The sequence below is a fragment of the Planctomycetota bacterium genome, assembly GCA_038746835.1.
In the GTDB taxonomy this organism is placed as follows: domain Bacteria; phylum Planctomycetota; class Phycisphaerae; order Tepidisphaerales; family Tepidisphaeraceae; genus JBCDKH01.
In genome coordinates this window covers 1-57671 of record JBCDKH010000004.1, presented here as the reverse complement: position 1 = coordinate 57671, position 57671 = coordinate 1, and the positions used below count along the sequence as shown (strand labels likewise).

Below are 57671 nucleotides of genomic sequence, written 5' to 3'. Positions count from 1 at the left end.
TGCCACCGTCGCCGTCTGGGGCCTGGCCTTCAAGGCCGACACCGACGACATCCGCGAGTCGACCGCGATCGACGTCATCAAGCACCTGGTGGACAATGGAGTCACGGTCAAGGCCTACGACCCCAAGGGCGTTGACAACATGAAGGAGATCTTCACCCAAGGCGTCGAGTGGTGTGTCGACCCGGTTCGCGCCGCTGAGGGTGCCGATGCGATCGCGATCTGCACGGACTGGCTGATCTTCGAGACGATGGACTTCAGCAAGGTCAAGGCGGTCATGAACAAGCCGCTGATCTTCGACGGCCGCAACTGCCTGCACCGGACAGACATGAAGCGTCACGGCATCGAGTACTACCCGATGGGCCGACCCGACGTGCAGCCCGGCGGCAAGCCCAGCAGCGTCAAGACCGCCACCGGCGCAGCCCCGAGCGAAGCCGAAGCGGCGTGAGCCCACTGGCAAAAGCCGACCGCAAATGACCCAGGAGCCCGTTCGTTTCGAGCGGGCTCCTTGTCTTTACGTCGAGCGATCATCACTTGGCGTAGTACGACTCGACCTGTTCGCCCGAGAGCACCTTGCCGAAGCGATCTTCGAACTCTTCCGCCAATTCGGGTGAGTCCAGCCGGACGTGAACCGACGTGAGCGCCATGATGACGGTCGAGTCGTTGGGCGTCCGCTTTTCGACCTCGATGAAATAGCTCAGTGCGGTCTTCAACTCGTCGCGTTCGATCGTCTCGTACCGCTTCAACTCGTCAGCTTTGGCTCGGAACTCCGATGGCGGAATGGCGTTGCGTTTCACCGCGGCTGCGTTGGCGCGGCTCATCGCCAGGACGCCGAGGTTGTAGCGGGCGATGGTTTCATCCGGGTCGAGATCGACCGCAGTCTCGTAGGCCTTGATCGCGTCGGCCATCTCCGCTTCGAAGGCTTGTCGGTTGCCGGACTCGAGCTGGAAGTTGGCGATGTCTTCGTGGTTGGTTGCGAGCATCACGTACAGCTTGCTCTCGCTCGGATCGAGCGCGATCGCCTCAAAAATGCGGGCTTCGGTGACGTCCCAGAGGTCGCGTTCCGCGTGGAACTGAATGTCGTCGAGCAGAAGGCTCATGTCTTTCGGCAAGACCTTTCGGCCCTTGGCGATGATCGACATGGTCGCATCCTCCGCCACCATTCGGGCGGACTCCGAGTCGTCTCGGCCTGCCAACAGCTGCTCGATCTTGGCGATCCGCAGTGCCCGGTAGGCGATGGCGACGTCCGTGCCCTCGTCGACCAGCGGCTCAAGCAGTTTGATCGCGGCGTTGTAGTTCTTCTGTTCGATCTCACGCAGCCCCGCGGCGATCTGCTGCGCTTCGGCGAGGCGATCGGAATCCGACGAAAGAGGCTTCGATGCCGTCGGCGAAGGACTGCCCGACGAGCAGCCAAGCTGGGTCGTGACCAACCAGACGACCAGAACTGCCAAGAGCGACCGAAACAGCGTCATGCGATGAGCGTAATCCGCTGGCGCCGCAGATGCCGAATCGATGCGGCTCTTGAAAACACGCGAACTACGCCGCGTCGAGCGCCTTCTTCCGCTTGTCCCGCTCTTTGAGCTTGGTCTTTCGCTGCTTGGCCTGACGCTTGGGCGTGACGTGGAACGTGATCTCCGCCCGGCCGACGCGCTTTTCGCGGTCGCCGGCTTTCATGGAGAGCTGACGGACGTCAACGTCGAGGCTCGTGTTGAACTCGTTGCCCGTCGCGATCTGGGCCTTGAGGTCGTCGCGCGGCGTCATGCGGTACACGGCCGGACCCAGGCACGGGCGCAGGAACGTGTAGTTGAGGTTCTTGCAGACGACCGTGTAGTCGCCGCCGGCTTCGCCAAAGACGTACATGCCGGCGGCGATCTCGGTGTTGGCGAGCAGGCTCGCTCCGGCCATGGCGTTGTACCAGTTCTTGTTGAATTTCTTGAACGGCAGCACGGCCGCGAAGCTGCTCGTCTCGTCCTCGCTGACGCTGCTGCCTTCGCGTCGCATGCGGATGCCACTCCAGAAGGCCAGCGGCAGAAAGAGCAGGCTGAAGATGCGGTGCCAGAAGTTGTCGCGCGTGCTGAGCCGGCTGAGGTACGCCTCGACGCGGTCCACCCACGTCGCCGGTGGTGGCGGCGCGATCGGATTGCCGGCCGGCTCCTCGCGCGGAGGGAGGACGATCTCGTTCGATGCGTGGGTCTCGGGCTCGGCGACCGCCGTCGGCATAGGCGGGATGGTACGCCGAAGCTGCTGCGTCGTTCGTTGAGGAAACAAGCCGATTATCCGTGCTACCGTCGGGAATGAGCCAGCCCACTCCACCCGATCCCAAGGCCGTGCCCTCTGCCGTCGCCAAGGCAGCCCAGTCACGCAAGTTCCTTCCGTCCGATTTCGTGCCGGACTCGTGGGACAAGATCGAGCCATTCGTCCAGAAGCTGATGGACCGCGATCCGGCGTCGAGCGACGACCTGGAGAACTGGCTGATCGATCTCTCCGAGTTCAGCAGCGTCATCGACGAGTACGGCAGCCGTCGCTACATCGATAAGAGCTGCTTTACCAACGACGACCCGATCAAGTCGGCTTACCTCGATTTCGTCGAGAACGTCGAGCCCAAGCTCAAGCCGGCGATGTTCGCGCTGCAGAAAAAGTTCCTCGACTCGCCCCACAAGGACGGGCTGACCGGGCCGAAGTACGACATCCTCAAACAGCACTGGGCGGCCGACGTCGAGCTGTTCCGTGAGGAGAACGTGCCGCTGGAGACCGAGGTCACCAAGGTCGTCACAAAGTACGACGAAGTCAGCGGCGAGATGACCGTCACCTTCGACGGCCGCGACTACACGATGCAGCAGATGGCTCGGTTCCAGGAGGAAACCGATCGCGACCTGCGTCACCGCGCATGGAAGGCGTCGACCGACAGGCGTCTCGCCGATCGCGAAGCGATCGACGACCTGTTCGACAAAGTGCTACCGCTGCGTCAGCAGATCGCCCAGAACGCCGGCTTCGACAACTACCGCGACTACCAGTTCAAGCGACTCAAGCGATTCGACTACACGCCGGCCGACTGCGACGCCTTTGCCGCCGCCGTCGAGAAGCACGTTGTGCCGTTGGTCCGCGAGTTGGATGACGAGCGCAAGCAGGCACTGGGCATCGACAACCTCCGCCCGTGGGATTTGGCAGTCGACCTCAAGGGTCGCGGGCCGCTCAAGCCGTTCGACGAGGAGAACATCGACGCGTTCGTGCAGACCACGTCCGACGTCTTCCGAAAGATGTCGCCCGACCTCGCAAGCGACTTCGACGAGCTCCGCACCGCCGGCAACCTCGACCTCGGCAGCCGGCCGGGCAAGCAGCCGGGCGGCTACCAGTGCAACCTCGAAGAGACCGGCATCCCGTTCATCTTCATGAACGCCGCCGGCCTGCAGCGCGACGTCGAGACGCTTCTCCACGAGGGCGGCCACGCGTTCCACACGCTGGCCGTTCGGGACGAGCCGCTGAGCTTCGTGAAGCACGCGCCGATGGAGTTCTGCGAAGTCGCCAGCATGAGCATGGAACTGCTCGCCCTGCCGCACATGGGCGACTACTTCGACAAGCCCAACGACGCCGACCGCGCAAGACGGCATCAGCTCGAAGGCGCAGCCATCCTCACATGGATCGCGATCATCGATCAGTTCCAGCACTGGCTCTACACCAACCCCGGCCACAGCCGCGACGAGCGAACGGCCCAGTGGAACGGCCTGCTTGCGCGCTTCCACCACGACCTCGACTGGACCGGCATCGAAGCCGCCCGCGACGCCATGTGGCAGCGGCAGCTCCACCTGTTCCACGTGCCGTTCTACTACATCGAATACGGCATCGCGCAGCTCGGAGCCCTGCAGATCTACAACAACTCGAAGCAGGACACCGAGAAAGCGATCGCTGCCTACCGACGTGCCCTCGGCTACGGCGGGACGCGATCGCTGCCCGACCTCTTTGAGGCGGCTGAAATCAAGTTCGACTTCGGCGACGCGACCATCGGCCCGCTGGTACAGACGATCCGCGACGACCTCTCCAAGCTGCCCGCGTGAGGCGGACCCGCGTCAAAATCTGCGGCGTCCGGCATCCCGAGGATGCAAGGCTCGCCGTCGATGCCGGCGCGGATTCCGTTGGAATCATCCTCTACGCACCCGGTGCCAAACGGCTCGTCGAAGCAGAGGCCGCCATCGAGATTGTGAAGGCCTTGCCCGCGTTCACGACGGCGGTCGGCGTGATGGTCGACCCGCCGCCATTCATTCTGCGGCAGTTGCTCGCAGCGGTGCCGGTGGACGTCGTGCAGTTCCATGGCAAGGAGACCGCCGACCTCGTCCGGCAGGCGACGACCAAGCGTGCTACGAAGGTCCTCCCTGCTGACGGAGCGCTCGTCGATGCGGTCGAGCGATGGACCAGCAAGCCGCCCCGGAATCTCGCTGGCCTGCACGTCGACGCCGCCGGCGGTGGTGGCCAAGGCGTCGAGGCCGAATGGGACGCCGTTGCGGGTCTCAGTGCCGATCAGATCGCCAGACTAACACTCGCCGGCGGTTTGATGCCAGACAACGTCGGCAAGATCGTCCGCCGCTTTCGCCCGTTCGCGGTCGACGTCAGCAGCGGCGTCGAGGATGACGATGGCCGCAAGTCGTTCGAGAAGATGTCCGCCTTCGTCGACGCGGTGCGTCAGGCAGATGCGGAAAATTCTTGACAAAACGCAAAGGGCGACGATCCTGAGGAGCTGGAGGTTCCGAAGATGCGTCAGAGAAGGTCCGCATTCACGCTCGTCGAGCTGCTCGTCGTCATCGGCATCATCGCCCTGCTCGTCGGCATTCTGCTGCCTGTCCTGAGCACCGCGCGGAGCAGTGGGATTGACGTCGTTTGCCGAAACAACCTCCGGCAGATCTACGCCGCGCAGTCGCTCTATGCCGAGGACTTCGGCACGTTCACCGACACCGATCGCACACTGCTCAAGCGGTACAAGTGGATCTGGCAGCTCACGCCCTACATCGACGAATCGACCGATCGTCAGACGGCGTACGAGAACCGCAACACGACTGGGCCGCACGACGTGCTCTGGTGTCCAGCCGAGCCACGTGGTGACGTGCCGAACGCCCACTTTTCCTACGGCATCAACAGCTTCATCGCGATGGAGCCGTGGGATCACAAGCCGACCGTCGCGAGCCCGGAGATCTCGCCGGCCGATCTGATCCTTCACGCTGACAAAGCCCCCGGCGGTCAGGAAGGCGAGCAGCCGTTCGTCCTGACCGAAGACGGCCGAACGCTCCGCATCTACACCGAAGGCGTCAACGACACCCGCGTGTACGGCGTCAACGTCTCGACTGGCCACAGCAGCTTCGGCGCGTTTCGCCACGCCCGGAATCGCCCGGACCGATCGCTCTGGGACGCCGACATCGCCGCAGGCAGTATCGGCGGCAGTCGCGATGTGAAAGGTGTTAATGCCGTCTTCCTCGACGGCCACGTGGAGTCGCTCTCACGGTCACGCATGTGGTCCAGCTCGCCTTCTTGGCACCCGCGGATCGCGGACCTGTCGACGCTGGACGTCTTCGAAATCCTCGACGGGCCGTGCTGCCAGTGAGCTGTTCTGCAGGCGTCAATCCTGCTCGAGAATGCGTTTGAAGTAGAGCCCGAAGGCAGGCCAGGAGAGCGTGTCGAGGTTCTTGTGCTCGACCGCGACGTCTGCGTTGACGAACTTGCGGACGGAACCGTCGGTCAAGGCGATGTTCCAGCTGGTGTCGTTGTCGTGCGCGACGGTCGGGTTCGCGCTGCCGATCAACAGGTCCATGAAGAGCGGCGGTGTGTCGAGGAAGGGCTCGAAGTTGTTCGTCGGAATCTCCTCAACCGGCCGCATCTGGACCATCTTCTCGAACCGTCGGAACGAGGCCGCAAAGCCGGGCGACGAGTAGCTGAGCGGGATGGGCTGGTACAGGTAGCTCGACCGCACGAGGAACACCGTGCCCGGTGCCTCGTCGTTGCCGTTGTCGCTGGCGATCACGCCCGACGTGCCTTCGGAGAACCACGGGCCTGGGTAGAACGACTCCTGCCACAGCTCCGCCCGTTGCTCGGGGCAGTAGAAGATGCCAGGGGCTTCGAGGTAGCCGTTGGCGAACAGGATGCCGTGATTCGCGGGCCGGACGTCGGTCGCGGTCTCCCCAGCGGTCGCGTCGGCGTAGGCGATGCGATACGTCTTGATCGGGCTGCTTATCAGGTTCGAAACCGAGTCCGGCAAATGCGGCAGGTAAACCGGCAAAAGGCCTGCGTTGTCGTCGACGTACATCTGTGTTCCCGTCGCGAGCTGTCGCAGGTTGCTCTGGCAGATGACGACCAGGCTCGACCGCCGTGCCGACGCGAGCGTCGGCAGCAGCACGCCGATGAGCAGCGCGATGATGCCGATGACGACCAGCAGCTCCACGAGGGTGAAGCCAGCCACACAACTCGCGTGAAACCCGCAGTTTCGGCGTTGTCGATGCGTGGGGGCAGCTCTAAGTTGAGACGGCGTCGCAGTCACGCGACACGCTAGAGCCTTATCTCTTTGCAACACACAGAAAATGCCTCAGACTCGTCATTCCACCCTGTTTCTCTCAATCTCCGCTATCGCGACCGCCGCTGCTCCGAATGCTTCCGCCCAGATCTTCGGGGTTGAGGGGCGCTTTGACCGCGTCGACGCGGCCGGTGGCACGCTGGCCGTCACCGTCTTTCCTAACGGCCCGCGTGAGCTCCAGCGCATAGGCGGAGTCGGATTCTTCGAGGGCGAGACCGTTGCCTTTGTCACCCAGAACGCGTCCGCGAATGGCTTGATCTCGTCTGGCCAACCAGGCCAGACCTTCGATGTGGACGCCGACTTCATCGACTTCCTCGCGGCCGGCATTGACGAGGGCGGCTTCGAAATCCCGGGCTCCATCCCGAGCGATTCCCAGGGCCTCTTCTTCGGCGACGCCCTCAACGACGGCGTCTTCCGGTTCAACCCCACCACCGGCATCACGCCCGTCCTGACCGAGACGCAGATCGCTGCCTTCACCGGCGAGAGCGGCGCGAGCCTCGGCCTCGGGCAGGCGATCCTGCCGTCGGGACAGCTGCTCTTCTTCGAATCGCGCAGCGACGGCCTGCTCATCACCGACGGCACGTCGGGCGACATCGCCGATTTCGCCACCCAGGCCGACTTCGAGGCAAGCCCGATCGCCAACTTCGTCGACGACCCGCTCGATCCCGCCAGCCTTGACGACGCGGCCGATGTCGACGGCTTCACGATCGCCGGCACCGACTTCTTCCACGGCAACGGCACGCTCGATCGCGTCTTCAGGCTCGATCTGACCGCGTCCGACCCGCTCGGCAGTGCGACCGAAGCCCTCTCGCCGACCGACATCGAGGCCGTCACGGGCAACGCGTCGATCAACTTTTCAGCCGGCTTCGTCACGGGCGGCGACGGGTTCGTTTACTTCTACGAGAACGTCAGCGACTCGATCCTGCGGTTCAATCCGTCCGATCCGTCGGGCACGCTCATCTCCGTGCTGAGCGACACCGAGCTCTCGGCCTCCGTTGCCGGGACCGACATCCTCACCGGGCTCGTCCCGACGGCTGGCGGCGCGGGCTTCTACACCACGCGTCTCGACAATGGCACCAACGCCTTCTTCGAGATCACCGTGATTCCCGAGCCTGCAACGGCCGGACTCGTCGGCATCGCCAGCCTCGGCTTGCTCCGGCGTCGGCGGTAGACTGGCGGCATGGCAATCTCCCTGCCCGCCGCCCTAGGCCTCGATCATCCCGCCGCCGTCGCGATCGGTTCCGACCGACGTGACGGCGGCGGTTCTGTCTTGACCGCACGCACGCCCATCGACGGCAGCACCCTCGCCGAGTTCAAGCAGGCCACGCCCGACGACGTCTCCCACGCCGCGGCGCAAGCCGCGGGTGCGTTCCACCAGTGGCGAACCGTCCCCCCACCCGTCCGCGGCGAGTTCGTCCGTCGCATCGGCAACAAGCTTCGCGACTACAAGGCCGACCTCGGCAAGGTCGTCACCCTCGAAGCCGGCAAGATCGTCGCCGAAGCCGAGGGCGAGGTGCAGGAGATGATCGACATCTGCGACTTCGCCGTCGGTCAAAGCCGCATGCTCTACGGCAAGACCATCGCCACCGAGCGCTTCGAGCACCGCATGATGGAACAGTGGCACCCGCTCGGCCCGGTGGGTGTCATCAGTGCCTTCAACTTCCCCGTGGCCGTGTGGGCGTGGAATGCGATGCTCGCCTTCGTCTGCGGCGACCCGGTCGTCTGGAAGCCGAGCGAGAAGACCCCGCTCTGCGCCCTCGCCTGCCAGAAGATCGTGCAGGACGTCATCGCCGAGAGCAGCGACCTCGACGTCCCGCCGGCCATCAGTTCCGTCGTCATCGGCGGACGCGACGTCGGCGAGGCGATGGCCAAAGACGAGCGTTTTCCTTTGATTTCAGCCACCGGCAGCACGCGGATGGGCAAGGAGGTCAACCAGGTCGTCGCAGGCCGATTGGGTCGCTGCCTGCTCGAACTCGGCGGCAACAACGCCATGATCGTCACGCCGACCGCCGACCTGGAGCTGTGCGTGCGGGCCATCACCTTCAGCGCGTTCGGCACCGCCGGCCAACGCTGCACCACGCTCCGCCGGCTCATCGTCCATGAGTCCGTGCAGGACCAGCTGCTCGCCAAGCTCGAACCCATCCTCGGCCAAATCAAGATCGGCGACCCACGCGAAACCGGCACACTCATGGGCCCGCTCATCGACGATCAGGCGTTCGAGTCGATGCAAAAAACCCTTGAAGACGCGCGGTCCGCAGGTGCCAACGTCACCGGTGGCGACCGCGCGACGGGTGTCGAAGGTGGCACCTACGCGCACCCCGCGCTCGTCACGTTTAGCCGCGACCGCCAGGAAGCGAGCTCCGGAACGGACCACCCCGGACACCACGACTTCGTCCAACGCGAGACCTTCGCCCCCATCCTCTACGTCCTGCCCTACAACGACTTGGCCGACGCCATGGCGATCCACAACGGCGTCCCGCAGGGCTTGAGCAGCGCCATCTTTACTGGCGACGTCCGCGAGGCCGAGCGGTTCCTCAGCCCCGCCGGCAGCGATTGCGGGATCGCCAACGTCAACATCGGCACCAGCGGCGCCGAGATCGGCGGCGCGTTCGGCGGCGAGAAGGAGACCGGCGGCGGACGCGAGTCCGGCTCCGATAGCTGGAAGGCCTACATGCGACGAGCCACCAACACCATCAACTACGGCACCGACCTCCCGCTCGCCCAGGGCATCGATTTCAACCTCGGCGACTGACCGCAAAATGGCCCACGTGGAGCGCGCACCACGCGGTGCGCCGCCCAGCCAGTTGGTCGCCGCCGAGTACGCTCGCGGTCCCGACGATCTCCCGGCTACATCCCAAGAACCACCCCCAAACACCCCGCCGGCGTCCGTACTACGACCAAGCACGCAAGCCCGTCGGGCGTCCGCCCGCGACACCGAGCCAAAACACCACATCTCCGCCCCGCCGGCCGCCGGGGCGCAGCGCGCTGGCACTCTGGTCACGTGCCGCTGGCACCGAAGTCGTCCACCCAACTCGCGGCGCGTTTCTGGACGAACTGACGAAGGCTCGCTTCGCTCACCGTTAACCGTCCGAGTAGCGCTAGTGCGTGTTCGGATTATCCGTGGCATCCGGCGCCACTGCATTCTTGCAGTGCGTTACACCGACCACCGCAAGGATGCGGTGGCACCAGAGCTTCAGCACGACGAATCCCGCATCGAACGTCGTGCTGAAGCACGACCTCAGAAAGGTCCGCTGGAAATCACATGGATCGCGAAGAGACACAACGCCTTGCAGACGAGGGGTTCGCGGAGCTCGAGGACGGCAATTACGACCGCGTTCTCGAAATCGCTGACGAGCTGGAAGCGCGGCGCTATTCCGCGAACTTCGAGCTACGCGGGCGTGCGCTCGCGGCGTTGGGCCGAACCGACGAAGCGATCGCCACTCTGCAGAACGGCGCGGAAAGGGCTCCAGCCGCAACGTCGATCTGGCATTGGCTGGGGACGTTGCTCTCGGATGTGGATCGTTATGACGAGGCGATCGCCGCGTTCGACTCGGAGACTCAACATGGCGGAGAGGCCTCCTCTGCCAAACTCAATAAAGCGATCGTCGAGGCAAGACGGGGTGACTTCAAAGCCTCGCTGCTGTTGCTCGACGAGCGGCCGACGTTTGAGCCGGAACTGTTTGCATGGCTGACGTATCGGTCAGACGCATTGCGCCATCTTGGCCAATTGGAGGAAGCGCTTGCGGCGTCCGAAGAAGCATTGCTGTTGACCTCTGATGACATCGATCCAGGAATGGCATCGCTCACCCAACGGTCGCGAATTGAATCGCTTGCCGGACTTGGTCAAGTCGATCGTGCACAGACCGAAGCGCTAGCTCTTGTGCGTTTAAACACTTCCGATTTTGAGGCAAATGAGCTTCTTTGCCGATTGCGTGGCCAGCCAGCCGAAGGACTCAAGTGCTTCAATGTGCTCATCAAAGGCGAGACGATCGACCCAGCATTTGAGGCCGCGTACACAAGCTATCTCGTCATGGAAGAAGACCCGGAAAAGACGTTATCGCGAATCGCTGAAGTCGAAGGCAGAGTCCTCAGGCCCGCGTCGCTCATCATTGAAGAGTGCGAAGATGTGACAAGCGAGCCGGAGTGTGCGAGTTACAAGTACGCGGGAGTCGTCTGGCGTTACAGTGGATACATCTTCTACGGTGAGGACGAACGGGCCTGAGTAAGCAAGCATCAACCCATTGCCAGAAACGTCCCGAACATCATCAGCCACACGACATCCAGGAAGTGCCAGTACAGCGCCGCGTGGCGGACGCCGACGAAGTGTTCGTGGTCGTACCAGCCCTTGTGGGCCTTGATCGTCACGACGGCCAGGTAGACCATGCCGCCCAGGACGTGGAGGGCGTGGATGAGGACGAAGAAGAAGAGGATGCCGTAGAGGCGGGTTTCGCGGGCCTGGGGGAGGATGTCGCGTGGGCCGACGGTGGCGCCGGCGTCGGGGTCGAGGGGGCTGATGACCGGGCGAAGCTGAGACGTGTCGGCCGTGGCGGTGTCTTGGCTGAGCAGGTCGATCATGGCCGGCGTTTGCACGACCACGAAGAGCGTCGCCAGGATGTTCGTGATCCACAGCCACGTGCGGAACTTGCCGATCCGCTCCCGCTGCACGGCCCGCAAGGCTCGGTGGATCGCGAAGCTGGCAGCGAGGACCACGACCGTCGACGAGTAGAGCTTCCAGTCGCTCATCGCTTCGCGGAAGGCGCCGATCGGGGCCTCGCCGCGCATCTGCATGCGGATGATGACGTAGATCAGCAGGCTGCTGGCGAAAAGCAGCGCCAGGCTCAGGAGAAACAGCCACATGCCCACCGCCTGCGTCTTGGGCGAGATGGGGTGCACGCGGCTGTCCACCGGCTGGCGATGCGGGCGTGGGTAATCGAGCTGCGCGTCGCTGGGCACATCGGTCACGGCCCACATTATGAGCCGGGCCTGAGCTTTCGGTCAGGTTTGAAAGAACGGAGGCGGCGTTCGCTGCTTGGGCGAGTTGCGACTCGCAAAGTCCGTCATCCCGAGCGGAGCGTCAGCGGAGCCGAGGGACCTCGCCTTGCTCTGCGGTGACCAGGCGAGGTCCCTCGACTCGCTTCGCTTGCTCGGGATGACGGAGGGGACGAGGGGTTCCGTGGTTGAGATCAGAGGTCCTTGACCTCGGCCACCATGTCGACGACCGCCTTTTTGCCGTCGCCGAAGAACATCAGCGTGTTGTCGGCGGCGAAAAGTGGGTTGGGAATGCCGGCGAAACCCGGGGAGAGCGACCGCTTGATGACGATGACCGTGCGGGCCTTGTCGACGTCGATGATCGGCATGCCGGCGATGGGTGACTGCGGGTTCTCGCGGGCGTCGGGGTTCACCACGTCGTTCGCGCCCAGCACGATGGCCACGTCGGCCGTCTCGATCGTGCTGTTGGTCTGCGTGTCGTCGAGCAGGCGGTCGTAGGGAATGTCGACCTCCGCCAGCAGCACGTTCATGTGCCCCGGCATGCGGCCCGCGACGGGGTGGACGGCGAACTCGACCGTCTTGCCGCGGTCGGAAAGCTCCTTGTACAGGTCGCGCACGGCGTGCTGGGCCTGGCTGACGGCCATGCCGTAGCCGGGGACGATGACGACGCGATCGGCATCGTCGAGGAGCATCGCGACCTCTTCGGCACTGGTGCTCTTGACGCGTCCGCCGTAGACCTCGTCGGCGTCGGCTTTGGCTCCGCTGGCGTCGATCTTGCCGAAGAGGACGTTGGTGAGCGAGCGGTTCATCGCCCGACACATGATGGCCGTCAGGATCAGGCCGCTTGCGCCGACGAGGCTGCCGCTGACGATGAGGACCGTGTTGCCGATGACGAACCCGCTCTTCGCCGCGGCCAGGCCGGAGTAGCTGTTGAGCAGCGCGATGACGACCGGCATGTCCGCCCCGCCGATCGGCAGGACCAGCGTCAGGCCAAGCGCCAGCGCGATGACGACCAGCAGCGCGTACCACACGACGGCCAGGCTCGGCACGAGCGTGACGAGCGATCCGACGACCAGCGCCGCGACGAGCAGGCCTGCGTTGATGAGCTGGTTTGCGGGAAGGCTGGTGTCTTTCCAGAAGATCTTCCACTCGTCGAGCTTGCCGTAGGCGATGCCGCTGCCGCTGAACGTCACGCCGCCGATGAGTCCAGTGAGGGCGATGGCGATGCCTTGGATCCAAGGAAGGGCCGGATCAAACTCCACGCCAAAATCCGCTGCCGCCTCCGCCGCTCCGGAGTAGACCGCATCGAGCCCGATGACGGCGGCGCCTGCGACGAAGACGCTGGCCACGCCGCCGAAGCCGTTGAACGCCGCGACCATCTGCGGCATGGCGGTCATCTGGACACGCGTCGCCATCACCGCACCGGCCGCCCCGCCGATGAGGATGCCGGGGACGATCACGAACCAGTTGTGCCCGCCGCGAATGACGAACAGCGTGACGACGATCGCCAGCAGCATCGCCGACGCTGACGACAGGTTGCCCCGAACGGCCGACCGCGGGTGCGTGAGCCCCTTGATGCCGACGATGAAGCCGACGGCACAGAGCAGGTAGAGCAGGATGTCCCAGGCGATGGTCACTGTGCGTTTCTACCCCTTTTTCTTGAACATCTTGAGCATGCGGTGCGTGACGGCGTAGCCGCCGACGACGTTGGCGGTGGCGAAGACGATCGCGAGGAACGCCAGCGCGTTGGGCCAGAAGCCGGCACCCGGCTGGGCGAGGACAAGCGCACCGACGATGGTGATGCCGCTGATTGCGTTGCTGCCGCTCATCAGCGGCGTGTGCAGCGTCGGCGGGACCTTGGTGATGATCTCCACGCCGAGGTAGATCGACAGGACGAAGATCGTCAGCAGCAGCGCGAACGTCGGGCCGGTCATGGCGACCTGGGCGAGCACGAACATCAGGCGGCTCCTTCCATGGCTTGTTTCACTTGCTCGTGGACGACCTGGCCGTCGCTGGTGACGAGGACGCCGGCGGCGATTTCGTCTTCGGGGTCGAGGGTGACCGCGTCGTCCTTGGTCAGGTGCTTGAGCAGGTTGACGAGGTTGTTGGCGTAGAGCTGGCTGGCGTGGAAGGCGACACGACTGACAAGGTGCGTGTCGCCGACGATGGTCACGCCGCGGACGTCGGTGGTGTCGTCGGCGACGGTCGCTTCGCAGTTGCCGCCGCGTTCGGCGGCGAGGTCGACGACGACGCTGCCGGGACGCATCTGTTCGACCATCGCCGCGGTGACGAGGATCGGCGAGGTTCTCCCAGGAATCGCGGCCGTCGTGATGACGACGTCGGACTCGGCGACGACCTTGGCGAGCAGCTCGGCCTGCTTGGCTTTCTGCTCGTCGGACTGCTCCGCCGCGTAGCCGCCGGTGCCTTCGGCGGAGACGCCTTCGAGCTCGACGAACTTGGCACCGAGACTCTGGACCTGTTCCTTGGTAGCAGCGCGGACGTCGTAGCCGCTGGTGACAGCGCCGAGTCGCTTGGCCGTCGCGATGGCTTGGAGCCCCGCGACGCCCGCGCCGATGACGAGCACCTTGGCCGGCTGCACGGTGCCGGCGGCGGTCATCATCATCGGAAACGCCCGCGGCAAGAGGTCGGCCGCCTGCATGACAGCCTGGTAGCCGGCGAGGTTGGCCTGGCTCGACAGGACGTCCATTGATTGTGCCTTGGTCGTCCGCGGCAGGAGTTCCATCGCGACGAGCTTCGCCTTGCGATCGGCGATGGCCCGCGTCGCGTCGTGGCTCATCAGCGGCTCGGCGAGCCCGACGACGATTTGGCCGTCGCGGTAGTGGCTTGCGTCGTCGCCGCCTCTGGCTCCGGGCGTTCTGACCTGGAAGACGATGTCTGCCCGCTCGAAAACGGCCTCGCGATGGTCGACGAGTTCGACGCCGGCTTCCTCGTAGTCACCGGCCGTGAAGCCTGCACGGTCGCCAGCCCCGCGTTCGACGATGACATCGTGCCCCGTCTTCTTCAGCGCGGCAGCGGAGCCCGGCGTGACAGCGACGCGGCATTCGGCGGTGGGGACTTCGCTCGGGCAACCAATCAGCATGCAGCAGCAGCAACGCTACGACTCGCTCCGCGGAACGCGAACGCCAAAAGTGCGACAACCTTGACCCGTCACGCGTAACCCGACGCCCCACCACGTCCCAGGCCGCGACGTGCTCCAAGATCGGCAATGACACTGCTCTTGCGCAGCTCCGCCAGCGGATCGGCGGGCAGCCGACGCGCCTCTCGCCACGCTTTCAAAACAGGTGTGACGTCGGCTTCGAACGCTCGTTTCAGGCAGAGTTCGGCCCCGACGATGTCGCCCGACTGCTGACACGCGGCGAGTTCGTCGCGCTCGACCAGCGCTGCCTTGGCGACCTGCTTCTGGGCCTCGCAGACGGTTTGAACGGTGGCCTCGAGCTTGGGCTTAACGTTGTGGCTCTGGTCGATCGTGTACGCGATGTCGGGCCGGCTTCCGGTGTCGTGGCCGTGCTGTTCGATGGCGTTGAAGATGCGGAAGACCGCGTAGGGATCGATGCTGCCGATGGTCAGGTCGTCGTCAGCGTACTTGCGGTCGTTGAAGTGAAATCCGCCAAGCCGGCCCTCGTCGAGGAGGAATGCGACGATGTGCTCGACGTTGCAGCCGGGCAGGTGGTGGCCGGTGTCGACGAGGACCTTCGCCTTGTCGCCCGCACGACGGCAGAACGCGTCGGCCATGCCCCAGTCGGCGATGTCGGTGTGGTAGAACGCGGGCTCGAACGGCTTGTACTCGATGAGCAGCCGGCTGCCGTCGGGCATGGCATCGTGGATCTGTGCGAAGGCGTCTTGGAGCCGTTGCTTGCGCGTGCGGAGATTGTCCTGGCCGGGGTAGTTCGTGCCGTCGGCGAGCCACATCGACAGCGCGTCGCTGCCGGCGTGCTGCATGAGCAAGATGCTGTGGAGCGTGTGGTCCATCGCGGCCTTCCGCGCGGCCGGGTCGTGGCTGCAGAAGGAGCCGGTCTTGTAGATGGCGTCTTGGAAGATGTTGGGGTTGATCGAGCCGATCTGAACGCCGTGGGACTTCGCGAGATCCGAGGCTTGCGCCGCGGCGTCGGGTGCGGGGGCGTCCGTGTCGAAGTCCCACAGGACGTGGACGGCGACCTTCGGGCAGCAGCCGGTCAGCTGGTGGACCGTGCCGGCGTCTTCGAACTTCTCCGCCGTCGTGAATGCGGCGGCGGCCTGGGGGAACTTGCCGAACCGCGTGCCGGTGTCGGCAAAGCCCCACGACGGCACCTCGATCTCAAAGGCATCCAGGGCTGCCGTCGCACGCTTGTCGCTCGTCGCCATATGGCGAAAGTATGCCATAACCGGCGAAAGGCCGCTAGCCGTCGAGTGCGTCGACCTGCCGGATGTACGCCTGCATGTCGAACTTGCGTTCGAGCCCCTTGTCGTTCATGTAGCGGATCTTGCCGAAGATGCTGCGCTCCGTCCAAGGCCGATCATGCAGGCCAAAGACCCAGGCGACGTTCGAGTAGCTGTTCGGATCGCGGCCGTCGATGAGCCAGCGGTTGTTGAGGTAAAGCAGCGTTTCGTAGGCGTACTCGGGCGTGTTGCACCACTCGAGCACCTTCTTGCCCCAGTACATGCGCATGTAGTTGTGCATGAAGCCGGTCTTGCGCAGCTGCCGCATCGCGGCGTTCCAATACGGGTCGTGCGTCTCGGCCTGCTCCAGCTCGTCGCGTGTATAGCGGCTTGGCCGGTTGTCGTCGCGGTGTTCGTCGAGGGTCTTTTTCGCCCAGTCCGCCAAGGCGTCGTACGAGTCGTACTCGGGCTCGAACCAGACATAGTTCTTGCCGAGCTCGCGTCGGACGATGAGCTCTTCGAGGTAGCTGTCGGTGTCGTCGTTTGCCTTGGTTTGCTTGACAGCTAGTGCGACTTCGAGCGCCGCGATCTGGCCGAAGTGGAGGTACATCGACATGTGGCTGTGCTTGTCGGCCGACGGTTCGTTGCGGCCGTCGGCGTAGCCGTCGAGCTTGTCCTTCAGGAATGCGTCCAGCCGTCGCTTCGCCTCGTCCTCGCCGCCTTCGAAGTGGGAGCTCGGCGGGACGTCGCGGTCGACTTTGAGCGATTCGAGCACCTCTTCCGGCTTCGAGACGTCCAACTCACCCGAGGCCAGCCGGCCATCGCACACGTGCTTCACCTTGCGTTCGTCGAGCCCGACGAAGTAGTCGTCCCACTTCTTGTGCAGCTTCGTGCGGATCGTCCGTGCGGCGTACTCGCGCTTGTCGCTCACCTCTTCGACCGGTACGACTACGCCCGTCTCGACCTGCGTCAGACGCACGCCCATCGCATCCGCCGCCTCGTCACGCCACTTGCGGCATGGCCGTAGGTAGCCCATGTCCACGACCACCTCCGCCGCGTCCTCCGACCACTTGACGGCCACGTCGCTCGGCGAGCCCTTATCGCAGACGAAGGCGATGCCGCGATCGCTGAGGTTCTTGTCGACGTCCCGCAGACCCTGCAGCATGAACGCGTAGTGCCGAGCGTTGGCCTCCGGGTAGTCGTCCGTCAGCCCGAAGCAGCACACGACCGGCAAGTCCAACTCGTTCGCCCGTTCGATGGCGAACTCCAACGCGTGGTTGCACCGCGTCCGCTGTGCTGCCTGCATCCAGTACAGCACCCACTTGCTATCGGCCGCGTCTCGCACGGGCTGGTCGTTGAGCTGTCGAACGCGGGTGTCGTGGATCATCGGTTCACCCTTGCCGGCAAACGATGTACCGGCGACCGGACTACTCGACTGTCACGCTTTTTGCCAGGTTCCTCGGCTTGTCGACGTTGCAGCCGCGGAGGACGGCGGCGTGGTAGGCGAGCAGCTGCAAGGGCACGACCGTCAGGAGTGGCTGGAGGCACTCGGGAACGTCGGGGACGCGGATGACGTGGTCGCTGTAGCGCTCGATGTTGGTGTCACCTTCCGTCGCGACGGCGATGATGCGGCCGCCGCGGGCGCGGACTTCTTCGATGTTACTGACGACCTTCTCGTATTGGCTGTTGCGCGTCGCGATAAAGACAACGGGCATGCCCTGAGAGATCAACGCGATTGGGCCGTGCTTCATCTCGGCGGCGGGCATGCCTTCGGCGTGGATGTAGCTGATTTCCTTCAGCTTCAGCGCGCCCTCCAGCGCGATCGGGTAGTTGTACCCGCGGCCGAGGAAGAGCCAGTTCTCCCGGTTGCAGAACTCGTCGGCGACCGTGCGGACAAACTCGCTCTGCTCCAGAATGCCGGCCATCTGATCCGGAATCTTGTTCAGGTCTTTGATGAGCGACGCACACTCGTCCTGCCCCATGAACCGACGCCGGCCGAGGAAGAGGCTCATCATCGTCAGCACGGCACACTGCGTCGTGAAGGCCTTGGTGCTGGCGACGCCGATCTCGGGACCGGCGTGGAGGTAGACGCCGCAGTCGGTCTCGCGGGCGATGGTGCTGCCGACGGCGTTGACGATGCCCATCGCTGTCGCGCCTTTGACCTGCGCCTCACGCAGCGCGCTGAGCGTGTCGGCCGTCTCGCCGGACTGGCTGATGGCGACGACGACGGTGTCGTCCTCGACGAGCGGGTTGCGATAGCGGAACTCGCTGGCGTAGGTGCACTCGGTGACGACCTTGGCCAGGTCTTCCATGAGGTAGTCGCCGACGAGTCCGGCGTGCCACGCGGTGCCCTGCCCGGTGAGGATGAACCGCTTAGCCCGGGCCATCTGCCGGGCGTGGCTCGCCAGGCCGCCGAGGATGATCCGGCCTTCGCGTTCGTCGAGTCGGCCGCGCAGGCAGTTGCGCACGCTTTCCGGCTGCTCGAAGATCTCCTTGAGCATGTAGTGCGGGTACTCGCCGAGTTCGTACTCGGTGATGCTCGTTTCGAGCTGTTCGATGACCGGACTGATCGGGACGTCGTCGATCGTGAACGTCTTGAAGCTGCCCGGCTTGAGCAGCGCCATTTCGTTGTCGTTGAGGTAGATGACCTGCGACGTGTGTTCGACGATGGCAGCGGCGTCGCTGGCGACGACGTACTCGTCCGTGCCAACGCCGATGATCAGCGGCGAGCCCTTGCGCGCGACGACCAGCGTGTCCGGCTCGTCGCCGCACACCGCGGCCAGGCCGTAGGTGCCGTCAATTTCGCCCAGCGCCGCCTGGAGCGCCCGACGCAGCAGCGAGTTGTCGCCGCCGGAGGCTGCGTCGCCGGTCTCAGCCTTGAGCTCGTCGTAAACGTGCCCGACGAGGACGGCGAGGACTTCGGTGTCCGTCTCGCTCTGGAACGTGTGGCCCTTCTCGGTCAGGAACTTCTTGAGGGCGGCGTAGTTCTCGATGATGCCGTTGTGGACGAGCGCGATGTGGCCGCGGTTGTCGGTGTGCGGGTGAGCGTTGTGCTGCGTGGCCGCGCCGTGGGTGGCCCAGCGGGTGTGGGCCATGCCGACGCGGGCGTTTTCCGGCAGCGTCGATCCGGACTCGGCCTGACGGTCGATTTCCGCCTCCAGCATGCTGATCCGCCCGACGCTGCGACGCAGGTGCAGCGAGCCGTCCGAACCGACCACGGCCACGCCTGCGGAGTCGTAGCCGCGGTACTCGAGGCGTTTGAGCCCCTCGACGAGGACCGGCTGGGCAATCTTCCGGCCGACGTAGGCGACGATTCCGCACATACGACCAATGTCGTCAGATCGCCCCGCCAAGTCCAACGGAAAGCGGATCTTGGCGATAGACTGCCCCCATGGCTGGTCACGGCAACACCTTCGACGGCAGCGACTTTCTCCTGCCCGACCTCGGCGAGGGCCTGGAGGAGGCCGAAGTCGTCGAATGGCTGGTCGAGGCCGGGACGGAGGTCGAGGAAGGCACGCCGCTTGCACTGGTCGAGACCGGCAAGGCCCAGACGGAAGTCATGGCACCCAAGGCCGGCGTCATCGAGTTACTCAGAGCCGAGGTTGGCGATAAAATCGCCGTCGGTTCCGCCTTTGTGACCTATGGCGGAGGCGAAGCGGCGTCGGAAGCTGCGCCCGAAGCCGAGGCGAAGGAAGAGCCGGCTGAAGAGGAAGCCGAGGCGGCCGAGGAAGGCGACGCCGGCAGTGTCGTCGGAGCACTCTCCGAGGCGGCGGCGGGCGATCCGGGCAAGCCGCTGGCGACCCCAGCCGTCCGCAAACAGGCCCGCGACAAGGGTGTGGACCTGCGGGACGTCGCAGGCACGGGCGTTGGCGGACGCGTGACGTTGGCGGACGTCGAAGCGGCGGCGGAGCGATATCGGACCAACCAGAAGCCGCGTCCGGTTCAGAAGTCGACGCCGGCCGCACGAGGAAATGGCAAGCCCGCCGCCCCCGAGGCCGAGCCACGGCCGACGATCGGCTTCGGCGAGGACGACGCCATCCACGTCCCTCTGCGCGGCCTGCGTCGGACGATTGCCGACCGGCTTCGCGAGAGCGTCGACCGGGCCGTCCACTTCACGGTGATGGACGAGGCCGATGTGACGGCCCTCGAGGCGGCGCGCAAGCGGCTGGTCGCGGCAACGGGCACGAAGATCTCGCTGCTGCCGTTCGTCTGTGCGGCCGTGGCGCGTGTGTTGGCAGGCGAGGCCGGTCAGGACCTGACGCGTCTCAACAGCACCGTCAACGACGACATGACGGACATCACGCGGCACAAGAGCGTCCACCTCGGCATCGCGGTCGACACGGCCGACGGGCTGATGGTGCCGGTGCTGCGGGACGCGCGGAAGTTGGGCGTCATGGAGCTGGGCCAGCGTGTCGCGGAACTGGCGGCGGGCTGCCGGAGTCGTTCGCTGTCGGTCAACGAGCTTCGTGGCAGCACGTTCACGATCAGCAACTTCGGCAGCTATCCCGGCGGCCGATTCGCGACGCCGATTTTGAACTACCCCGAGGCGGCGATCCTCGCCGTCGGCCGGGCGCGCGAAGGCGTCGTCGTCCGCGGCGGGTTGATGGGCGTGGGCAAGCTACTGCCGCTGAGCCTCACCTGCGACCACCGCGTCGTCGACGGCGGCACCGCGGTCGGCGGGCTGAATGCGATCCTGCAGCTGCTGCAGTCGCCGGATGCGCTGATGCCGACGAGCTGATGTTGGTGCTGGCTAACAGCAGGAAGATGGTTGCGTTCGGATTCTGCTGGTCCGACGTTGGGTATTCACTTCTGTTAGCGAGCCCCGAGCGTGAGCGAGCGGGTCCGGACCCGCTCGCTCACGCTCGGGGCTCGCGTTCTGACCGTCGTCGCAATCGATACCCGGTCACTCGCTCATCCCAACAGCAGCTGCGTCCGCGAGGATGACGAACCGCCCCATCGTCGGGGAGATGAGCTGCGTCGGGTAAGTCTTGGGGTCGTCCTCGCCCTCCAGCACGCTCGTCAGCGCGTCGGCCTTCTTATCACCGGTAACGAGGGCCAGCACCTCGCGGCTTCGGTTGGCGAAGCCGGCGGTGATGGTCAGGCGCCAGGTGTCGAGCTTCTCGACGTGGTTCGCGACGCATCGCGGGCCGGCGGGGTCGGTGAGAGAGAGGGCTTCGGTGTGCGGGAAGAGGCTGAGCGTGTGGGCGTCGTCGCCCATGCCGATGAGCAGGAGATCGATCCCGGCATCGTCGGCGGCGGTCCCGAAGCGGTCGGCGAGGAGCGCGTCGTACGTCTCGGCCGCCTCGCTGGGGGGCAGTTCGCCCTTCATGCGGTAGACGTTGTCGCCGGGAATCGGCACGTGATCGAGCAGCGCAGCCTTGGCCATCTTGTAGTTGCTGTCGTCGTGATCGGGCGCGACGGTGCGTTCGTCGCCGAAGAAGATCTCGACGCGGTTCCACTCGATCTGCTTTCGGAAGTCGTCGCTTGCGAGGAGTTCGTAGAGCGCCTTCGGCGTCGAGCCGCCCGCGAGTCCGAGGGTGAAGGTGTCCTGCGCTCCGAGTGCCAGCTTCGCAGCGTGCACCACCTTCTCCGCTGCTTCATACGCGACGGCTTCAGGCGTCGGCTTCACCTCGATCTTCGGACTGTCGCTCATGTCTTGACTGTTGCGACGTCGCTCCGTCCACGCAACCCGATTCAGTTCGCAACACCGAAGCCGAGTGCAGAGCGAAGCGTCGCACCGGGTCTGCGCGACTGTCCCCAGACCCGGTGCGACGCTGCGCTCTGCACTCGGCTTCACCAGGAGAAATCGCTTCGATGAAGCGAGCGTCACGTCACCACGTGTGCGGGCTCGGGGATCTCGTCGTGGATGACCTGGTGGCGCGGGTTCTCTCCGTCGTGGCTGAAGAGGACCATCTCGTCGTCGATCTGGGCTTGCAGGTGGCACGGACGCCCCCAGAGCTTCACGAGGTTGCCCAGCGTCGCGACGGCGTACTTGATCTCAATGTCGAGACCAGCGTGCTTGTGGGCGAGGTACAACTCGCCGCGGTTGGCGTAGTTGCCGTCGACGACGTAGATGAAGGGCCGACCCATGTTCGTCAGGCGGTAGAGCAGCCGCTGCTTGATCCGATGCGGGTCGCGGCTGACGATCTGCATCTGGCCGGTGCGTGGGTGCCGGCCGTACTCGTAGAACTTGTGCTTCTCGATGAAGTCCGGCGTCATGAACTCGTCGATGAACGTCGCGTCGTTGTGGATGCGGCGGACCTCGAAGATCTTCTCCCGGCCGGCGTTGGTCTCGCGGTTCCATGCACGACGCTCGCCGACGCCTTCGGCCTCGTCGTACTCCTTGCCGAAGCGGCCCTTGTTCCAGCGCTCCTCGATGTCGCGGAACAGCTCGAGGCCGATCTTGTACGGATTGAACCCGCCGGGCGGCATGTGGACGGTGCCGCTGTGGTGGTCGGCGTAGTCGATGACCTCGGACGGGTCCAGGAAGTGCTGCGTCATCAGCGTCGTGTGCCAGTACGACGCCCAGCCCTCGTTCATGACCTTGGTCATGCCCTGCGGGGCGTAGTAGTACGACTCGTCCCTCACGATGCCCAGGATGTCGGCCTGCCAGTCTTCGAGGTCGGCGTGGCGTAGCAGGTAGAGCAGGACGTCTCGCGTCGGTTTGGCGGGCGTGATGCGGAGCCGGTCTTCCTCGGCCGCCTGCTTCTCGGCGTCGGCGGCGAGGGCTTCGGGCGGGTTGATGTACCGGTCCATGTACCCCTTGGCCTCGAACTTCTCGACGGCGGCGGGTTCGGCGCGGTTTCTCGGACGTCGCTCGTGCTCCAGCGGGCCGCGATTCATGAAGACGCTGTGCGGGTCGATCAGGTCTTCGAGGCTGAGGCAGACGTCGATCCATTGCTCCACCGCGGCCAGGCCCTGCTGCTCAACATGCCGGCGGACGCGCGTGGCGTGGTTCGCCATCGTGTCCATCATCTTGCGGTCGGTCTTGCTGAACCAGAGGTTGCTCTTGAAAAAGTCGCTGTGCCCGTACACGTGGGCGATGACGAGCTTCTGGTCGACCAGCGGGTTGGATTCCTGCAAGTACGCGTAGCAGGGGTCGTTGTTGATGACCATCTCGTAGATGCGACCCAGGCCATAGTGGTGCTGCTTGGCCGAGCGTTCGTACTCCATGCCCCACCGCCAGTGCGGGTAGCGCTGCGGGAAGCCGCCGTAGGAGGCGATCTGGTTGATCTGCTCGAAGGAGCACATCTCGAAGATGGTCTCGAAGAAGTCGAGCCCCATCTCGGTGGCCTTGGCCCGGATCTGCTTCTTGGCCGCATTCAGCTCCGGCGGGAAAGAGATGATGTCGGTGATGGCAGGCACGACCTCCATTCTACGAGACCAAGCCGTTCAAAGTGCTATCGGTCGACGCTGAAAGCGACCGGAAGCGTGGGTCCGTGCTAGCTTGGGGGCGTGGATCCCGCTCCTGCCGCCGCTCCAGCGTCATCCGATGCGGCGTCGGGGACAACCGTCGGGGCACTCGGCGGCCGGGCACGCCAGGGTGCGATCTGGCTCGGCATGGGGCGTTTCGCCGGGAGCGTGGTCGCGACGGTGCGGATCCCGATCGTCGCTCAACTGATCGGCCCGGAGGAGATCGGCAGCTTTGGCGTTGCGCTGGTCGTGCTCGGTTTGCTGGACGTGCTGAGTCAGACGGGCCTGTCGCAGGCGCTAATCCAGAAGTCCGGCATCGTCCGGCCGTACCTCGGCTCGGTCTGGGGCGTCCAGGCGATTCGCGGGTTCGTCCTGGCTGCGTTGCTCTTTTTCGCCGCGCCTCTCGCCGGTGGGTTTTTTGGCGACGAAGGCGTGGTGCCGCTGCTTCGATTGCTCGCCGTTGTACCAGCCCTCATTGGCCTTCAGGCGCTTGTCGACGTCCAACTTCGTCGGCAGCTGGCCTTTGGCAAGCTGACGCTGATCAAGACCAGCGGCAACGCCGTCGAAGCCGTCGTCACGATCACCGCCGCGTACATCGAGCCCTCCGCCTGGGCACTGGTCATCGGCAGGATCGCGGCGACGACCTTCCAGGTCAGTATCTCGTGGTTCCTGAGCGATGACCGGACCGCCCACCTCTCAGGAATCAAGCTGGCGCCGCTGCGTGAGCTGCATCGCTTCGGCATCTGGATTTTCGTCGCGGCGATCGCATCGTTCTCCCTCATCCGCGGCGGCGACCTTGTGCTGGTTCGGATGACCGACACCGAGACACTCGGCATCTACCAGATGGCGACGGTGGCCGCGATGTTCTTCACGATGGAGGTCGCGCGCGTCACCAACACGATCGGCTTTCCGCTCTACAGCAAACTGCAGAACGAACGCGCGCGACTCCGAAGCGCGTTCCATCGCACGTACCTGCTGCTGGCGACGCTGGTCATCGGCGTCGTCGTGGTGACGGTCGTCCAGCCGACGGCGCTGATCCGCCTCATCTTTGGCGACCAGTTCGACCGCGCGATACCGATCGTCGTGCCGCTGGCGATCTGGGGCGCGTGTCGCGCGCTCGGTGCAGCGCCATCGGGTCTGCTGCAGGCGATGGGTCGGCCGAGGGACGCGACCTACGCGCAGCTGGCGATGCTTCTGCTGTTTGCCATCGGCATCGTGCCGGCGATTCGGGCCGGTGGTGCGGCCGGGCTCGCGTGGCTGCTGGCTGGCGTCGGGACGGTCGTCCACGTGGCCCGGTACGAAGTCGTCTACCGAGCGCTTGGCGGACGGCGGCGGGATCTCTTCTTGCGGCTCGGCGTTCCTGGCGTCGCGGCCGTGGTGGCCTTTGCCGCGGGAAGGCTGGCCGTGCACCCGCTGGCGGACGGGCCGGCGTGGCTGACGATGCTCGTCGGAGCGACGGTCAGCGGGCTCGTCTACGTGATCGGCCTTGCCATCACCAGCCGGGTCTTCAGCGTCGATCCGTTCTCGCCGATGCTGATGCTGGTTCCTGACCGCGTGCGGCAGCATCGCGTGATGCGGCTGCCGATCCTGCTGCTGACGGCGATGGCTCCGTCGCCAGCAGGTCCACTAGACTCTGCCAAGGCTTGATCGTCCCCATGAGTCTGTCGCGCTTTCTCCGACCGCTGAAAAAACTCCGGCCATTCCTGGCAAGGCGGTGCGCGCGGTCGCCGAGGCTTGCCGGTTTCTTCTGGCTGCTGTCGGGTGACTTCCGACGCGAGCACGCGGGCGTGCTGTACGGCCAGATGATCCACACCGGCGCGATCCGCGGACGCGACGAGCTCGAGGCTGAGGACGGCCCGCGGTACACGCTGCGACGCAACACGCATCGGCTCGAAAAGGGCCTGATCATGCGGCCGAGGCGTCCGGTCTTTGCCGGCGACTACATCGGCGAGACGGTCGACGCCTACGTCGCGCTGGCCGACCGCGCACGCTGCGACACGCAGGCCGACCTCGACGAGGGCGATCGCTTGCTGGCGGCGTGGTCGGGTGATGTGTTGCACCGCTACTTCGAGGCGATCGACCCGGCCTCAGCGACCAAGCCGGGCCTTGCCGAGAGGCTAACCAACCTTGAGGATGCCTTTGCCTCGGCACACAAAAGCCTCAACGTCGAGGTCGGCGAACATGCGCCTTACCGGCGTGACCTCGGGCCGCTGGGCATTTCGTACGACGACATGCTCGCCCTAGCCAAGCGGCGACGCAGCGTCCGTTGGTACGAACAGCGTCCCGTCGACCGATCGATCGTCGACCGAGCCATCCGCGTCGCGGCCTACTCGCCGAGCGCCTGCAACCGCCAGCCGTTCGAGTTCCGCGTCTTCGACGAGCCCGAGGCCGTGCACCGCATCGGCAGCATTGCGATGGGGACCAAGGGCTTCAGCGACAACTTCCCGGGCCTTGTCGTGCTGGTCGGCAAGCTTCGTGCGTATTTCGACGCTCGGGATCGTCACGTCATCTACATCGACGCCAGCCTTGCCGCGATGGCGTTCCAGTTCGCGCTCGAAGTGCAGGGCGTGAGCTCGTGCTGCATCAACTGGCCCGACGTTCGATCGCGCGAAGTCGAGATCGGCCGCGTGATGGATTTGGAGCCGGACGAGCGCGTCATCATGCTCATCAGCTTTGGCCATCCCGATCCGGACGGGCTGGTGCCGTTCAGCCAGAAAAAGAGCCTTGACGAGCTGCGTCGATACAACGTCGCGCCTGGCCTCGCACCGCAGCCGCAGACGGAAGCTGTCAAACCGACGCGTGAGGCGAGCACGGCGACGGGCGTTCCGGCGACGCCGGGAGCCGTTGCGGTTGCGTCCACCTCGCAGACTTCGTAGAGCCTTTTGGCATGCTGCTCGATATCACCGGAACCGGGCTGGAGAACAAGGGCGGGCAGCTCATGATGCAGGCCGTCGTTCGCCGGTTGGGTGAGCACGGCGCCACGTTCGCAATGAACCCGCGCGTCGACGCGGCACCGAGCGAGTTGGTGCCGCTGGGCGTTCGGCCGCTGTTTCCGCCGACCAGCAACGGGCGATCGGGCACATTCTGGTGGCAGTTGCCGATGGCGAACCTGCTGTCGAAGGCGTTGCCGGCGTCGGTCGCTCGGCTATACGACGCACTGCCGAGGCACACGACGGTCGGCATGGTCGACGTGTCGGGCTACGCGTTTGGTGACTTCTTCTCGGCCGGGAACATCGTGACGATTACCCGACGTGCGCGGTTCTACAAAAAGCGCGGCATGCCGGTCGTCTTCATGCCGCAGATGTTCGGCCCGTTCGAGAAACCCAAGACCGCCGAGGCGATGCGGAAGCTGTTGCCGGTGCCGGATCTGATCTACGTCCGCGACGCGGTGTCGCACGCGTATCTTGAGAAGCTCATAGGCAGTGCCGGCCTTCCGAAGCACGTCCGACGCGCACCGGACATCACGATCTTCGAGCAGCCAAGTGACCAGGAACACGCGGCTGCGGCAGACGTCGTGCCGAGCGGCTTTGTCGGGCTCGTGCCGAATGTCCGCATGCTGGACAAAGGCGGTCCGGCGTGGAGCGAGATTTACGTGGACCGACTCGTCGCCGCGGGACGCGCGGCACTCGACGCAGGGAGCGAAGTTCGGCTGATCGTCCACGAGCAGCACGGCCCGGACGCCGACATTGCCGCGGAAATCGGGCGTCGCCTCGACGGGCAGTGCGGCGAGCCAATCGCGGAGGACTCGCCGCTCAAGCTTAAGGCGATCATCGGGCGCGCCAATGTCATCGTCGCGTCCCGTTTCCATTCGATCGTCGCTGCCCTGTCGAGTGCCGTGCCGGCGTTGACGCTGGGCTGGTCGCACAAGTATGACGAACTACTGAGCGACTTCGGCGTGCCGGAGCTGATGGTGCGGGCAGAGGATCCAGAGTCGTCACTTGTCGAGCACGTTCGCCAGCTCGCGGACGACGGCGAGCGACGTGGGCAGACCGTTCAGACGCTCAAAGACCGCAAGGCCGCGATGAAGCTCGACGCGGATCAGATGTGGAACGACGTGGCCAAGCAGCTCGGCCTGTCGTGAGGGCGTTCACCGGCCGGGCGTGAAGAACGTCTTGATGCTGTCGTAGATGTCCTGCTTGGTGTTGACGCGGCTGGTCAGGACCTTCTCTTCGTTGGGCAGGTGCTCGTGCAGGACGTTGATGAAGTTGCCGCTGCCATAGGCGCTGGCGACCTGGCAGTAGCCGAAGAGGTTGCAGCGTGGCAGGATCTCCTCGCCGATGAGCTTGACGCACAGGCGATTGTCGGCCTCGCTGGAGTTGTCGCCGTCGGAGAAGTGGAACGTGTAGATGTTCCAGTCGTCGACGTTGTACTCGCGATCGATCAGGCCGAGGCAGGTGCGGTACGCGGAGCTGATGCGTGTGCCGCCGTCTTCGCGCAGGTGGTAGAAGGTGTGCTTGTCGACTTCCTTGGCGTTGACGTCGTGGACGATGTAGCGCGTCTCGATGCCGTCGTAGTTGTTGCGTAGCCAGGTGTCGATCCAGAACGACTCGATGCGGACGAGCTCCTTCTGCTCCTCGCCCATCGAGCCGCTGACGTCCATCATGAAGACGACCAGCGCGTTGCTCTGCGGCGTCTTGGTCTCCTTCCACGAGCGGTAACGGATGTCGCCCTTCTCTGGTATGATGACGGGCCGGCGAGCGTCGTAGCTGCCGAGCATGATCTGACGCTTGAGGGCTTCGCGGTAGGAGCGTTTGAAGTGCCGCAGGCCTTCCGGGCCGACGCGTCGGATGCCGCGGTAGCGGTCCTTCTCGGTGCTGATGCGGTGTCGGCCTTTTGGCTCGATCCGGGGGAGTTCGAGCTCCTCGCCGAGCATCTCGGCCAGTTCGTCGAGGCCGAGTTCGACCTCCATGATGTGCCGGCCTTCCTCCTCGCCGCCCTGCGTGCCGGAGCCTTCGCCCTCCCCGACGCCGTCGCCCGGCTCGCCGTCGCCCATCCCCACGCCGCCCGAGTTGTCGCCGTAGCGGAAGTTCGGGAGTTCGACCTGGTGGACGGGGATCGAGATGAGGTCCTTGCCCTCCTTGCCGATGAGCTCACCCTTGCTGATGAACTTCCGCAGGTCGTCACGGATCTTGCCCTTGACGATCTGGCGGAAGCGCTGGTGGTCTTTGTCGATGGAGAGGACCATTGCGAAACGGTTAGTCGTCGGCCTGTCCCGGCGTGAGGCCCAACTCGCGTCGAACTTCTTCGGCGGAGTAGCAGCGTTCGCCGCTCTCCTCGTGCTCTCGCTTCGCCTCCTCGATCAGCCTCACATCCTCGGCGTCTTCGAGTGCCTCACGGACGCGGAGATACTCGTCCCACGGGAGAACCACGAATTTCTCTTGTCCTTCCTCACGGATAATGGTGGGGGTAAGAGTCATGATTGGTACCTTCGTTAGTAGGAGGAGCTTCGGTGTAGCACGCGGTAGACAAAGACGACGTCTTTCTCGACGTCGAACAAGCCCCGCCAGTCGCCGACACGCAACCGGTATCGCGGCTGGTGGTTCTTTAGACGCTTGACGTCGCCGCTTAGGTCTTCTTTGAGCTGCTCGATCTTATCCACAACTCTGCTGGCAACGGAGGGAGTCAGCCGTCCAAGATCCTTCAGTGCCGGTGGCGTGATCTTGATCCGGTAGGTCACGCCGCTATTCCTCTCCCTTCGTATCGCCTCGGGCGAAGATGCTCGCGACGTAGTTCAGGACGTCCGTCGCCGAGGCGTCGTTGTAGCCGAAGTACTTGATAAGGCGGTCCTTCACGACGTCGATCTTCTGCTGCGTCTCGTCGTCGACGACGCTGCTGACGAGGTTCTTGAGCTTGATCGTGTCCCGCTGATCTTCGAAGAGCTTGAGCTCCAGGGCCTTGAGCAGTCGGCTGTTGGTGTTGTACTCGAACTTCTTGCCGTCGAGCGCGAGGGCGCCGATGTAGTTCATGATCTCCTGGCGGAAGTCGTCCTTGCGGCTTTCGGGGATGTCGATCTTGGTCTCGATCGAACGCATCAGCCGCTCGTCGGGCTCCTCGTCCTTGCCGGTGTAGCGGTTGCGGACCTTCTCGTGCTGCGTGTACGCGCGGACGTTCTCGATGTAGTTCGCAGCGAGGCGTTTGATGGCGTCCTCGTCGGCACTGATGGCCCGCTGGACTTCGCCCTTGATGATGTCCTCGTACTCGTCCTTCACGACGCTGAGCAGCTCGCGGTACTCCTGCTTGAGCTCCTCGTCGGTGATGAGCGAGTGCTGCGAAAGGCCGTTCTCCAGCTCGTTCATGACCATGAACGGGTTGATCATGTTGTCGAGCTGGGCCTGATGGCTGACAAGCGTGTTGCTGATCTTGTCCTGGATGTACCGCGGGCTGATACCGGTCATGCCTTCACGCGGCGACTCTTCCTTAAGCTCGCGGATGGACTCTTCGGTGAAGCCCGGAATGCAGCGGCCGTTGTAGAGCTTGAGCTTCTGGATCTTGGTGATGCCCGCCTTCTTGGGCTCGGCCAAACGCGTGAGCAACGCCCACATGGCGGCGACTTCGACAGTGTGCGGGGCGACGTGGATGCCGCGGATGCGCTCGGGCGAGAAGTCCTTCTCGTAGATGCGGATCTCGTCGTCCAGCCGCGTGTTGTACGGCACGTCGATCTTGATGGTCCGATCGCGGAACGCCTCCATCATCTCGTTGCCCTGGAGCCGCTTGTACTCCGGCTCGTTAGTGTGGCCGAGGATGACTTCGTCGATGAAGGTCTGAGCGAACTTCTTGGGCTTGATGACGCGTTCCTGGCTCGCGGTCAGCAGGTCGTAGAGGAAGGCGACGTCGAGCTTGAGTATTTCGATGAACTCCACGATGCCGCGATTGGCGACGTTGAGCTCGCCGTCGAAATTGAAGGCCCGCGGGTCGGAGTCGCTTCCGTACTCGGCGATCTTGCGGTAGTTGATGTCGCCGGTGAGCTCGGTGGAGTCCTGGTTCTTCTCGTCTTTCGGCTGGAACGTGCCGATGCCGATGCGGTCGGTCTCGCTGAGCACGAGCCTCCGCACGATGACGTGGTCGGACATCACACGGTGCCAGTCGCCGTCGTAGAGCTCGACGAGATCGCGGAAGACCTTGCGGCAGAAGGGGCAGATGTCGCCGTGCAGCCGAAGCTTCAGGCCGTCGGGAGCGGCGTCGTTGAGCGCTTTGAGCACCGCAGGCTTGGCCTCGTCGGGCAGAAGCAGCAGCGGGTCCTCGTGCATCGGGCACGGCTCGATGACGTCGGGATCGCCCTTCTCTCCACCGACAAGGTGGGCCGGGATGCGCCAGCTGAACGTGTAGAGCTTGCCGTCGTCGGTGCGGCTGTACCGCTCCAAGCCCTTCTTGAGGAGACGCGCAATCGTCGACTTGCTGGAGCCGACCGGCCCGTGCAGGAGGAGGATGCGCTTTTCCGTGCCATAACCCCGCGCGGCCGACTTGAAGAAGTCGACCAGCTGCATGAGCGGCCCTTCGAGCCCGAAGATCGCGTCCTGTCCGCCGTCGACGGGGTCGTCGAAAAAGTTGTACTTGGTGACGGGCTCCTTGAACGACGTCGTCTGTTCCAAGCCGTGCGACAGGATCATGTCGTACGTCCTCTGGAACGCGTTGCGGGCGATCCGCGGGTCCTGCTGGACGAGGTCGAGATAGTCCCAGAACGAGCCTTCCCAGTGCTGCGACTGAAAGCGTTCGCGGTTGACGTGCCGGTCGATCACGGACCGAAGGCCGGTGTCGGAAGTGGCTTGGGGGGTCGGGTTCGTGTCGTCGGCCATGGTTGATTTCCCCTGTTCGAGTCTGACTCCTGGAGGCGGTCGTCCTTGACGCCGACGCGAGGGTTGCGTCGGCCCGACGGAGCCGCGAGTGACACGCCCGGACAGCGGCGAAGTTGCGGAAAACCCGACTCAGATCATCACGCGACAACGCCGCCCGAAGCGGCTTCCGGCGGCTCGTCTGGCAAAGAGCAGGCGTGGTTCCGACCCGCGACACCGTCGCGATCTCGGACCCATCCACCTTACGAGACGCTCCGCAGCGGTACAAGTTCGTTCGGCTTCGCTGCGGGCACGCTAACGACCTTCTGCCTCGTCTGCGGCGTTTTGAATCAGACGCCGAATCCGCAGGTTCAATGACTCGTCCAGCGTGGGCTTGGTCGTCGTCGTCGGCAGCTCGTCAGCGTCGTCACGCAGGCGACGCCAACTCGCTACATCGGCCGACGGATCGTTGAGCAGCAGGCCCAGCCGCAGCAACAAGACCGCCGACTCCGACATCGGCGTCCGTGCCGCATCGTCCAGCTTCCAGCGCACCTGCCGCTCGTCGTCCGCATCGGCTGAGCGATATTGCAGCGAGAGCGACATCAACGTCTCCGGCGACGCATCTGATTTCGATGGCCGGACGCGCATCAACGACGGGAACGCGGGCTCTTGTGCGGGCACGACTTCGTAGAACGCCGTCAGCTGCCGATTCGCCAGCAGATCCTGCGTCGGGACGAGCACGTCCTGATCGGCCTGGACCATCGGCTCCTGCCCGACATCCAGCCGACGGAAGGCCGCAACGCGATCCGGGTTGAACGCGACGGCCACCTCCGCGTCACGCGCGACCACTGCCTCGTCGTCCGCCGACGGCCGGGCCTGAATCGCGACCTGGACGAGCTGGTTGCTCAGGTTCCAAGGGGCCGGCATCACGGCGAGGTTGGCCTCGACGGGAAGGTCCGACTCCGAAGACGGTGCCACATAATCGTGCTCGACCGCGTTGACAAGGACGGCGCTCGACACGTCACCCTGCCTAGGCGCGACGCCCGTCGCCAGAGCCGCGGCCGCACGCGACGTTTCGTCCTGCACGCTCCCAAAGTCAGCGCGTGCACGACGTGGCAGCGCGAGCTGGTGCCGGACGATTGGGGCATCCTCCGCGTCCAACATCATCGCGGCCGCACTTGCGACTTCGCGTGTCTCCAATCGGGCGACCCCGCGGTCCACCGGGTCGGTTGTCTCGGGCAACGGGCGATCGGTGGCCGCAGACTCCGCCGGAACATCATCCGGTTCGGCCGCCGTCTCCGGCTCGTTCATCGCGATCGGTGACCGATCGCGCTCGCCACCCTGTGTCACGAACAGCAGTCCCGCAACGCCCGACACCAACGCGGCCGCCAACGCCAGTCCCCAGCCGAAACGCGACGAGGATGACGACGACGCCGGCTCGATTCGCCCCGCCACGGCCGGCACGTCCGTCGCCTCGGCGTCGAGCGCGCGCTCCAACAGGTCCGCGAGCGCCTTGGTCGCGTCGACTTCCGACTGCAACGACGCGTCATCGGCCAGGCGTTGCTCGACGTCGCGGGCCTCGTCGGGCGACAGCTCGCCGAGCGCGTAGGCCGTCCGCTGGATGGCCTCGCGTTCTGTCGGGTTGAGATGGGGTTCGTTTTCGTTCATCGCACACCTCCGTCGGCCAGGTCGCCGATCAGTTGACTCCGCAGCGTTTTCAGGCCTTCGTGGATCAGCACGCCGACGTGATTGACGCTCTTTCCCGTGGCTTCGCTGATCTCGCGGTAGCTCATGTTGCCGCTGAATCGCAGCCGCAGGCAGGCGCGTTGACTCGCCGGCAGCTGGTCCAGCGCTGCCAAGGCGCGATCGGCCTCGTCCTGCGTCTCGGCCAGGCTCGCCGGCGTCGGCGAGCCGACTGCATCGTCATCGAGTTCGGCCAGGGCCTTCATGCGACCTTCCTTTCGCAACACGTCGATGCACCGGTTCCGCACCGACGCAAACAGCCACGCCCGCAAGCTCGACGCGTCGTCTGGTGCCGACGTCGGCCGCTCGATGAGCCGGCACAGCACGTCCTGGACGACGTCTTCGGCCCGCTGCACATCGTGCACGATCGACGCGGCGTAGCGACGCAGCCGCACCTCATGCCCCGCCGCCACGTCGGCAACCGAGCCGACACCGGCCGAAGTTGAAAAGGCGCGCATCGCGGCCATGGGCTTCTGACCCTAAGACGTCCGTCGGCAGCGGTTCTTAATGGTCTCGCGGCGATTTCGTTCCTAGGCATTGGGTCGATGACGACGCCGGTCCACCTGTACGACGACGAAGGTGCTGGCCCGTTCGTCACCGGCTGCTTCGAGCGGCGGCTCATCGAACGCGGCCACGACGTTCGCCGCATCAAAGCCGCCGACGTGCTGGCAGGCGTGCTGGACGATGCCGAGGTGATGGTGCTGCCGGGCGGCGCGGATCGGCCGTACATCCGCAAGCTCGGCGACGACGGAGCCGCTCGCATCCGCGACTTCGTGCATGGCGGCGGGCGATTCTTCGGCTCCTGCGCCGGCGGCTACTACGCGGCGCGGCGCATCACCTTCAACGCCCCGGGTTTCGACGTCGACGAACCGAGGCCCCTCGGCTTCTACCCCGGCACCGCCCACGGCCCGGTCCCCGGAATCGCCCCGCCGTTCCGCGATCATCCGGAATCTGCAGCGGTGGTTCGACTCGAAGCCGGCAGCGAGCCGGGGGCCGCCTTGTTCTGGGGTGGGTTTTCACTTCAGCCCGACGCCGACGCGACGGCCACGCCGATTGGCCACTACGCCGCGAACGGCCTCGTCGCGGCGGCCAGCTGCATCGTCGGCACTGGGCACGTCTTCGTCTCGGGCGTTCACCCGGAAGTGACCGCGGACGACTTCGCATCGCTCGAGGACGCGCCGGCGACGACCGTCGATCTGCTCCGCGAACACGAGGTCCAGCGGGCTGTCGTCTTCAACGTCTTCTGGGATCGGCTGATCGACGCCTGACGGCTTACCACTGCGAGTGATCGAACGCCGGCGTTGCTGATTCGTCGTCGCCGACGGTGACGTGTGCACGACGCTGTCTGCCGAACCGTGCCGCGGACGCATGCTCCGCAGCCTTCACGTAGTCGTTCTTGACGCGCTTGTAGAGCCGGGCCAGCTGGCGATGGGCCATCGTGTTGCCGGGCCGAAGCTCGACGGCGATCTCGAAGGCCCGGATCGCCCAGTCCCACTGCTTGAGCTTGACCAGCGTGACGCCGAGATTCACGTGGGCCGAGACGCGTTCCTTCTCGAACGTGACGGCCTTCATGAACGACTCCACGGCGTCTTCGTGTCGTCCGAGCCCACGCTGCACGACGCCGAGCAGGTCGTACGCCTCGGCATCTTCAGGGTTGAGCTCGAGCGACTCCAGCAGGATCGGCTCGGCCTCCTCAAAGCGGCGAAGGCGGATGAGTGGTCGTGCCATCAGATTGCGAACGCGGCGCATCTGCGGTGCCTCGTCGCGCAGGCGTCTGAACTCCGCAAGCCCGCGCTCTTCGTCTCCGCGTTCGAGCAGGAGCTGAGCCCTCAGCAAGTCGAACATCGGTCGGAAGCCGGGGCCGTAGGTCGCTTCTTCGATCAGCTGCGCGGCCTCTTCGCGCTGCCCCATCGCAGCAAGGCAGTTGCAGAGTTGGTAACGAATGTCTGGCTTGTCCTCTTCAGCAAGTAGAGTGCGAAGGATCGCGGCCGCTGGCTTGTGTCGACCGTTGTGGTAGTGGACTGTCGCTAGCGATACCTGTCGATCGCGAATGACGCGGTTGACGGCTTTGGTCTTGTCTTCGCCGGCGGCTTCGAGATAGCCGAGACCTTCGAGCTGACGCAATGCCTCTTCGGCAGCAAAGGGATCGGGCTCGACTTCCTCGCCTCGCCAGACGCCGTCGTCGGGGTGTTCGGGCTCGTAGGTCGCGATCGGTTCAATCTCGGGTTGTTCGGCAAAGGCGGGCTGAATTACGTGCCCGTCCATGTCGCGCGGCACCCGCAGGCCGAGCAATTGCAGCACCGTCGGTGCGATGTCGAGCAGTCCCGCACCCTGCACCTGCCGGACTTTTGCAAAGCTCGGACCTTTCGCTGCGAAGATGCCGTACTTGTGGTGCCACAGGACAGGATTCATGCCCGGGCCGGTGCGTTTGCCGGTCTGCGGGTCGACGTTGATCTTCGGACGATCATCGCCGAGCTTGAAGCCGTGATCGCTCATGACGATCACGTTCACGTCGTCTCCGGCCAGCTCCATGAGCCGGCCGAGCATCAGGTCGTGATACTGGTAGACGCTGCTCATGACTCGCGAGTACAGGCGGAACTGCCGGTCGGTCACGTGGTCCATCTGCGGCGGATGGAACTCGCCGAAGCTGTGCCCGAAGTGATCAATCGCCGTGTAGTAGACGGCTGCCAGATCCCACTCCTCGTCTTCGAGCAGGAGCGTCGCGGCGTTGTGAACGCTGGCACACTGGGCGAGCGTGTGGGCGAGGATGCCCGGGTACTCCTCCTTGTCGGTGTCGATCTCATCGACCTCCGGAATGAAGCCGCGGATCTGGTCGGCGCTGATGTCGTTGCGGTCGAGGTGCAACTCAGCGAGGTCGTCTTTGAGACGGTGCGGATGGAACGCGTGCTTGTCATTGGCGAACGTGTCGCGCTGATCGACGAGCTGCTCGTAGCGATCGGTGACGATGCAGCCGCGAACCGGCTCTGCCGGGTGGCTCGCGTACCAGCCGACGACGGCGCTGCGGAGCCCTTCCTGGCTGGCAATGTTCCAGATGGCTTTGGCCTTGCGGCTGGTGCTGCTGACGGTGCGGACAAAGCCGCTGTTGTCGGGTTCCAGGAAGCCGAGGATGTCGTGCTTGTCCGCACGTTTGCCGGTGGCGATGCTGGTCCAGAGGATCGGGCTCAGCACCGGCTCCATCGTCTCCAGGTTGCCCCAGACGCCCTCGTCGACGATCTTCTTCAGATTCGGCATCCCGCCGCGGTCCATCATGGGCTGGATGGTCCGCCAATCGGCTGCGTCCCAGCCAATGAGCAGGACGCGGTTCTTCTTGGGCGAGTCGGGTGCGGTCGGTTCGGGCATGGGTCGGTTCAATGGTTGGGACCGGGCCAACAAAACGGGGCGGCCGAGAGAATCTCGGCCGCCCGTGTGGGCTCAAAGATGTTCAATCCGCGGACGTCTGGCAACTGCCGAGCCGCGAATTTTTACGTCCGTTGAGAGACGCGATCGCGATCAGTTGCGACGACCACGACGGGTCGCAGCAGCACCGACGGCGAGGATGGCGAGCGACGCGGTGGCCGGCTCCGGAATCGGGGCACCGGCAGCGATGTCGTTGCCCATGTTGTCATAGGCACCGCTGAGGAAGCTGATTCCGGCATCGCTGACCTCAATTTCGATGTAGCCGAAGTTGCCGCTGGTCAGCTGGAAGCCGACGAAGCCGGTCGAGGTCGCGCTGCCGACCGTGCCGAAGCCGCCGTAGGCGAGGCCACCGTAGTTCGAGCCGAGTGCGATCTGCGACCCGTAGATCGGGTCTGTCGGCTGTCCGACGAGGCCGGAGCCGGCGACCGAAGCGCCAGAGGCGAGGTTCGTCCCGTAGTAGCTGACAAAGAAGCCGGTGTAACCGCTGATCGTGGCGAGGCTCGGAGCGTCCAGGAAGATGTTGGCCTGGTACTCGTACGCGCCGGGAGTAATCGGCGTGCCGCGGAAGTTGAACGAGAAGTCCGTGGTGCCGTCACCATCGACATCGACCGGAACGTCGCGATCGAAGTCCGTCGTGCCGTCGGCAACGATGTCGGCCGGAAGGCCGTTGGCGAAGGCAACGACGTCGCCATACGCGACCGAACCCGAAGCAAGAACAACGGCACCGGCCATGCCGGCGTAGGTCATTTTCTGATCCATCTCTGATCTCCCTGTGAAACTAGGTAAAAATACTCAATCCCTTGACGCCAACGCACTGTCGGACGTGCTGCTGGAAAGACTACCGATGCAGCGAGGTCGTGCAAGACGAAATGCGCGACAAAATCTGTCAACCCCCATTTTCCTCACCTGACGGCCCGCAAGGTCCGTCTGTGACGTTTGTCAGCCTGTTGCGTCAGCCTCGCATACCTTGCTGACGTGACTTCACCGGCCAACGACCGCCTTTCTGCCGACGACCAGCCGTTCGTCACCGTAGTGTCCGGTCTGCCGCGGTCGGGAACGAGCCTCATGATGCAGATGCTCGCCGCCGGTGGCATTCCGCCGCTCACTGACGGCGAACGCACGGCCGATCACGACAACCCGCGAGGCTACCTCGAACTCGAACGCGTCAAGCAGATCGACAGCGACCCGAGCTTCCTCGCCGACGCAGCGGGCAAGGCCGTCAAGCTCATCCACGTCCTCGCCCTCAAACTGCCGCCGGCCGAAGTTCCGTACCGCATCGTTTTCATGAACCGGCCGATCGAAGAGGTCGTCGCCTCGCAAGCGGCCATGCTCGAACGCTCCGGCAGGGAAGGTGCACGGCTGCCCGAAAAGCAGCTTCGCGACGTTCTCCACCGGCAGCGACTCCGCGCGATCAAGACGCTGGGCGAACGGGCCGACGTCCGGCTGTTGGAAGTCGACTATCGCTCGCTCGTCAACGACGCCGTTGAAGAGGCGGAGCGAATCAACGCCCACTTCGATGGCAGGCTCGACGTCAAGGCGATGGTGACGGCGGTCGATCCGTCGCTCTACCGCAACCGCGGCTGAGCCAATTCACCGCGTGTTGCTGCCCATCGGCGTCATGACGTTGCTGCGGCCGGCGTTGATGGTGAGCTTGACCGTCTTCTGCTTGTCGGGCATCACGCGGCTGGCGAACTCGTCGTAGTACTTATTGATGAAGGTACGCGTCGCCCAAGCGGTGCCGTCGGCGAGGCCGCAGATGGTGGTGCCGGGCATGATGCCCATCGTCTTCTCGAGCTCGAGAAGCATGTCAATGTCCTTTTGCCGGCCGTGGCCATCGACGATGCGGTCGAGGATCTTCCGCATCCAGTGGCTGCCCTCGCGACAAGGCGTGCACTGGCCGCAGCTCTCGTGGCTGTAGAACCGGACGCAGTTTCGCAGGGCCATCACCATGTCGGTGTGCTCGTTCATGACGATCATGCCCGCGGTGCCGAGGCCGAGGCAGTTGCCGCGGAAGCGGACGTCGTCGAAGTCGAGCTTGATGTCGAGCTGGTCCTCGCCGAGAACGCCCATGGAGATGCCACCGCAGATGGTGCCCTTGTGCTTGCCACCCTTCATGCCGCCGGCCATGTCGATCGACTCTTGGAGCGTGATGCCCAGCGGTGCTTCGTAGACGCCGGGATCGTTGAGGTGGCCGCTCATGCCGTAGAGCTTCGGACCGGGCGAACTCTTGGTGCCCATCGACTTAAACCAGTCGGCACCGCGCTCCAGGATCCACGGCATGCAGCACAGCGTCTCGACGTTGTTGATGACCGTCGGCTTACCAAAGGCACCCGCAATCGCCGGGAACGGCGGCTTGATCCGAGGCCAGCCACGCTTGCCTTCGAGGGCTTCGAGCAGACCCGTCTCTTCGCCGCAGATGTAGGCCCCGGCACCCATGTGCACGTAACACTCCAGCGGCCGACCGATGATCGAGTCCTTGCCGAAGATGTTGTTCGCGTACGCCTCGGCGATGGCCTTTTCGAGGACCTTGATCTGCCGGTGGTACTCGCCGCGGATGAAGATGTAGATGACGTCGACCTGCGTCGCGATCGAGCAGATCGCACAGCCTTCCAGAAGCTGGTGCGGGTCGTAGTCGATCAGATAGCGGTCCTTGAAGGTGCCCGGCTCACTCTCGTCGCCGTTGACGGCGAGGTAGTGCGTGGTCTTCTTTTCCTTCGGGATGAACGACCACTTCTGCCCGGCGGAGAAGCCCGCCCCGCCGCGGCCACGCAGGCCGGAGTCGACGGTGAGCTTGATGAGCTCGTCCGGCGTCATGCCGACGGCCTTCTTGAGCTGCTCATAGCCGCCGGTTTTGACGTACTGGTCGTACCAGACCAGCTCGCGCTTGGCGGGGTCGAGCGGAATGCGCTTCGTCAGGACGGGCTCGAAGCCGGGGTAGCCTTCAGTCATCGCCGGAAAGTCTACGAGACTCCGCGGCAAATGGCAGAACTTCGGCGAAAGTGAAACACGACTCCTCAGGCCTCACGCAACGCGGCCAGGACGGCTCCGCTGAGCTGTGGCGGATGCCAAGGGTGGGCCCCGACCTTGAGCAACGCTTCCTTCGCGTCAGCCAAGCCCGATATCGCGTCGGTCGCAAACAGCGGCGCCCCGGCGCTGGCGTTGATCAACGCCAAGGCCGGTCCGAAGTTTCGCACTTCGACCTGTCCGATCTGATCGTGCGGCCACGGTCCAGCGGCGAGATGGTCGTAGACGTAGTCGACACAACGTCGCAGCGGCGCATTCGCATCGAGCAGCGACGCCCAATCTGCCACGTCGAGCTCAACCGCTGCGTCTGCGGCGCGAACGAAGCCCCAGATGGTCATCGTGGTGTAGTCGAAGCTGCGCGTGCGTTTGAGCTCGTGCGGCAACCCGCCGTCGTCGTCGACTTGCTGCGGGAGCCGAACGCCGAGGCAAAACCTCAATCGCTCCGCCGCCACGTCGACTCGGCCCACCGTGCGGGCGAGGCTTTCGGCGAGGAGGTCGTAGTAGACGCCGAGGTTGTTCTTGGCCGACTCGTGCCAGGTCCGAACGTCCTCTTCGAGCAGCCAGTCGAGCAACTGTCCGCCCCAGCCTTCGAAGCCGCGGGTCACGTCTGCCGGGAGCAGGTGCCGTGACAGCCGGTAGACGTCGAGCACGGCCGGCATGCGGATGGAGACGTCGATGACGCCCACCAAGCGTCCCGTGTCGACGCCGGGCACGTGCTGCGTGTGCTTGAGGTTGGGGTTGAGCCGCGTTGTTGGTTCGATGAAGTTGCCCACGATGACGGCCGCAGCGGCTTCGGCCGGTTGAGGGTCATCGGTGCCAAGGGCGACCAGCAGATGCAGGTGAATCGTGTCGAACACCTGATCCAGCCGCGGCCGGTCGTAGCGATCGATGAGCGGACTGAACTCGCCGTCGCGATGAACGAGCGGCCGACCATCCGACGTGTCGGGGTTCGGCCACCAGTACGTGCCGACGCTCACGTAGTCCTGCGGATGCTGCCCGACGTCGTACGGCAGCGGCTCTGGACGACTGGTCACCAGCGGAACCGGCTCACTTGCCGCGGCCGCGGACGCCTTGGCTCGTCCGCGTCGACCAGAACTGTCGGCGTCGCGGGTTTCGTCGAGAATGAGCTGTTCGAGATGCGTCACAGCAGCTTTTCAAAGTGGTTGAGATACTGATCGGCGATCGCGTCGAACGAGTAGTGCGAGGCCGTCTCCGCACCGGCCTTGGCGAGGCGGTGGCGAAGCGTGCCGTCGTCGAGCAGCCGGCCGAGTTGATCGGCGAGGCGCGACGCAGCGTCGTCGGCCTTGTGGTCGAAGCGGAGGGCGTTCTCATCCACCGCGACATAGTCGTCGAATGCCGCCAGGCCGCTCATGACGACGGCTCGGCCGCAGCCCATGGCTTCGAGTGGGGCGCAGCCAAAGCTCTCGCCCTTCTCCGCGACCGACGGGTAGCAATAGACCGTGCCGCTTCGGATCGCGGCGGCGAGTGCTTGTCGATCCCAGATCGGGTCGACGAACTCGACGCCGTCGCCGCCGATCGAACGAAGCTCGCGTCGGAAGTCGTCGCCCGCCGCGCCGTCTTCGACGGTCCAGGCCCCGATGACCTTCGTGACGAGGTTTGGCAGCCGTTGCCGCAGCCTCCGATGCGCCTCGGCGAGCAGCGTCAGGCCCTTTTCGGGATGGACCCGGCCGGTGTAGACGATGGTCGGCGTCTCGGGCTCGGGCGTGTCGTCGGGGCGAAAGACGTGCGTGTCGATCGGGTTCGCGACGGCGATCGCTTTGTCGGCCTGATCGGGCACTTCGTCGCGGATCATCTGCGCGACGGCCGTCGACGGCGCGACGAGCAGGGCCGCCTTCTTGTAGAGCTTCATCTGCCCTTTCGGCGCGCGGGCGACGTTGACGACGACTCGGCCCGCCTTGCCGCGAAGCCGCGGGGCCAGCACCGGCATCCAGAACGTGTTCGTCACCAGGATGTCCGCCTTCGGCAGCGTCCCGAGCATGCGCGTCGTGTAGACCGCGTCTTTGACCAGGTTCGCCTTGAGCGAGCCGCCGGACTTCAGGCTCAGACGTCGATGGTGTTGGACGCCCTTAATCGTCTCGTCGGACGCGAGCGTCTTGTCGTGACGCCGGCTCAGGAAGGTGACGTCGTGACCTTTGGCCGCGAAGCGTTCGGCCACGTGGAACCAGCGTCGTTCGACCGCCCCGCCGGGAGCCGGTGGCGGGCTCCAGAAGGGGCCGGTGACGATCGTGATCCGCATGAGGCAGCGTAGTGGATCGCCTTCAGTACCGAACGTCGACCGGCTTGCCGGTCTCGCAGCTCTCGACTGCGGCGAGGACGGCGGCGACGGTCCTCAGATTGTCGTCGCCGCTGGTCAGACCCGGCTCGCCCGTGCGAACGCTCTCTGCGAACGCGGCCAACAGCTGCCCCTGACTTTGCGGCAACTCCGGGATCGGCAGCGACTCGACCTCGACCTCGCGTGCCCAGCCGTCGCTGGTCGCAACCTCGAGGCCGCGATCGTCGCTGAACGTCAGCCGGCCCTTGTCGCCCTGGAACGTCCAGTCGCCGTGCCAGCTGCTTGGTCGTCCGACCGCGGACCAGTCGCCTGCGTAGCTGACGCGGGAGCCGTCGTCCAAAGTCATCACCATGCGGATGGCCGCGCCGTGCTGGTAGATCGCGTTGTCGACCGATCGCTTTGGATTGAACTCGTCGGCAAAGACGCGGACGACCTCCCGGCCCATGAAGTACCGCAGCAAATCGATGTGGTGAACCGCCATGTCGACCAGCAGCACGTGCGGCATGGAGTGGCGAAAACTGCCACGGAAGTCAGCCGCCCGGAAGAAGTCGATGTGCACGTGGTCGACGTGCCCGACACGCCCGCTGTCCAGCGCCGCCTTGATGCCGCGCGGCTCGCTGTCCCAGCGACGATTCTGGCCGACCATCAACATCGTGCCGGCCTTGGCCGCGTCGTCGACCATCTTTCGGGCGACTTCGACGTCCTCGGCCAATGGCTTTTCGACCAAAAGGTGCAGCTTCGCCTCAGCGGCGAGCTTGGCGTGAGCCGGGTGAACCTTCGGCGGCGTCACACTCAGGACTGCGTCGGCCTCGACGGCGTCGATCGCCTCGGAAAGGTCGACAAAGGCACGCAACTCCCGACCGGCCGTCTCGCTCGCTTTCGCAATGGCTTCGGCATTCGGATCGACGATGGCGGCGAGCTCGAAGTCGTTGCTGGGCAGAACGCTGTTGACGAACCAACCCCCGCCGTGACCGCCGACGCCGCACTGGATGAGTCGCAGCTTTGCCTGTCCACCGTCGCTCATGCGTCTGAGCCTAACGACGGCCTGCCTCGCTCGCGAACGTTGGCAAACGCAAGGACGAGTGGCTGTTCGTTTCTTGTGAAGACGATCAATCCTGGCACCATTCCCGTACGATTGTCGCCGATGTCTGAAGCCTTCCAGCCCTCCACGGACGGACACCCTTCGCATGAGCGCTCAACGGACCACCTGGACGACCTGACGATTCGGGAGAAGATTGCGGCCCTGATCGTCATCATCCTGCCGTTTGCCGCACTCGCGGTCGGCATCTACCTCGCCTGGGGCCGGGGCTTCACGTGGGTCGACGCAGGGCTGCTGGTTGGCGGGTACGTACTGACGGCGCTGGGCGTGACGGTCGGCTATCACCGCTACTTCACGCACTCGTCCTTCAAGACCAACGCCGTCGTCAAGGCGGGCCTTGCCATCCTCGGCAGCACCGCCGTCGAAGGCCCGCCGACGAAGTGGGCGGCCATCCACCGCTGCCACCATCAGCACTCGGACGACGACCACGACCCACACTCGCCCCACCACCACGGCGGCGGCGTGCTCGGCATCATCCGAGGCTTCTTCCACGCCCACATGGGCTGGATCCTTCGTGGCGATCCGAAAAATCTGGACCGCTACAACCCCGACCTCCGCTCCGACAAGGTCACGATGGTGATGAGCAAGCTCTGGACGGTCTGGGCACTGCTCGGCTTCGTCATTCCCGCCTTACTCGGCGGATGGCTCGCTGGCGGGCTGACGACCTGGAGCTGGACCGGTTTCGGCCTGGGCTTCCTATGGGGCGGCCTGGTGCGACTGCTGGTCGTCCACCACGTAACTTGGAGCATCAACAGCGTCTGCCACATCTGGGGCAGCCGGCCGTTCAAGAGCAACGACGAGAGCCGCAACAACGTGCTCTTCGGCATCATCGGCCTGGGCGAAGGCTGGCACAACAACCACCACGCCTTCCCCACCAGCGCCCGCCACGGCCTGCGCTGGTGGCAGATCGATCTTTCCTACTACGTCATCGTCGGCATGAAGTACCTCGGCCTGGCCTACGACATCAAGGTCCCCAGCCCCAGTCGCCAGGCGATGAAGCGTGTCGGCTGAGGGGCGAAACAAGACCTGGCGAGGGGTTAAAGCGTCGCCGTGCGACGGATACGCCTATCGCTCATGCAGGGCGTTGGGCGAGCTGGATCATGGCCGCGATGCCGTCGACCATTACGGGCAGGTCAAACACATCTGCGCGGTGGCCGGGTGCCCAGACGCTGACGTTGCGATGGGCTTTGGCCTGCCATGCGGCCGGACTCTGCTCGCCGTCGGGCAGGTGGGCGGTGGCGATCACGTCCACCGGGTGCGACTCGTGCAGGCGGACGTAGACCTCATCGCGCGGAATCCAGTGCTGATTCCACGTCGCAGGAAACAGATCAGGCCTGTCGATGACCACATCGCAAGGCACGTGCGGATGGCCGGAGCCGGGAGCGATGGTCTCGTCGCCCCAGACCCAGTGCACGCCGATCCACTCGCGGAACTGCGGCCAATCGTCGAACGCGCCGATTCCGCAGTGCAGGACCACAAGCGGCTTGCCCGATTCGACCCAGTCGCCGAGGAGCTTTCGCGTCGTCGCGTCGCTTGTCCGCTGCGTGTGGTAAAGCAGGATGACGTCAATGTCGTCGAGGTCGGCCGCGACCAGGCCTCGCTCGTCGGCCTCGGCGCATCGCACTTCGTCCGCACCCAGCGCCGCCGCAGCGTGGAGCACGCCGTCCCGACCACTGATCCCGGTGGCCGCGTCGACATGATGATCGTCGGCGTAGACGAGCACCTTGCCCGGCGTCCAACGCGGTGTCGGTGGATGCTGGGCGATGTCGAGCGGCGCGTAACCAAAATTGGTGGGCAACGCGACTCTCTTCAGGGTGCGTGCGGACTCGTGGATCGCGAACACCGTTCGTGTCGACTCGGCACTGCGCTCGGCGTCGAGGAGCGTCGTGCCACCGTTCTCAATCGCGTCGAACAGATCGGCGATGAGACCCGCAAACCCGGCGACTCCGTCATCGGGCTTCTCGTACGAGTAGCCCTCGCGCGTGAACAGCTCGACGCCCTCGTCAGTGACCTTGGCATAGCCCTTGTCGCCGCGCAAGTTCAGCATGCCCAGGCCAAGGTCATCAGGCCCCGTGATGAAGATCGCCTGCCTGCCATTGGGGTACTGGGCAAGCGCGACACAATCGTCTTCGATGGCGTGCTGATAGCGGCGCTTGCCGGTGTCATTGAGGCCCGCCAGCACATTCTCCGGCAACTCCCCGAAGATGAAGGAAGCGAGGTCGACCCAGTGGACCGACCACGAAAGCATGTCCCAGCCGCCACCAATCCGAGCTTCGAAGACGATCTTGTCTCCCAGCTTGCCCTGTTCGACGATGCGCTTGAGCAGCTGCGGCACGGGTTCGTAGCAGCGCTGGTGGGCGACTGTCAGCTTCACACCATGCTGCTTGCACGATGCGATCATCTCGTCGATCTCGATCGGGCTCACCGAGAGCGGCTTCTCGCAGATGATCCCCTTGACGCCCGCATTGGCCGCTTCGAGCACCATCGGATGATGCAGCGCCGGCCACGTGCACACGCTGACGATGTCGGGCGTGACGGCCTCGTACAGCGCGGCCGTAGACGCGAAGCGTCGATCGTCGGGCAACTCGAACTTGTCCCCGAACGCCGCGAGGTTCTCGGCGTTGGGGTCGACGGCAAACAGCTTCGCGTGTGGAGCCCCCTTCACATATCCGTCTCCATGGCCGTGGCCGACCGCGAAGCCCTCGAAGCCAGGGACGGCTTTCCCGCAGCCGAGCACAGCTGCTGTGCGTGTTGATGTTGATCCGGACATGGGGCCTTCTCCTTAGTTCGCCGTCTGACTCTCAGCCGGCTTTGTTCACGGCAATATGTGGTGTGTAGCGAGTGACTGTTCTCGACCACCAGCTGGGTGAAGTGCAAGCGTTGCCATCGACGCGTCATGAGGATGGCGATCACGTCTGCAATAGCGGGCGTGAAGGCTCACGACGGCATGCTCAACTTCGCCGACTTCGGCATTCTTCGCACGGCGTTCGGTATGATGCGGCCCACTGTAAGCACGTCGCACTTCGCGGACGACGACGCCTGACGCCGGACTTCAGGCTTACCAAACAGCAGGCGGCGTTGCGGTATAGTGCGGCCGAATGATCAGCAAAATCTTCAAGGCCTACGACGTCCGCGCGACCTACCCCGAGCCCCTGGGCCCCGATGAGGCGTGGAAGGTCGGGCACGCCTCGGCCACGTTCTTGCAGCGGTCAGCGGGCAACTTCGGGCCGCCGGTGGGGAAGATGGACACGATGGTCGTCGGACGCGACATGCGGCCGCACTCGCCGGAGCTGGCCAAGGCACTCATCGACGGCATCCGCTCGACGGGCATGAAGGTCATCGACATCGGGATGATCGACACGAGCTGCATCTACTTCGCCATCAACCACTACGACGCCGTCGGCGGCATCCAGACGACGGCCAGCCATAACCCGGTCGAGTACAACGGCTTCAAGATCAGCGGGCCCAGGGCCAAGCCGATCGGCAGTGCGACGGGCCTGAAGGACATCGAACGCATCGCCGGCCAACTCTCGGCCCGTGCGGAAACCGGCACCAACGGCGACGTCGCCGAGGAAGACGTCTGGCCCGCCTACCGAGAGCACGTCCTTCAGTTCCTCGACCTGAAGAAGCCCGTGCGCGTCATCGTCGACGCCTCCAACGGCATGGCAGGCGTCATGGTGCCCAAGGTCTTCGGCGGCGTGGAGAACCTCACGATCGACGAGATCAACTTCGAGACCGGCGTCGCGTTCGTCCACGACCCGAATCCGCTCGTCGAGGAAAACCTGCAACAGCTGAAGGAAGCGACCAAGTCGACGGACGGCGTCGATGCGGGCCTCTGCTTCGACGGCGACGCGGACCGCTGCATGTTCATCGACGAACAGGCCAACACCATCGGCTGCGACATCCTCACGGCTATCGTCTCGCGTGACTTCCTCAAGCAGCCGGGCAACGAAGGCTCGGCCATCGTCTACGACCTTCGCAGTAGTCACGCGCTGGCCGAAGAGATCGAGCAGGCCGGCGGCAAGCCCGTGCGGGAGCGTGTCGGGCACGTCTTCATGAAGAAAGCGCTGGCCGACTCGGGCGGCGTCTTCGGCGGCGAGCTGAGCGGGCACTTCTACTTCCGCGACAACTTCAACGCCGACAGCGGAGCGATCGCCTTCGCCCGCGTGTTGTCGATCCTGTCCGCGACCGACACCAAGCTCAGCGGCATGGCCGGCCCGATCGACCGGTTCCATCAGTCCGGCGAGCTGAACTTCCAGGTCGAGGACAAGGACGGCATGATCAAACAGCTGGCCGACAAGTACAAGCAGCACGAAGTCGACTACCTCGACGGCATCACTGTCGACGCCAAGGCCGAGGGCTGGTGGTTCAACGTCCGCAAGAGCAACACCGAACCAATGCTTCGGCTGAACCTGGAGGCGAAAGAGCCGTCGGCCCTGAAGCAGAAACTTGCGGAGCTAAAGGGTCTGATGGGCGAGCCGGTCGCCGGGCATTGATCGTTCAAGTTGGCCATCCAGATCAGATGAAGCGGTTATCAGCACTGCGGCTTTCGTGAAACTGTGCGAATGCTCCCGACTGAACCGCTCCGTCACCCGCCTTGTTCTCGTCGGATTGAGAGAGACCGCGGCGCGATGCTGGCCTTCCTTCTGGCATCACCGCTTCACCGACGCCGAAGGCGACTTGCTCTCTGCCTGACGTGGCGTCCCGTTCGAGTTCTGCGGCCAAGTCATGTTCTGGCGGGAATACAGCAGCGCTCACGGCACCTTCTTCAGACGAACCCTCGGTCAGCCCAAGGGCGTCGGCGATGACGAGGCTAACGAGCTGCTGGGGATAGTGCCCGCAGGCTAGTTCGATGCTGTGAGGGTCATGTCGCCGTCGGCGATGGACCACACAACGTGGACCTGATCGCCTTGGAAACGACCACCAACAACGTTCCTGCCAGACGTCGCGGCCCGCTCGAGGTCTTTGCGATAGTCTGAGTAAAGGAGGTGCTGATTGCCGCTCCCGATCAGCGCGATCCAGAAAGACTCGGCCGCCCGCTGCTCAATCACGTCGCCGACTTCGAGATTAGCCATGACCCGTAGATCTCGGTCATTCGGCTCGAGAGTGAGGGTCGCCGAGGAAATCAAGTCACCGACCATTAGCAATCGAAGGCTCCACCGCTCTCGCTCGACGACGATCATGCTGTCGGCTGCGCTGATGTTGAATTGAGGGGGCGGGACTCGCTCAAACGACGACGCGTCGAAGTCGAAGGCGTCCTCGAAGTCCGGAAGCCAGACACGGAGGTCGGCCCTGCCCGATGACGCTCGGCTCGCATCGTTCGAGAAATCGACGCCACCCAATTCCGTAGACTCTGCCACCAAAATCAACGTCACAAAGCACCCTCCGAGCAGGCCAGCAATGAACGAAATGGCAGAAAGCAGCCATCGCTCTAGCGGCTTGTCTGTGGCATTTGTAGTCGAGTCATCACTGGCCTCGTCATCCGAACCCGTCTGATCTAGCCCGGCGTCGCTCGACAGCGACGCAATGTCGACGCCCATGCGATCCATCGCGTGTCGAACCTGTTGCTCGCCGACGGCGAGCACCTTGCGGTCGATCTCACGCCCCGTCGACCGCTCCACGCCCGCCACCCAATAGGTCTGGCTCATCGTCCACCTCCTTCGATCGGTCCCGCACGCTCCGCAGCCATGGTCTTCCTAACTTCGCCGGGCGACCGCTCCGCTCGATCCGCCAAAACATCGTCGACGTGACCAGTCGTGTCAATCAGGTCAGTTTCCTTTGTATAGAGGCGGGCTTGATCTGATGCATCGGCAGTCGGTGTCGCCTAACGGACGGGCGAGGCGGCATTGCGATGTGGCAGATTCCCGAGCCGGCGACAGCGTCGGTGGTGGCTCTTACCGGCCTCGTGCTGTTGCGTAGGCGTCACTACGCCAGGAGCTTTTCGACCGTCGTGCCGGCTTTGGTTGTCAGGACCTTGTAGCCCTGGGCGAGCAGGTCGGCGCGGATGGCGTCGGCGGTGGCGAAATCCTTGGCGGCGCGGGCGGCGTCGATTTTAGACGCGAGGTTGGCGGCGTCCGAATCCGCGACTGGCGTTGCGGCGTCGGGCAGGAAGCCGAGGACGCTGTCGACCTTGTCGAGGATGCCGCGGGTGGTCGCAGCGTCGTCGCCTGGGTCGGCGGACCACTCGAAAACTGCGGCGACGGCGGCGGAGACGTTGAGGTCGTCGCACAGGGCCTTCACGAATCGCGGGAGCGGGCCGACGTCGAGCGAGACGTCGGCCGCGTCGGACTTGCTCGCGGCATCGGCGTGGAGCTTCTGCAGCTTGGCGACGGCGCTGCCGCTGTCTCGCAAGCCGCTGGCGGTGAAGTTGGCGGTGCCGCGATAGTGGCTGCGAATGAGTTCGTACCGCAGCACTTCGGGGGCGACCTCGTTTCCGGTCGCCCTGCCGTCGAGCACGTCGCGGACGGTGAAGAAGTTGCCCTTGCTCTTGGACATCTTCTCGCCCTCGACGCGCAGGTGTCGCCCGTGCAGCCAGAACCTGGCGAAGCTGTCTTGTCCGGTCGCGCAGCAGCTCTGTGCGATCTCGCACTCGTGATGCGGGAAGATGTTGTCCTCGCCGCCGGTGTGGAAATCGATGACATCGGCGTCGAGGTGCCGGCGTGCCATGGCCGAGCACTCGATGTGCCAGCCCGGATAGCCCTCGCCGAAGTCGCTGGGCCACTTCATCAGGTGCGTCGCATCGGGCTTCCACAGCAGGAAGTCGGCTGGGTGACGCTTTGCGGCGGTGGCTTCGGTGCCGACGCGTCCGCCCGCCCCGCCGCGGAGTTGCTCGACGGAGTTGCCGCTGAGTTTGCCGTAGCCGTCGAAGGTCTCGACGCCGAAGTAGACGGCCCCGTCTTCACCCTTGTACGCGTGCCCTTTCTCAACGAGCTTGCCGATCATGGCGAGCATCTCGTCGATGTTGTCGGTGGCCTTGGGCATTCGGCCCTGGTCAAACTCACTGGCGACCTTCAGGCCGAGCTTCTTGCCGTCTTCGAGGAAGGCCTTCGTGTAGAAGTCAGCGATCTGGTACGGGTTGTTCGGATCGTCGATGGCGGCGGCGTGGGCTTGGCCCTGCTTCTTGGCCTCGACCAGCTTTTTGGCGGCCGCCTGCATCTTGTCCTCGCCGCCGCCGTCAGCCAGATCGTCCTCGGTCATGTGGCCGACGTCGGTGATGTTCATCACGTGTCGGACGTCGAGCCCGACCAGCTCCAGCGTGCGACGCAACACGTCGGCGAAGAGGAACGAGCGGAAGTTGCCAATGTGCGCGAAGTCGTAGACCGTCGGCCCGCACGTGTACATCCGCACGACCGGCGGCGTCAGTGGCTCGTACGCTTCTTCCTGGTGCGACAGCGTGTTGTAGAACCGCATCTGCGGCAGGTCGGCCATGTCGGACCGTAGCGTGCTTCGTGGACAAGCACGCTCGCGAGCTCGGCACTGAATTCGCCCCCAAGTTCGATGACCACGGCCTGCTGCCGTGTGTGACGGTGCATGCCGAGTCGAAGGACGTGCTCATGGTCGCCTTCATGAACCAGGAGTCGCTCGATGAGACGCTCAGGAGCGGCCACGTCACGTACTGGTCACGCAGCCGTGGCAAGCTTTGGAAGAAAGGCGAGAGCAGCGGCATGACGCAGCATCTCAAGCGTCTGCGTGTCGACTGCGATCAGGACTGTCTCGTGGCGGAGGTAGTCGTCGGCGATCCGAAGAAGACACCGCAGGCCGCGTGTCACACGGGCTACGCCTCGTGCTTCTACCGCGCGGTTCGGCCGGATGGCACGTTGGAGTTCGTCGAGAACGAGAAGGCCTTCGATCCGAACGCGGTCTACGGCTGAGGAGCGTCGGCCATCGATGCCTCGATTCGATCGGCTGCATTCTCGGCGGCGGCTGCATAGTCGGGGTGCTCGTCCGCGGTCTCCTCGGCAGCATCACGGAGCAGTGGCAAGAGCGGTGCGGCTTCGTCTGGAGCCATCGGACCGAAGCGAGCCAGAGCCGAGACGGCGGCGGTGGTGGGCCGACCGTCTGCGTCGGTCTCATGGCCGATGACGCGGACGGCTTCGGCGGGATCGAAGAGCGCGTTGATGTCGGGACGTTCCGGCCAGTGGTCGAGTGCCAACGCCTCGCGGCGTTCCCGATAGCGGTCGTCGTCAAACCAGTACCAGCAGACTGCGTCGTACGTTGGGGGCAGGAAGATGATCTTGGGTGAACCAGCGGCCGCGAGGATCAGGTCGCCAGCGCCGGGCGTCTCGGGTCCGCACACGAGAAGGATCAAGAGAACGGTGTTTTGAATCTCCGGATTAAGCGACGGCCACACGTCGATCGCACGCTGCATGTCGATCGGTTTCGCATCGACAACCAGCGGAAACCCCGCCTCGGGAATCTGCTCATCGATCAGGATCCGCCAGAGCATCTCTCGCGTCTCGGGCTCGAACAGCGGCGGCTCGGGGCGTTCGACGCCGGGCTCGAGCGGATAAAGCTCGAACAGCTTGATCAGGTACCTCTCGGTCGCAAGACGCACCTCTCGCCGTTCGTCGAGCAGCCCGGCTTCGAGGTTGTCCGCCGCCCAGGCGAGACTCCGGTATCGCTGGTGGAAGTGGCGTGGATCTTCGTGGAAGTAGGTGTAGTCCGGTTCGAGCGCACGCGCGTTGCCTTCCCAAACTGCGACCGCCTCTTCATTCTCGACGCGCTGAAACTCCCGCTGAATCGCGACCGCCAACCAAGCTCCGCCGGCGATCAGCAGCACCAGAATGCCACGCACGATCCAGCGACGAAAACGAATCCGCCGGCCGGTGTCGGCGGCGTAGTCGAGCGTGGGCTTGGGTGGCGGTTCAGTCGTCATCGACGAAGGTGATCTTGCCGGAGCCGTTCGCACGCGCTCGGCCTTGGAGGATGGCGTCGTAGTGCGGGTTCGGCGTTGGCATCGCGGCGTCGACTTCGTCTCGCCAGGTGTCGATCAGTGCTTGCAGCTCGGCGACGCGTTCCGGCTCGCGTTCGGCGAGGTTGGTGGTCTCGCCGATGTCGGCCTCGAGGTCGTACAGCTCGTAGCCGGTGTGGTTGTCGAGGTGCTCGACGAGCTTCCATCGGCCGCGACGGACGGCTGAGGCGGGCCCGCCGCCCTGGTTGCTGTAGTGCGGGTAGTGGAAGTAGATCGGGCGATCGTCGAGCGACGACTGCGCTCCGGAGGTCAGCAGAGACAAACAGCTCTCGCCGTCGAGCACGACCTCGTCGGGAACTTCAACGTCGGCGGCGGCGAGAAAGGTCGGAAGCAGGTCGGGCGTCGTCAGCGTCGCGTCGGACGTCTGACCGGATGCGATCCTCGCCGGCCAGCGGGCGATGAACGGTTCGCGGAGGCCACCTTCGCTGGACCAGCCTTTGCCTTCGGACAGCGGTGCGTTGCACGTCGGGCTGCCTTCGCTGGTCGCGAGCCCGCCGTTGTCGCTGGTGAAGAGGACGAGCGTGCCGTCGTCGATGCCGAGGTCGACCAGGGCGTCCAGCAGTCGGCCGACGTTGGTGTCGAGGTTTTCGACCATGGCCGCGTACGTCGGGTCGCTTTGGAACAGGCGGCGCATGACGGGCTGGTCGAGCTTGTGCAGACACGGATGCGGCTCGCCGGGTTCGAAGGGGTCTCGCGTGTCGAGGCCGAGGTCGCGAGCTTTCTGCTCGTACTTTTCGACGAGGTCGGCCGGTGCCTGGATGGGCGTGTGCACCGCGTAGTGGGCCAGGTGCAAGAAGAAGGGCTCGTCACGCCCTGCCGCGTCGCGAACGAGGTTGATGGCTTCGTCGGTGATGCGATCGGTCAGGTACTCGCCGTCTGGGCCGTCGGGCAGGTTGGCCTCGGCGGGAAGCTCGTATGGCGAGAAAAAGCCCTTGCGTGGGTGTCCCCAGGCGCAGCCGCCGACGTTGACGTCGAAGCCGTGGTCGGTCGGTGCGTGACCCTTGTCGGCCTCGCCGAGGTGCCACTTGCCGACGTGCAGCGTGCGATAGCCGGCGTCGCGGAGGAGGCTGGGCAGTGTCGGCAGATCGTGTGGCAGATCGTGTCGAAACGCCGGACCGAGGACGCGTCCGGCGGCGTTGCCTGGGATGTAGTTGGTGATCCCGACGCGCGCCGGGTACTGCCCGGAAAGCAGGCTCGCCCGCGTCGGGCTGCAGACTGGAGAGGCCGCGTACGCGTCGGTGCATCGCATGCCCTCGGCCGCCATCTGGTCGAGACGTGGCGTCTCGTGGAACGTGCTGCCGTAGCACGACAGGTCGGCCCAGCCGAGGTCGTCGCAGAGGATCACGATGATGTTCGGCCGAGCCACGCGAATAGATTATCGGGATGCGTCGCCTTGCCGCGAGTCTGCTGAGGGGCTTGGTCCACCTTTACCGGGCGACGCTTCGTCCGCTGCTCGGCGGCCAGTGTCGCTTCCACCCAACATGCAGCGAGTACATGCTGGAAGCGATCGACAAGCACGGCCCGTGGCGTGGCGGGTGGCTTGGCCTGAAGCGAATCGCCCGGTGTCACCCGTGGGGCGGATCCGGGTACGACCCGCCGTAGCTTGATCTGCCGGCGTTGATGGTCGATCTTGGGGCTATGCGGTCACTGTTTTGCACCGTCTTAGTGGTTCTGCTGGCGGGCTGTGCGACGCCGGTGTCGCCGGAGCAGGCGCATCGCGACGCGATGGATTGGCGCAATCGCCTCGAGCCGCTCAATCAGGCCGAGCGCGAGGAAGTCACCGTCGACGGTCGACGCGTTGTGATCGTGCGGCAGCGGATCGTCCGCACACCGCCGCCCACAGCTCCCGATCAGGACAAGTACGCCGGCGTTGCGAAGTACAACCGCTTCTACGTCAACGGCACGTTCGACCGGCTCGTGGATGCCGAGACGAACGAGGAACTGCTGCCGGTCGACTACCAGTCCATCATCCACGTCCCCGGCTACGGCTTGCTCATGCGGCCGACGGACGCGATGCCCTATTTCCGCTCGCCGCTGACGCTGCATCCGATCAAGCAGCCCGGCGAGTACTGGGCGATCAATCTGCGGACCCTGACGTGGGTGCCCTTTGGCGTCATGCGGGTCGGATATCGCCCGCCGCTCGATGTCCGGGATGATCAGCGGAACCAGGCACCACGCGAGCAGTGGACGATCGTCGTGCAGCAGAAGACGCCTGACGGGTCAATGCACGTGACGATCCTCGAACCCCGCGACGACGGCTACGTCGAGCACGAACATCCGAGGCTCATCGGCGATCCCAGCGACTGGGACAACGGTCTCTGGGCTGGCGAGCACTGGATCATCGCCGCACGAGACGAGGCGGGGAACGAGATCACCAAGGTCATCCATCGCGACGGCGAATTGCGGATGACGACGGACGAGCCGGTCGAGACTTTTCAGCTTCGCCGCATGGTCACCCCCGACGTGCGGTCCAGCCATCGCATCGCGATGATGCGGGCACCGGGCACGGTCGAGGAAGAAGACCTCTGGGTCCCGATGACCAGAAGCGGCTACTTCGCTCCGCCGGCTGGAATCATCGGGTATCGGCCGATCAATTTGCGTGAAAACCCGCAGCTAGGTCCCGGCGCCGGACATCGTCGTGAACCAGACGGCACCCGCGTCGTTCACCGCTGGCTGGCCAGTCGCAACGAGTACGCAGCGTTCGAACGAGGTTACGACGGGCTTGCGACAGAGTTCAACGGTTTTTGGGCCCTACACAACGTGCGTTTCGAGCCGGAAGTGCAGGACACGGGTCTGTTCAAGGCGGAGCTTGTCCGGTTTCCCAAGGTCCGACAAGGCAACCCGGCTCGGCCGGAGTTTGAGACGTTGCTGTGTGTGAACGTCGGCTGGCAGTGGGAAGTCTTCGACTTGGACGTGACGATCGGACACGACGGTCAGCGGCCAAGGCCGAAGATGACCGGCAAGTCGCTCGAAGAGATCGTCACGAGGCGAACGCGCAGCGTCGAGGCGGTGGTGTCGGCCTGGAAAGCAATTGAGGCCGAAAAAGCCAGGAAAGCTGCTCTCAGGGCGGCACAGATTCGGCAATCGGACCTGGCCACGTACAGCTTTGCGTCCGGCAGCGGCGATTGGAATCGCGCCGGCCAGATCGCGCTTCGACTCGGCGGTCCGACACTGGTCGATTACGCACTCCGATCGCCTCGCCCGACGTTGAGAGTCATGGATTTTGCGATCAACAGCACGGGCAACGCCGATAGCCTCCGGCGTCTCCGCTCGCGGAGGGCTTCGCTCGACCGGCAGTACCGGCAGGAAGACGCCCTCGCGGCAGCGCCAGCACCAGCACCGAGGGCGACGTCGTACTCCGGATGGCAGTACAGGTCTCCGTCGAGCACGTCGTCGTCCAGCTACAAGCCATTCGTCTGGCAGGCCAGTGACGCGAACAAACGGGCCTACGAGAAGGCGGCGGTCTACTCGCCGCACGCCCGGAGTATGGGCTGGCAGCGGTGAGTCGCACGCCGTAGCAGCCGGAGCAGGCGATTCGGCCGATAGACTGCAGCATGGAAGGTCCACGTCCCATGCCGGCTGCGAAGGTGCTCGACGCGTACGCGCTCGAGGTCCGGTGCAAGCTTTTGGAGATCGCCGCCATCCTCGATCGCTACGACCGAGGCGGTGGCTCGGCGGGCGATCCGGCGTTGGATCGGGTGCGTACCAGTCTCCAAGTCCTTGCGAGTGAGGGTCCTGGTCGGGCGGAGAAGATCGCTCGCGTTTACTCCGAGACGCCCAAGGAGGCCGCCTGATGTACGTCATCCAACCGCACTACCACGCGATCGCCCGCACCGCCCAGGACTATGAGCGGATGGCCATGAGCGGCGTCGTCGCCGTCGCGGAGCCCGCGTTCTGGGCCGGGTTCGATCGGGACTATCCCGAGACGTTCCTCGACTACTTCAAGCAAATCAGCGAGTTCGAGCCCACCCGCGCGGCCGACTACGGCATCAAGCACTACTGCTGGCTGGCGGTGAATCCGAAAGAGGCGGAGAACCCCGGCCTGACGCGTCGCGTCCTCGACGAGATGCCGGCCTTCTTCGAGAAGCCGACGGTCCTCGGCATCGGCGAGACCGGCCTGCACGAGTCGACCCGGAACGAGATCCAGAGCCTGGAATGGCACTTCCAGCTCGCCCTCGACCACGACCAGCTCGTCCTGATCCACACGCCGCACCTCGACGACAAGCTCCACGGCACGACGAAGGTCCTCGAAGTCCTCGACAACTTCGTCCGCGCCGGCCTTGATCCGGCGCGGGTCTGGGTCGACCACGTCGAGGAACACACGGTTCGACCGGTGCTCGACAAGGGGTACTGGGCCGGCATGACGCTCTCCCCGCTGACCAAGATGACCGGCGAACGCGCCGCCGACGTCATCGAGATGCACGGCCACGAACGGATGCTCGTCAACAGCTCGGCCGATTGGGGCCCATCCGACCCGTTCACGCTGCAGGCCTGCATTCTGGAGTGCCGTCGCCGCGGATGGAGCGAGCAGCTGCTCACCGAGATCTTCCACAACAACCCGGCACGGTTCATGGGCCAGAACCCGAAGTTCGACCTGAAGCCGATCGAGGTGCGCGAGAAGCGCGACGATCAGGCCAACTCAGCCAGTCAATCACTGCGAGCCGCATGAGCCGGGTCCGTCATCCCGAGCGCAGTCGAGGGACCTCGCCTGCTTCTCCGCATCCATGCAGAACCAGACGAGGTCCTTCGACTCGCTGCGCTCGCTCAGGATGACGGACGTGGCACTTACCGCTGCCGGTAGACGATCCGGCCCTTGGTCGTGTCGTAGGGCGACATCTGCACTTTGACCTTGTCGCCGGGCAGAATGCGGATGAAGTGCTTGCGCATTTTGCCGCTGACGAAGCCAAGGATCTCGTGCGAGCCACCGCCGCCGCCTGGGTCGTCGAGGCGGAGCTTGAACATCGCGTTGGGCAAGGCCTGAACGACCGTCGCCTCCATCTCCAAAGTATCGTCGTCTCGGGCCATGCAGCAGGTTCGTGGTGGTACCCGCGACGCGTCGGTGGTCGCGGGGCGGGGAGCGTAGGCGGGCTCCAGCGGATTCAGTCGTCAAGGCTCGCCCGGAGCCGCTGGTAGCTCTCGACGCGCCACGCGGGGGCCGTCTCGTCGGCGACGTCGGGGAAGAAGTCGATGACGTCCTCCGGGGCAACGCCGACGGGTGCGAAGACCTTGATGCCCGGCGTATCAATCACGCGACCTCCGCCCGGCAGGCTGAGTGGATAGCTGCGAGCGCTGGTCGTGGTGTGTTTGCCCTTGGAGTGCATCTCGCTGGTTTCGCCGACGCGGAGGTCGAGCCGCGGGTCGAGCACGGACGCGAGTGAGCTCTTGCCTACGCCGCTGTGGCCGGCCAGCACGCTGGTTTTGCCGTCGAGCGCGGTCCGCATCTCGTCGAGACCCTCGTTCGACGTCGTGCTGGTCAGGATCGAGGCGATGCCGAGCTTTCGGTAGTGCGCGACAGCCGCGTCGGTCTCCTCGGGTGCGTCGGCCTGATCGCGCAGGTCGGCCTTGTTGACGACGACGATCGGCACCAGCCCGCCGGTCTGAGCGGCGACGAGCATGCGGTCGACGAGGCCCCAACGCGGGTACGGGTCGTGCATGGCGACGACGATGACGAACTGATCCGCGTTGGCGACGATCGGGTCGAGCTTGTTCTCGTCGAAGGAGTCCGCCCGCATCAAGACTGTCCGCCGCGGCTCCAGGGCTTCGATGACGCCCTCGGGCAGAATATGGCTTTGGCCGTCGAGGGATTCGGACTCGGTCAGTCGCGTGGTGCCGCCGGTGCGACGGAAGCGGACGCGGTCGCCGACGCAGATCTCGCCGTCGGTCTCGGCGATAACCTTCCGCATGGTTCGCCGGCTGGTGCAGAGCACGATCTCGCCGGCGTCGTCTTCGACGCTGGAAAAGAGCGAGTGAACTTGCCGAACATCGCCGATCGGCAGTGCTTTCTTCTCCGCGGCCAGTCGTGCGTCGGC

Annotated in this window: 52 protein-coding genes (1 of these 52 running past the window's edge); 20 read left to right on the top strand and 32 right to left on the bottom strand. The window is 64.8% G+C overall.

Annotated elements, in window-relative coordinates; translation table 11 throughout:
- Nucleotides 1-445: the 3' end of a UDP-glucose/GDP-mannose dehydrogenase family protein gene (locus AAGI46_01195; GenBank protein ID MEM1010816.1), read on the top strand. It extends 986 nt beyond the left edge of the window; 445 of the gene's 1431 nt are visible here — the last part of the coding sequence; its start codon lies off the left edge, out of view; it ends in the stop codon at nt 443-445.
- Between the two features lie 82 nt (nt 446-527).
- Here AAGI46_01195 and AAGI46_01190 read toward each other — a convergent pair whose 3' ends face one another.
- A complete protein-coding gene (locus AAGI46_01190) occupies nt 528-1469 on the bottom strand; it encodes a hypothetical protein (protein ID MEM1010815.1) in 942 nt (313 codons plus the stop codon).
- A gap of 64 nt (nt 1470-1533) precedes the next feature.
- On the bottom strand, nt 1534-2217 hold the full coding sequence (locus tag AAGI46_01185) for a hypothetical protein (GenBank protein ID MEM1010814.1): 684 nt from the start codon (nt 2215-2217) through the stop codon (nt 1534-1536).
- Nucleotides 2218-2291: 74 nt separating this feature from the next.
- Here AAGI46_01185 and AAGI46_01180 point away from each other — a divergent pair, with 74 nt between their 5' ends.
- The 3 genes from AAGI46_01180 to AAGI46_01170 are packed head-to-tail and all read left to right on the top strand — an operon-like array spanning nt 2292 to nt 5584.
- A complete protein-coding gene (locus AAGI46_01180; protein MEM1010813.1) occupies nt 2292-4049 on the top strand; it encodes a M3 family oligoendopeptidase in 1758 nt (585 codons plus the stop codon).
- Nucleotides 4046-4696 carry a phosphoribosylanthranilate isomerase gene (locus AAGI46_01175; protein ID MEM1010812.1) on the top strand — a complete coding sequence of 217 codons (651 nt, stop codon included), beginning with the start codon at nt 4046-4048 and terminating at the stop codon, nt 4694-4696. The genes AAGI46_01180 and AAGI46_01175 overlap by 4 nt, the downstream gene beginning before the upstream one ends.
- 45 nt (nt 4697-4741) lie before the next feature.
- Complete coding sequence (locus AAGI46_01170; GenBank protein MEM1010811.1) at nt 4742-5584, top strand: prepilin-type N-terminal cleavage/methylation domain-containing protein; 843 nt, start codon at nt 4742-4744, stop codon at nt 5582-5584.
- A gap of 15 nt (nt 5585-5599) precedes the next feature.
- On the opposite strand, the gene AAGI46_01165 is transcribed toward AAGI46_01170, so the two are convergent.
- Nucleotides 5600-6436 carry a type II secretion system protein gene (locus tag AAGI46_01165; GenBank protein MEM1010810.1) on the bottom strand — a complete coding sequence of 279 codons (837 nt, stop codon included), beginning with the start codon at nt 6434-6436 and terminating at the stop codon, nt 5600-5602.
- Between the two features lie 118 nt (nt 6437-6554).
- Here AAGI46_01165 and AAGI46_01160 point away from each other — a divergent pair, with 118 nt between their 5' ends.
- From AAGI46_01160 to AAGI46_01150, 3 genes are all read left to right on the top strand, one after another.
- On the top strand, nt 6555-7718 hold the full coding sequence (locus AAGI46_01160; protein ID MEM1010809.1) for a PEP-CTERM sorting domain-containing protein: 1164 nt from the start codon (nt 6555-6557) through the stop codon (nt 7716-7718).
- Between the two features lie 9 nt (nt 7719-7727).
- Nucleotides 7728-9299, top strand: a complete 1572-nt coding sequence (locus AAGI46_01155) for an aldehyde dehydrogenase family protein (GenBank protein ID MEM1010808.1) — start codon at nt 7728-7730, stop codon at nt 9297-9299.
- A gap of 510 nt (nt 9300-9809) precedes the next feature.
- Nucleotides 9810-10769 carry a bacterial transcriptional activator domain-containing protein gene (locus AAGI46_01150; protein ID MEM1010807.1) on the top strand — a complete coding sequence of 320 codons (960 nt, stop codon included), beginning with the start codon at nt 9810-9812 and terminating at the stop codon, nt 10767-10769.
- An 11-nt stretch (nt 10770-10780) separates the two neighbouring features.
- Here AAGI46_01150 and AAGI46_01145 read toward each other — a convergent pair whose 3' ends face one another.
- The 7 genes from AAGI46_01145 to glmS form a co-directional block, all read right to left on the bottom strand.
- Nucleotides 10781-11509 carry a cytochrome c oxidase subunit 3 gene (locus AAGI46_01145; protein MEM1010806.1) on the bottom strand — a complete coding sequence of 243 codons (729 nt, stop codon included), beginning with the start codon at nt 11507-11509 and terminating at the stop codon, nt 10781-10783.
- Nucleotides 11510-11730: 221 nt separating this feature from the next.
- Entirely contained in the window at nt 11731-13173 is a 1443-nt protein-coding gene (locus tag AAGI46_01140) for an NAD(P)(+) transhydrogenase (Re/Si-specific) subunit beta (protein MEM1010805.1), read from the bottom strand.
- A gap of 9 nt (nt 13174-13182) precedes the next feature.
- Nucleotides 13183-13494: an NAD(P) transhydrogenase subunit alpha gene (locus AAGI46_01135; protein ID MEM1010804.1), complete on the bottom strand. Its 312-nt coding sequence runs from the start codon at nt 13492-13494 to the stop codon at nt 13183-13185.
- Nucleotides 13494-14636: a Re/Si-specific NAD(P)(+) transhydrogenase subunit alpha gene (locus AAGI46_01130; GenBank protein ID MEM1010803.1), complete on the bottom strand. Its 1143-nt coding sequence runs from the start codon at nt 14634-14636 to the stop codon at nt 13494-13496. Before AAGI46_01130 ends, AAGI46_01135 begins: the two co-directional genes overlap by 1 nt.
- Before the next feature lie 68 nt (nt 14637-14704).
- On the bottom strand, nt 14705-15898 hold the full coding sequence (locus tag AAGI46_01125; GenBank protein ID MEM1010802.1) for a TIM barrel protein: 1194 nt from the start codon (nt 15896-15898) through the stop codon (nt 14705-14707).
- A gap of 34 nt (nt 15899-15932) precedes the next feature.
- Nucleotides 15933-17300: a deoxyribodipyrimidine photo-lyase gene (locus AAGI46_01120; protein MEM1010801.1), complete on the bottom strand. Its 1368-nt coding sequence runs from the start codon at nt 17298-17300 to the stop codon at nt 15933-15935.
- A 40-nt stretch (nt 17301-17340) separates the two neighbouring features.
- On the bottom strand, nt 17341-19236 hold the full coding sequence (gene glmS, locus AAGI46_01115) for a glutamine--fructose-6-phosphate transaminase (isomerizing) (GenBank protein MEM1010800.1): 1896 nt from the start codon (nt 19234-19236) through the stop codon (nt 17341-17343).
- 68 nt (nt 19237-19304) lie between these two features.
- On the opposite strand from glmS, the gene AAGI46_01110 reads away from it, so the two are divergent.
- Nucleotides 19305-20651, top strand: a complete 1347-nt coding sequence (locus AAGI46_01110; protein MEM1010799.1) for a dihydrolipoamide acetyltransferase family protein — start codon at nt 19305-19307, stop codon at nt 20649-20651.
- Between the two features lie 165 nt (nt 20652-20816).
- Here AAGI46_01110 and pgl read toward each other — a convergent pair whose 3' ends face one another.
- Together pgl and AAGI46_01100 are read right to left on the bottom strand one after the other, a co-directional pair.
- On the bottom strand, nt 20817-21566 hold the full coding sequence (gene pgl, locus AAGI46_01105; protein MEM1010798.1) for a 6-phosphogluconolactonase: 750 nt from the start codon (nt 21564-21566) through the stop codon (nt 20817-20819).
- A 173-nt stretch (nt 21567-21739) separates the two neighbouring features.
- Entirely contained in the window at nt 21740-23278 is a 1539-nt protein-coding gene (locus AAGI46_01100; protein MEM1010797.1) for a SpoVR family protein, read from the bottom strand.
- A 90-nt stretch (nt 23279-23368) separates the two neighbouring features.
- Here AAGI46_01100 and AAGI46_01095 point away from each other — a divergent pair, with 90 nt between their 5' ends.
- Genes AAGI46_01095 through AAGI46_01085 form a run of 3 tightly spaced genes read left to right on the top strand, consistent with a single transcriptional unit; the run spans nt 23369 to nt 27407 of the window.
- Entirely contained in the window at nt 23369-24973 is a 1605-nt protein-coding gene (locus AAGI46_01095) for an oligosaccharide flippase family protein (GenBank protein MEM1010796.1), read from the top strand.
- 8 nt (nt 24974-24981) lie between these two features.
- A complete protein-coding gene (locus AAGI46_01090) occupies nt 24982-26202 on the top strand; it encodes a nitroreductase family protein (protein ID MEM1010795.1) in 1221 nt (406 codons plus the stop codon).
- Nucleotides 26203-26213: 11 nt separating this feature from the next.
- Nucleotides 26214-27407 (top strand): polysaccharide pyruvyl transferase family protein, encoded by a 1194-nt coding sequence (locus tag AAGI46_01085; GenBank protein MEM1010794.1) that lies wholly within the window; start codon nt 26214-26216, stop codon nt 27405-27407.
- Nucleotides 27408-27413: 6 nt separating this feature from the next.
- Here AAGI46_01085 and AAGI46_01080 read toward each other — a convergent pair whose 3' ends face one another.
- The 6 genes from AAGI46_01080 to AAGI46_01055 all read right to left on the bottom strand — a co-directional run bounded on the left by AAGI46_01080 (nt 27414) and on the right by AAGI46_01055 (nt 33305).
- Nucleotides 27414-28511: a DUF444 family protein gene (locus AAGI46_01080; GenBank protein ID MEM1010793.1), complete on the bottom strand. Its 1098-nt coding sequence runs from the start codon at nt 28509-28511 to the stop codon at nt 27414-27416.
- Nucleotides 28512-28521: 10 nt separating this feature from the next.
- The gene (locus tag AAGI46_01075) at nt 28522-28743 is read right to left on the bottom strand and encodes a type II toxin-antitoxin system Phd/YefM family antitoxin (protein ID MEM1010792.1); all 222 of its coding nucleotides are present in this window, start codon (nt 28741-28743) and stop codon (nt 28522-28524) included.
- Between the two features lie 14 nt (nt 28744-28757).
- Complete coding sequence (locus AAGI46_01070) at nt 28758-29003, bottom strand: type II toxin-antitoxin system RelE/ParE family toxin (GenBank protein ID MEM1010791.1); 246 nt, start codon at nt 29001-29003, stop codon at nt 28758-28760.
- A 4-nt stretch (nt 29004-29007) separates the two neighbouring features.
- Nucleotides 29008-31119, bottom strand: coding sequence for a serine protein kinase (locus tag AAGI46_01065; GenBank protein ID MEM1010790.1), 2112 nt, complete (start codon nt 31117-31119; stop codon nt 29008-29010).
- A 291-nt stretch (nt 31120-31410) separates the two neighbouring features.
- Complete coding sequence (locus AAGI46_01060) at nt 31411-32763, bottom strand: YfbK domain-containing protein (GenBank protein ID MEM1010789.1); 1353 nt, start codon at nt 32761-32763, stop codon at nt 31411-31413.
- Entirely contained in the window at nt 32760-33305 is a 546-nt protein-coding gene (locus tag AAGI46_01055; protein MEM1010788.1) for a sigma-70 family RNA polymerase sigma factor, read from the bottom strand. The genes AAGI46_01060 and AAGI46_01055 overlap by 4 nt, the downstream gene beginning before the upstream one ends.
- A gap of 78 nt (nt 33306-33383) precedes the next feature.
- Here AAGI46_01055 and AAGI46_01050 point away from each other — a divergent pair, with 78 nt between their 5' ends.
- Nucleotides 33384-34106: a BPL-N domain-containing protein gene (locus tag AAGI46_01050; protein ID MEM1010787.1), complete on the top strand. Its 723-nt coding sequence runs from the start codon at nt 33384-33386 to the stop codon at nt 34104-34106.
- Between the two features lie 4 nt (nt 34107-34110).
- Here AAGI46_01050 and AAGI46_01045 read toward each other — a convergent pair whose 3' ends face one another.
- Nucleotides 34111-36198 carry an alkaline phosphatase family protein gene (locus AAGI46_01045; GenBank protein ID MEM1010786.1) on the bottom strand — a complete coding sequence of 696 codons (2088 nt, stop codon included), beginning with the start codon at nt 36196-36198 and terminating at the stop codon, nt 34111-34113.
- 150 nt (nt 36199-36348) lie between these two features.
- Entirely contained in the window at nt 36349-37014 is a 666-nt protein-coding gene (locus AAGI46_01040; protein ID MEM1010785.1) for a PEP-CTERM sorting domain-containing protein, read from the bottom strand.
- Nucleotides 37015-37230: 216 nt separating this feature from the next.
- Between AAGI46_01040 and AAGI46_01035 the strand changes: the two genes are divergently transcribed.
- Nucleotides 37231-37839, top strand: a complete 609-nt coding sequence (locus AAGI46_01035; GenBank protein MEM1010784.1) for a sulfotransferase family protein — start codon at nt 37231-37233, stop codon at nt 37837-37839.
- A gap of 6 nt (nt 37840-37845) precedes the next feature.
- Here the strand turns inward: AAGI46_01035 and nuoF are convergent, their stop codons facing one another.
- The 4 genes from nuoF to AAGI46_01015 all read right to left on the bottom strand — a co-directional run bounded on the left by nuoF (nt 37846) and on the right by AAGI46_01015 (nt 42596).
- Nucleotides 37846-39204, bottom strand: a complete 1359-nt coding sequence (gene nuoF / locus AAGI46_01030) for an NADH-quinone oxidoreductase subunit NuoF (GenBank protein MEM1010783.1) — start codon at nt 39202-39204, stop codon at nt 37846-37848.
- A gap of 65 nt (nt 39205-39269) precedes the next feature.
- A complete protein-coding gene (locus AAGI46_01025; GenBank protein MEM1010782.1) occupies nt 39270-40424 on the bottom strand; it encodes an alginate lyase family protein in 1155 nt (384 codons plus the stop codon).
- A complete protein-coding gene (locus AAGI46_01020; protein ID MEM1010781.1) occupies nt 40421-41536 on the bottom strand; it encodes a glycosyltransferase family 4 protein in 1116 nt (371 codons plus the stop codon). The genes AAGI46_01025 and AAGI46_01020 overlap by 4 nt, the downstream gene beginning before the upstream one ends.
- A gap of 22 nt (nt 41537-41558) precedes the next feature.
- Nucleotides 41559-42596, bottom strand: coding sequence for a Gfo/Idh/MocA family oxidoreductase (locus AAGI46_01015; protein MEM1010780.1), 1038 nt, complete (start codon nt 42594-42596; stop codon nt 41559-41561).
- A 120-nt stretch (nt 42597-42716) separates the two neighbouring features.
- On the opposite strand from AAGI46_01015, the gene AAGI46_01010 reads away from it, so the two are divergent.
- Nucleotides 42717-43682: an acyl-CoA desaturase gene (locus AAGI46_01010; protein ID MEM1010779.1), complete on the top strand. Its 966-nt coding sequence runs from the start codon at nt 42717-42719 to the stop codon at nt 43680-43682.
- A gap of 61 nt (nt 43683-43743) precedes the next feature.
- Here the strand turns inward: AAGI46_01010 and AAGI46_01005 are convergent, their stop codons facing one another.
- A complete protein-coding gene (locus AAGI46_01005) occupies nt 43744-45441 on the bottom strand; it encodes a Gfo/Idh/MocA family oxidoreductase (GenBank protein ID MEM1010778.1) in 1698 nt (565 codons plus the stop codon).
- Nucleotides 45442-45769: 328 nt separating this feature from the next.
- Between AAGI46_01005 and AAGI46_01000 the strand changes: the two genes are divergently transcribed.
- Entirely contained in the window at nt 45770-47167 is a 1398-nt protein-coding gene (locus AAGI46_01000) for a phosphomannomutase/phosphoglucomutase (protein ID MEM1010777.1), read from the top strand.
- A 22-nt stretch (nt 47168-47189) separates the two neighbouring features.
- On the opposite strand, the gene AAGI46_00995 is transcribed toward AAGI46_01000, so the two are convergent.
- From AAGI46_00995 to cysS, 3 genes are all read right to left on the bottom strand, one after another.
- A complete protein-coding gene (locus tag AAGI46_00995) occupies nt 47190-47429 on the bottom strand; it encodes a hypothetical protein (GenBank protein ID MEM1010776.1) in 240 nt (79 codons plus the stop codon).
- 86 nt (nt 47430-47515) lie between these two features.
- Complete coding sequence (locus tag AAGI46_00990) at nt 47516-48256, bottom strand: hypothetical protein (GenBank protein MEM1010775.1); 741 nt, start codon at nt 48254-48256, stop codon at nt 47516-47518.
- Nucleotides 48257-48596: 340 nt separating this feature from the next.
- Complete coding sequence (cysS, locus tag AAGI46_00985) at nt 48597-50099, bottom strand: cysteine--tRNA ligase (protein ID MEM1010774.1); 1503 nt, start codon at nt 50097-50099, stop codon at nt 48597-48599.
- Between the two features lie 20 nt (nt 50100-50119).
- Here cysS and hisI point away from each other — a divergent pair, with 20 nt between their 5' ends.
- The gene (gene hisI / locus AAGI46_00980; GenBank protein MEM1010773.1) at nt 50120-50542 is read left to right on the top strand and encodes a phosphoribosyl-AMP cyclohydrolase; all 423 of its coding nucleotides are present in this window, start codon (nt 50120-50122) and stop codon (nt 50540-50542) included.
- Here the strand turns inward: hisI and AAGI46_00975 are convergent.
- Nucleotides 50533-51546, bottom strand: coding sequence for a hypothetical protein (locus tag AAGI46_00975; GenBank protein ID MEM1010772.1), 1014 nt, complete (start codon nt 51544-51546; stop codon nt 50533-50535). The two genes, hisI and AAGI46_00975, sit on opposite strands and share 10 nt — an antisense overlap.
- Nucleotides 51536-53008 (bottom strand): sulfatase, encoded by a 1473-nt coding sequence (locus AAGI46_00970; GenBank protein MEM1010771.1) that lies wholly within the window; start codon nt 53006-53008, stop codon nt 51536-51538. The genes AAGI46_00975 and AAGI46_00970 overlap by 11 nt, the downstream gene beginning before the upstream one ends.
- 17 nt (nt 53009-53025) lie before the next feature.
- Between AAGI46_00970 and yidD the strand changes: the two genes are divergently transcribed.
- The 4 genes from yidD (at nt 53026) to AAGI46_00950 (ending at nt 56311) form a co-directional block, all read left to right on the top strand.
- Nucleotides 53026-53244 (top strand): membrane protein insertion efficiency factor YidD, encoded by a 219-nt coding sequence (gene yidD, locus AAGI46_00965; GenBank protein MEM1010770.1) that lies wholly within the window; start codon nt 53026-53028, stop codon nt 53242-53244.
- Nucleotides 53245-53280: 36 nt separating this feature from the next.
- Nucleotides 53281-55146: a hypothetical protein gene (locus tag AAGI46_00960; GenBank protein ID MEM1010769.1), complete on the top strand. Its 1866-nt coding sequence runs from the start codon at nt 53281-53283 to the stop codon at nt 55144-55146.
- 68 nt (nt 55147-55214) lie between these two features.
- Complete coding sequence (locus AAGI46_00955; GenBank protein MEM1010768.1) at nt 55215-55436, top strand: hypothetical protein; 222 nt, start codon at nt 55215-55217, stop codon at nt 55434-55436.
- Nucleotides 55436-56311 (top strand): TatD family hydrolase, encoded by an 876-nt coding sequence (locus AAGI46_00950; protein ID MEM1010767.1) that lies wholly within the window; start codon nt 55436-55438, stop codon nt 56309-56311. Before AAGI46_00955 ends, AAGI46_00950 begins: the two co-directional genes overlap by 1 nt.
- Nucleotides 56312-56427: 116 nt before the next feature.
- Here AAGI46_00950 and infA read toward each other — a convergent pair whose 3' ends face one another.
- Nucleotides 56428-56667, bottom strand: a complete 240-nt coding sequence (gene infA, locus AAGI46_00945; protein ID MEM1010766.1) for a translation initiation factor IF-1 — start codon at nt 56665-56667, stop codon at nt 56428-56430.
- A gap of 74 nt (nt 56668-56741) precedes the next feature.
- Nucleotides 56742-57671: ribosome small subunit-dependent GTPase A (gene rsgA / locus AAGI46_00940; protein MEM1010765.1), on the bottom strand; the 930-nt coding region annotated here is incomplete at its 5' end.

Bases quoted from the DNA above. Each gene is read 5' to 3' on its own strand.
- AAGI46_01075 (MEM1010792.1), bottom strand. From the start codon at position 28,743: ATGACTCTTACCCCCACCATTATCCGTGAGGAAGGACAAGAGAAATTC.
- AAGI46_01120 (MEM1010801.1), bottom strand. From the start codon at position 17,300: ATGATCCACGACACCCGCGTTCGACAGCTCAACGACCAGCCCGTGCGA.
- glmS (MEM1010800.1), bottom strand. From the start codon at position 19,236: ATGTGCGGAATCGTCGCCTACGTCGGCCGGAAGATTGCCCAGCCGGTC.
- AAGI46_01180 (MEM1010813.1), top strand. From the start codon at position 2,292: ATGAGCCAGCCCACTCCACCCGATCCCAAGGCCGTGCCCTCTGCCGTC.
- AAGI46_01045 (MEM1010786.1), bottom strand. From the start codon at position 36,198: ATGCCCGAACCGACCGCACCCGACTCGCCCAAGAAGAACCGCGTCCTG.
- AAGI46_01185 (MEM1010814.1), bottom strand. From the start codon at position 2,217: ATGCCGACGGCGGTCGCCGAGCCCGAGACCCACGCATCGAACGAGATC.
- AAGI46_01150 (MEM1010807.1), top strand. From the start codon at position 9,810: ATGGATCGCGAAGAGACACAACGCCTTGCAGACGAGGGGTTCGCGGAG.
- infA (MEM1010766.1), bottom strand. From the start codon at position 56,667: ATGGCCCGAGACGACGATACTTTGGAGATGGAGGCGACGGTCGTTCAG.
- AAGI46_00955 (MEM1010768.1), top strand. From the start codon at position 55,215: ATGCCGGCTGCGAAGGTGCTCGACGCGTACGCGCTCGAGGTCCGGTGC.
- AAGI46_01015 (MEM1010780.1), bottom strand. From the start codon at position 42,596: ATGAGCGACGGTGGACAGGCAAAGCTGCGACTCATCCAGTGCGGCGTC.
- AAGI46_01125 (MEM1010802.1), bottom strand. From the start codon at position 15,898: ATGGCGACGAGCGACAAGCGTGCGACGGCAGCCCTGGATGCCTTTGAG.
- AAGI46_01085 (MEM1010794.1), top strand. From the start codon at position 26,214: ATGCTGCTCGATATCACCGGAACCGGGCTGGAGAACAAGGGCGGGCAG.
- AAGI46_01155 (MEM1010808.1), top strand. From the start codon at position 7,728: ATGGCAATCTCCCTGCCCGCCGCCCTAGGCCTCGATCATCCCGCCGCC.
- cysS (MEM1010774.1), bottom strand. From the start codon at position 50,099: ATGGCCGACCTGCCGCAGATGCGGTTCTACAACACGCTGTCGCACCAG.
- AAGI46_01080 (MEM1010793.1), bottom strand. From the start codon at position 28,511: ATGGTCCTCTCCATCGACAAAGACCACCAGCGCTTCCGCCAGATCGTC.
- AAGI46_01160 (MEM1010809.1), top strand. From the start codon at position 6,555: ATGCCTCAGACTCGTCATTCCACCCTGTTTCTCTCAATCTCCGCTATC.
- AAGI46_01110 (MEM1010799.1), top strand. From the start codon at position 19,305: ATGGCTGGTCACGGCAACACCTTCGACGGCAGCGACTTTCTCCTGCCC.
- AAGI46_01055 (MEM1010788.1), bottom strand. From the start codon at position 33,305: ATGGCCGCGATGCGCGCCTTTTCAACTTCGGCCGGTGTCGGCTCGGTT.
- AAGI46_01135 (MEM1010804.1), bottom strand. From the start codon at position 13,494: ATGTTCGTGCTCGCCCAGGTCGCCATGACCGGCCCGACGTTCGCGCTG.
- AAGI46_00950 (MEM1010767.1), top strand. From the start codon at position 55,436: ATGTACGTCATCCAACCGCACTACCACGCGATCGCCCGCACCGCCCAG.
- AAGI46_01010 (MEM1010779.1), top strand. From the start codon at position 42,717: ATGTCTGAAGCCTTCCAGCCCTCCACGGACGGACACCCTTCGCATGAG.
- nuoF (MEM1010783.1), bottom strand. From the start codon at position 39,204: ATGACTGAAGGCTACCCCGGCTTCGAGCCCGTCCTGACGAAGCGCATT.
- AAGI46_01000 (MEM1010777.1), top strand. From the start codon at position 45,770: ATGATCAGCAAAATCTTCAAGGCCTACGACGTCCGCGCGACCTACCCC.
- AAGI46_01040 (MEM1010785.1), bottom strand. From the start codon at position 37,014: ATGGATCAGAAAATGACCTACGCCGGCATGGCCGGTGCCGTTGTTCTT.
- AAGI46_01020 (MEM1010781.1), bottom strand. From the start codon at position 41,536: ATGCGGATCACGATCGTCACCGGCCCCTTCTGGAGCCCGCCACCGGCT.
- AAGI46_01090 (MEM1010795.1), top strand. From the start codon at position 24,982: ATGAGTCTGTCGCGCTTTCTCCGACCGCTGAAAAAACTCCGGCCATTC.
- AAGI46_00975 (MEM1010772.1), bottom strand. From the start codon at position 51,546: ATGACGACTGAACCGCCACCCAAGCCCACGCTCGACTACGCCGCCGAC.
- AAGI46_01065 (MEM1010790.1), bottom strand. From the start codon at position 31,119: ATGGCCGACGACACGAACCCGACCCCCCAAGCCACTTCCGACACCGGC.
- AAGI46_01170 (MEM1010811.1), top strand. From the start codon at position 4,742: ATGCGTCAGAGAAGGTCCGCATTCACGCTCGTCGAGCTGCTCGTCGTC.
- AAGI46_01050 (MEM1010787.1), top strand. From the start codon at position 33,384: ATGACGACGCCGGTCCACCTGTACGACGACGAAGGTGCTGGCCCGTTC.
- AAGI46_01190 (MEM1010815.1), bottom strand. From the start codon at position 1,469: ATGACGCTGTTTCGGTCGCTCTTGGCAGTTCTGGTCGTCTGGTTGGTC.
- AAGI46_01130 (MEM1010803.1), bottom strand. From the start codon at position 14,636: ATGCTGATTGGTTGCCCGAGCGAAGTCCCCACCGCCGAATGCCGCGTC.
- AAGI46_00960 (MEM1010769.1), top strand. From the start codon at position 53,281: ATGCGGTCACTGTTTTGCACCGTCTTAGTGGTTCTGCTGGCGGGCTGT.
- yidD (MEM1010770.1), top strand. From the start codon at position 53,026: ATGCGTCGCCTTGCCGCGAGTCTGCTGAGGGGCTTGGTCCACCTTTAC.
- AAGI46_01060 (MEM1010789.1), bottom strand. From the start codon at position 32,763: ATGAACGAAAACGAACCCCATCTCAACCCGACAGAACGCGAGGCCATC.
- AAGI46_01005 (MEM1010778.1), bottom strand. From the start codon at position 45,441: ATGTCCGGATCAACATCAACACGCACAGCAGCTGTGCTCGGCTGCGGG.
- pgl (MEM1010798.1), bottom strand. From the start codon at position 21,566: ATGAGCGACAGTCCGAAGATCGAGGTGAAGCCGACGCCTGAAGCCGTC.